The following is a 56,041-nucleotide window of genomic DNA, read 5'->3' as shown; positions in this document are numbered from 1 at the left end:
CCGGCGCCGAAGCGCGCCGCAACAACCGCCGTGCCGCCGCCGCCGAGGCGCCCAACTTCAAGATCATGGACTGGGTCTGGGCCGGTTCGCTGGGCCTGGTGGGCTTTCTCAGCCAGGCGACCATGGTCATCTTCCTCGTGTTTTTCCTGCTGCTGTCGGGCGACACCTTCAAGCGCAAGCTCGTCAAGCTGACGGGACCGTCGCTCAGCCGCAAGAAGGTTACCGTGCACATCCTGGAAGACATCAATACCTCGATCCAGAACTATATGTTCATGCTGCTCGTCACGAATGTCTTGCTGGCCGTCCTGATGTGGATCGCCCTGCGCGTGATCGGCCTGGAGAACGCGGGCGCCTGGGCCATCGTGGCCGGCTTGCTGCACATCATGCCGTACTTCGGCCCCTTGCTCATCACCATCGCCACGGGGCTGGTCGCCTTCCTGCAGTTCGAATCGCTGGAAATGGTCTTGCTGGTGACGGGCACGTCGATGGCCATCGCCACCCTGGTGGGCACCTTCGTCACCACCTGGATGACGGGGCGCATCGCGCGCATGAATCCCACGGCCGTGTTCGTCAGCCTGCTGTTCTGGGGCTGGCTGTGGGGCGTCTGGGGCTTGCTGCTGGGCGTGCCCATCATCGTCATCGTGAAGGTCGTGGCCGAGCGCGTGCAAGGCATGGAAGTGGTGGCGGAACTGCTGGGCGAATAGCTTGCGGTAGCGCAAACGGCGCCCGCGGGCGCCGTTTTGACATGCGTCAGCCTGCTCAGGACTGGTGGCGTTTCAATATCTTGACTTGCACATCGCCGTCGTCCGTCTTCGGCATATCCTTCATGCTGCCCAGTTGCAGGGCGAACTGGCGCGTAAACTCGGCGCCCAGGAAGAAGATTTGCGCTGAGTAATACACCCACAGCAGCAGGGCGACCAGCGAACCGGCCGCGCCATAGCTGCTGGCCACGCCGCTATTGCCGATATACACGCCAATCGCATATTTCCCTAGTGAAAACATGAAAGCCGTGCCCACGGCGCCGATCACCACGTCGCGCCAGGACAGGCGCACGCGCGGCAGCATCTTATAGATGACGGCAAACAGGCTGGCGATGACGGCAAAGCCGATCAGGTTCGACAGGATGGTAAACAGCACGGCCGTATCCTTCCACACGCCTTCCCAGAAGTTGGCGAGGATGGCCATGGCGGCGTTGACCACCAGCGACACCATCAGCAGGAAGGCCAGCACCAGTACCAGGCCGAACGACAGCAGGCGCGTGCGCACCATATCCCAGGCGCCCGCTTCCTTCAGCGGCGGCACTTGCCAGATTTCATCGAGGCTGGCCTTCAGCTCCGCAAATACGCTGGTGGCGCCAAACAGCAGCAGGGCGCTGGCGATGAGGGTGGCGATGCGGCCCTGTTCGTGGTTTTTCGCGCCGGCCAGCACCAGCTGGATGGCTTCGGCGCCCTGCGTGCCCAGCAATCCCTGCAGTTGCCCCATCAGCTCGCCGCGCGCGGCGGCCGGGCCATAGAAAAAGCCCGCGATGGCGATCACCAGCACGAGGATGGGGGCGATGGAAAACAGGGTGTAATAGGCGAGGGCGGCGCCCTTGCTCGAGGCGCGGTGTTCCAGCCATTCGGTGACGGAACAGACGATGACGCTGCGCATCTGCTTGCTGAATGGCGCCAGGCCGGCCAGTCTGGGATAGCGGGTAGAAAAATTCATGATGGCTTTCAATGCAAAAAAGGGGCGCGAGCCCCTTTTTTTATTCACAAGTGGCGTACCACTGTCGAGCTTACTGCACGCGGCGTTCGATGGTGATCTGTTCCACTTCAACGCGGCGGTTTGGTTCCAGGCACTTGATCAGGTCGGCACGTTTCTTGTTATCGCAAGTGACGACAGGATTGGTGGAGCCCTTGCCTTCGGCCGTCAGGCGGTTGGCGGCAACACCGTGGGCGACCAGGTATTCCTTGACTGCATCAGCGCGCTGCTGCGACAGTTTCAGGTTGTACTTGGGCGAACCGATGCGGTCGGCATAACCACTGATGACGACGTTGTTGACGTCCGGCGATGCGTTCAGCACGCGGGCGATTTCGTCGAGCTTGGTCTGTGTCGGACCCAGCTTGGCGCTGTCGAACGCGAACAGTTCCGTTGCCGACATCGTCACTTTTTCAAAGCGTGCTGGCGGTGGTGGCGGTGGTGGCGGCGGCACGACCACGACGACTTCCTCGCGCACTGGCGGCGGTGGCGGCGGCGGTGGCGGCGCAGCCGGTTTGTCGAACGCGTAGTTCAGGCCCACGGTGAAGTAGTAGTTGTTGTTCTTGCTGCTAGGATCGAAGGTATTGCCGCGCAGGAAGCCGTGCACATTGCGCACGTCAGCCTGAATGGACAGCTGATCCGTGATGCTGGACTGGAAACCCAGGCCCAGGCTGGCGTACGGCGAGCTCTTGCTGCGTTCGCCGAAGGCGAAGCTGGTGTCCTTGTCGCGCTGCATACCGGCACCGACCAGCAGGAAGGGGCGGAAGGCTTTACGCGAGAACATGTACAAGCCGTCTACGCCCAGCGTGTTTTGCTGGTAGCGCTGACCGTTATCCTTGGAGCGCGCATACGTGGTGCCCAGCTGGATATCCCAGTCCTGGGAAACAGGCTTACCGAAGCGCAAGCCTGCGCCATAGCCGGTTTTATCCGCGGAAAAGTCGGAATCTGGCTTGAGTGCGTTGATGCTAGGTTGAATATACCAGGAGGGATTGATTTCCTGGGCCTGTGCGCCGAGGGCGGAGCACAGGACTGCGGCGGCAACGGCGATTTTTTTTAGATTATTCACAAGTAACTCCCAACGTTGATAAGAGATTTTCTCTACGGCATCAAAACGACATCTTGCTACACGTGCTATTGCTAGAGATAGACCACACTTCCAGGTGCGCTTTCTTGCGATAAATGCACTGCTGTTGGACTAGAGAATACGGTTGCAGGTTCAGGTGGTCGGTGCGCTGGCGCACAAAGCATTGTGGTATATCAATAGTGTTGCAGATTCACGACAAGGACTTCGGTGTTGAAAAAAACTAATTTGCTTGATGAAACTTTTACGGCCATTTCTGGCACCGCGGCACGAGGCAATCGTACGACTTGTTACCTGCATGCCACTGTATATTAGCAACAATGATGAGCTTGATAACTAATATTACATTGATGTTGTATTCCTGCCGCGTTCTGTTGCTTTTCAGTGCTTCCGCTAGGCAACTTTTGCGCGCCGCAGCCAGCTCCGCCACTTTTCATCAAGGAGTTACCCGTGCCTGACCTGACCCGTGTTCTTACTTCCCCGCTGCCTGGCAAGCTGGGCCCGCTGTGCCTGCTGCTGTCGCTGGGCCTGGCGGCGCCGGCCTGGGCCGATAGCGGCGTGTCCCTGTTTTCGCCCAGCGGCACGGTCAAGGCCGTGCGCCAGGTGCGGGCCCAGTTCGCCACGCCGATGGTGCCGTTCGGCGACATGGGCTTGCCCGCGCCGTTCGCCATCGATTGCGGCAAGGCCGAGCCGGCCGTGGTGGCGGGCGCGGGGCGCTGGGCCGACGAGCGCAACTGGAACTTCGATTTCGAGCGCGACTTGCCGGCCGGCGTGGCCTGCAGCTTTACCTTGAAGCCGGGGCTGAAGGACCTGGCGGGCCAGGCCTTGCAGGGCACGGCGGCGTACCGCTTTTCCACGGGCGGCCCGGCCATCGTCGAGGCCGTACCCTATGACGGCCAGCCGTACATCGATGAAAACCAGATCTTCGTGCTGGGCCTGGACGCCGCGCCGAACGAGGCCAGCGTGGCCGCCAACGCGTATTGCCGCGCCGATGGCATCAATGAAAAGATTCCCGTGCGCCTGCTCAAAGGCAAGGAACTGGAGCAGGTATTGACCCTGCGCAAGAGTTTCCTCGACCGCTACCTGACCGTGTACTTCAAGAAGCGGGGCACGCTCTGGAAAGTGGGCATGCCCGTCGCCAGCAAGGGCGCGCCGCCGCTGCCCGTCACCGTGCTGCAATGCAAGCGCAGCTTCCCCGCCAATGCCAAGGTGTCGCTGGTGTGGGGCGAGGGCATCGCCAGCGCCGGCGGCATCGCCACGGACAAGGCGCAAACCCTGCAGTTCAAGACGCGTCCCGATTTCACGGCCAAGTTCAGCTGCGAGCGCAGCAATCCGAAGGAGCAGTGCATCCCCTTCCTGCCCATGCGCGTGCAGTTTTCCGCGCCCGTCAGCGCGTCGCAGGTGCGCGCCATGAGCCTGAAGGGCGGCGGCAAGACGTATGCGCCGACGATTTCCAAAGAGGAAGAAAAGGCGGAATTCCTGTATGGCGCCGTCTTCAATGGCCCGTTCCCCGTGCAGGGCAGCTTTGTGCTGACCTTGCCGCCGGGCTTGAAGGACGATGCGGGCCGCGCCTTGCTCAACCGCGCGCGCTTCCCCATGACGGTGCGCACGGGCGAGCAGCCACCGCTGCTGAAGTTCCCGGCCCCGTTCGGCATCATCGAAGCGAAGGGCGACGGCTTGCTGCCCGTCACCGTGCGCAATATCGAGCCCGTGCTGTCGGGCAAGGAAATCGCGCAAGCCTCCGCTGCCGCCACGGGCGCCACCTTGCGCGTGCCCGACAATGACGACAAGTTCATCATCGAGTGGATGCAGCGCCTGGCCGGCAATGGCGACGGAGGCGAGTACTGGCAGCCGTATGCCCAGTATGCGGGCAACATGAGCAAATCCGTGCTGGCGGGCGCTGCCGGCACGCGCCCGATCAGCCTGCCGCGTCCCGATGGCAGGAAAACCTTTGAAGTGATCGGCATCCCCCTGCAAAAGCCGGGCTTTTATGTCGTCGAGCTGGCCAGCCCCATCCTCGGCAAGGCGTTGCTGGGCAAACCGACGACGGCCTACATCCGCACGGCCGCGCTGGTAACGAACCTGGCGGCCCACTTCAAGCACGGCGCGCAATCGTCGCTCGTATGGGTGACGTCGCTGGACAAGGGGGCACCTGTTGCGAAAGCGCAAGTGGCCGTGCGCGACTGCGCCGGCAAGCTGCTGTGGCAGGGCGCCACGGGCGCGGACGGCGTGGCGCACATTCCCGCCGAGCTGGCCAATTCCAGCTGCAAGAACAATGGCCGCTACTTTATCAGTGCGCGCAGCAGCGGCGACATGACGTTCACCCTATCCGACTGGGTGGGCGGCATCGAAGCCTGGCGTTTCAACTTGCCCACGGACGACACGCGCGCCGACAACACCCTGCTGGCCACGGTATTTGACCGCACCCTGCTGCGTGCCGGCGAAACCGTGCACATGAAGCACTTTATTCGCAAGCACACGGGCGAGGGCATGAGCCTGGTCGACAGGAACAACGGCCCCGGCAGCGCCACCTCCGTCGTCATCACGCACCAGGGCAGCGACCAGAACTATCAATTGCCGCTGCGCTGGTCCGCCAGCGGCACGGCGGAAAGCGACTGGGTCATCCCCGCCGACGCCAAGCAGGGCGAATACAGCGTCACCATGGCGGGCCGCCCGTCCGGCAGTTTCCGCGTGGAAGCGTTTCGCGTGCCCACCATGAAAGCCGTGCTGCAGGGGCCAAAGGCGCCCGCCGTGCAGGCAAAGCAGCTGGCTCTGGATGCGCAAATCACGTATCTGGCCGGCGGCGCCGCCACCAACGCGCCCGTCAAGCTGCGCACGGTGCTGCAGGACAAGAGCGTGAGCTTTGCCGATTATCCCGACTATAGTTTCAGCAATGGCGACGTGAAGGAAGGCCTGGTGAAACAGGGCACGGGCTATGATGACGATGAGGGCGAGTGGCAGGACGAGGGCCGTGGCGGCCCCGCCGGCGCCGGCGCGGCTGCCGCGCGCACGCAAAGCTTGACCCTGGACAAGGCGGGTGGCGCGCGCATCGTCATCGACCAGCTGCCGCAGCTGTCCGTGCCACGCGACCTGGTGGCGGAAATGGCTTTCCAAGATGCAAATGGCGAGACGGCTTCCGTCGCCACAAGAGTAGCGCTGTGGCCATCGAATGTGGTGATCGGCATCAAGCCCGACGCCTGGGCCTTGAGCAAGGATGCCTTCAAGTTCACGGTGGCCGTGCTCGGTACCAATGGCAAGCCCGTGGCGAATGCCCCGGTGGCCGTCGATTTCTTCCAGCGCAACAGTTATTCGCACCGCCGCCGCCTGATCGGCGGCTTCTATGCGTATGAAAACAGCAGCGAAGTGGTCAAGCTGGGCCAAGCGTGCTCGGGCAAGACGGATAGTAAAGGCTTGCTGGTCTGCGATGTGAAGGCGCCCGCCAGCGGCAATCTGGTGTTGCGCGCCCGCACGCAGGACAGTGCCGGCAACGCGGCCGTCGCCAACCGCGAAACCTGGGTGGCCGGCAGCGGCGACTGGTGGTTCAATGCCAGCGACAACGACCGCATCGACGTCTTGCCGGAAAAGAAACGCTATGAACCGGGCCAGGAAGCAAGCTTGCAGGTGCGCATGCCGTTCCGTTCGGGCACGGCGCTGATCACGGTCGAGCGCGAAGGCATCCTCGACACCTATGTGCGCCAGTTGAACGGCCGGGAACCGGTGGTGAATATTCCGGTCAAACCGAATTACGCACCGAATGTGTATGTGTCCGTGTTTGTCGTGCGGGGGCGGGTCGATGGCGTGCAGCCGACGGCGCTGGTCGACCTGGGCAAGCCGGCCTACAAGATGGGCATCGCGCCGCTGAACGTGGGATGGCAGGCGCATGAACTGAACGTCATGGTCGTGTCCGACAAGGAGGTATATAAAACGCGCGACAAGGCGGAAGTGTCCGTGCGCGTGCGCCGCGCCGACGGCAAGCCGCTGCCGGCGGGCGCGGAAGTGGCGCTGGCGGCCGTCGACACGGGGCTGCTGGAACTGATGCCCAACGATAGCTGGAAGTTGCTCGATACCATGATGGCGCAGCGCAGCCTGCAGGTGGAAACGGCGACGGCGCAGATGCAGGTGATCGGCAAGCGCCATTTCGGCCGCAAGGCGTTTCCGGCAGGCGGTGGCGGCGGCAAGGGCGCCAGCCGCGAGCTGTTCGACACTTTGCTGTTCTGGAAAGGCACCGTCAAGCTCGACGCCAGGGGCGAAGCGACGGTGCAGGTGCCGCTCAACGATTCCTTGACGGCGTTCCGCATCGTTGCGATTGCCAGCGCGGGCAAGGAATTGTTCGGCACGGGCAGCACGGATATCCGCAGCTCGCAAGACTTGATCCTGATGTCGGGCTTGCCGGCCCTCGTGCGCGAAGGCGACCAGCTGCGCGCAGGCTTTACGGTGCGCAACACGTCGGCGGCATCCTTGAGCGTGGAACTCAATGCCACGGCGGCCGGCAAGGCGCTGCCGCGCCAGAGCTTGACCCTGGCGGCGGGCGAAGCGCGCGAAACAGGCTGGGATTACCAGGTGCCGCTCGGCGCGCAGAATGTCGTGTGGGAGATAGCCGCGAAGGCGGGCAGCCACACCGACAAGCTGAAAATCACGCAAAAGGTGGGCCAGGCCACGCCCGTGCGCACGTATCAGGCCACCTTGATGCAGATCGACAAACCCGTCAATATGTCCGTGCAGATGCCGGCTGGCGCCTTGCCGGGCCGGGGCGGCCTGCAGACCAGCTTTGTCGCCAGGCTGGGCGGCGAGCTGCCCGGCGTGCGCGAGTACATGGCCGCCTATCCGTACACCTGCTTCGAGCAAAACACGTCAAAGGCCATCGCCCTGCAAGACCAGGAGGCGTGGAACAAGCTGGCTGCCAGCCTGCCCGCCTACCTGGACAGCGATGGCATGCTGAAATACTTCCCCATCATGGAGCAGGGCAGCGACAGCCTGACGGCCTATGTGCTGTCGGCCACCAGGGAAGCGGGCTATGCGATTCCTGAACAGACGAAGAACCGCATGGAAGCAGCCTTGACGGCCTTCGTGCAGGGCAAGATCGTGCGCCGTTCCGCGCTGGCCACGACCGACTTGGCCGTGCGCAAGCTGGCGGCGCTGGAAGCGCTGTCGCGTTCGAATAAAGTGCCGCCCGATGCGCTGGAGAGCATCAGCATCAGCCCGAACCTGTGGCCGACCTCCGCCGTCATCGACTGGAGCTTGTTGCTGCAACGCACGCCTAGCCTGGCGCGCCGCGATGCGCTGCTGGCCGAGGCGCAGCAGATCTTGCGCAGCCGGTTGAATTTCCAGGGCACGACCATGGGCTTTTCCACCGAGCGCAAGGATAACTGGTGGTGGCTGATGGTGTCCGGCGACGTCAACGCCAACCGTTTATTACTGGCCGTGATGGACGACCCGGCGTGGAAGGACGACATCGGCCGCCTGGTGCGCGGCAGCATGGGGCGCCAGAAGAAGGGCCGCTGGGATACCACGGTGGCCAACGCCTGGGGCACCCTGGCCATCGCCAAATTCTCGGCCAAATTCGAGTCCACTCCAGTGACGGGCGCCAGCGCCGTCAAGCTGGGCGGCGATACGCAAGCGCTCGTGTGGAATGGCGCGGCGAAGGTGGGCCCCGTGCTGCAGGCGTGGCCGAAGGGCATGGACACCCTGGGCCTGGCGCACAGCGGCACGGGCAAGCCGTGGGCCACCGTGCAAAGCCTGGCGGCCATCCCGCTCAAGGCGCCCGTCTCCAGCGGCTACACGATCAAGAAAACCGTGACGCCGGTGGAACAGAAAACCACTGGCCAGTGGTCGCGCGGCGACGTCTACCGCGTGCGCCTGGATCTGTCGGCGCAGGCGGACATGAGCTGGGTGGTGGTCGACGACCCGATTCCCGCCAGCGCCAGCGTGCTGGGCAATGGCCTGGGCCGCGATTCGCAGCTGCTGACGGCCGGCGAAAAATCCACGGGCTGGGTCTGGCCCACGTTCGAGGAGCGGGCGTTTGATGCCTTCCGCGCCTACTATGCCTTCGTGCCGAAAGGCAGCTGGAGCGTGGAATACACGGTGCGCTTGAACAATGCCGGGGATTTCAGCCTGCCGGCCACGCGCATCGAGGCCATGTATTCGCCCGAGATGTTTGGCGAGTCGCCGAATGTGAATGTCAAGGTGAACCAGTGAAACGGTTGATCCTTGTCATGGGCGGCCTGCTGGCCGGCCCGGTCTTCGCTGAAGCGATATTGACGCCGGCCCAGGTGCAGGCCGCCTACCGCAGTTCGGAAGCGCAGTTGCTGGACCGCAGCGGGGCACCGTTGCAATCGTTACGCGTGGACATGAAGGTGCGGCGCCTGCCGTGGGTGCCGCTGGCCGATATTTCCCCCGCCGTGCAGCAGGCTGTGCTGCTGGCGGAAGACCAGCGCTTCATGCGCCATGGCGGCGTGGATGTGTCCGCGCTGGCCACGGCCGCCTGGGACAATCTGTTTTCCAAGAAAGCCCGGGGCGCCTCGACCATCACCATGCAGCTGGCGGGCCAGCTGGACGCAGACTTGCAGGCGTCCTCGGGCGGACGCAGCCTGCGCCAGAAATGGGACCAGATGCGCGCCGCCCAGGCCATCGAGGACAGCTGGAGCAAGGCGCAGATTTTCGAGGCGTATTTGAATCTCGTGTCGTTCCGCGGCGAACTGCAAGGCATCGCCTCCGCCTCGTACAGCCTGTTCGGCAAGGCGCCGTCGGGTCTGAACCAGACGGACGGCATTATCCTGGCCAGCCTGGTGCGCTCGCCGAACGCGCCGCCGGCCACCGTCACGCGGCGCGCCTGCGCGCTGGCAAAGGAATGGCGCATGGACAGCAGCTGCCAGCTGATCGGCCAGCGCGTGCAGACGGCCCTGCAGCGCAATGCGCTGTACGCCGAGCTGGCGCCGGCGCCGCAAGTGGCGCAGCAGTTGCTGAAACAGCCGGGCGCGCAGGTCGCCAGCACCCTGGACGGCCCTTTGCAGCGTTTCGCGCAGGAAAACCTGCGCCAGCAACTGGCGTCCTTGCGCGAGCGCAATGTCAACGATGGCGCCATCATCGTGCTGGACAATCGCAGCGGAGAAGTCCTCGCCTATGTGGGCAATGCGGGCGGCAGCCACGTCGATGGCGTGACGGCCCTGCGCCAGGCCGGTTCCACCCTGAAACCGTTTTTATATGAACTGGCCATCGAGCGCCGGCTGATGACGGCCGCCTCCGTCATGGACGACTCTCCGCTGGACGTCGCCACGGCGTCGGGCATGTATGCGCCGCAAAACTATGACCGCAATTTCAAGGGCTACGTCAGCGCCCGCACCAGCCTGGCCAGCTCCCTCAACATTCCCGCCGTGCGCACGGTGCTGCTGACGGGGCAGGACGGTTTTTATAACCGCCTCAAGGACGTGGGCCTGTCCAGCCTGACGGAACCGGCCGAATACTACGGCCCCTCGCTGGCGCTGGGTTCCTCCGAAGTGACCTTGCTGGAACTGGCCAACGCCTACCGCGCGCTGGCGAATGGCGGGCTGTACAGCACGGCCAGCCTGCAGCCGGGCCAGGCGGGCAGGGACAAACGCCGCGTGATGGAGCCGGGCGCCGCGTTTATCGTGGGCGATATCCTGGCCGACCGCGCCGCGCGCAGCATGACGTTTGGCTTGCGCAACGAGCTGGGGACGAATTTCTGGAGCGCCGTCAAGACGGGCACGAGCAAGGACATGCGCGACAACTGGTGCATGGGCTACTCGGAGCGCTACACGGTAGGCGTGTGGGTGGGCAACTTCGATGGCAAGCCCATGTGGGACGTGTCGGGCGTGACGGGCGCCGCGCCCGTGTGGCGCGACGTGATGGATTACCTGCACAAGAACGTGCCCAGCCATGCCCCGAAAGCCCCGCCAGGCGTGCTGCAGCAGATGGTGGCGTACCAGCCCGCGCTGGAAGCGCCGCGCCGCGAATGGTTTATTGCCGGCACGGAAAGCCCCGTCATCGCCGTGCTGGGCGACACGGTGAAGCCGCCCGCCATCGTGTATCCGGCCGAGGACAGCATCCTCGCCATCGACCCCGACATCCCGCCCGCCCTGCAGCGCGTGTTCTTCCAGGCGCAAGGCAGCCATGGCTTGCGCTGGGTGCTCGACGGCAAGGACCTGGGCGGCGCGGCGGAAAGCATCAGCTGGCGCCCCGTGCCGGGCAAGCACGCGCTGGCCCTCGTCGATGGCGCGGGCAAGACGGTGGCGCAGGTGGCGTTTCAGGTGCGGGGGAATGCCTTGGCGCAGCTGAACTAGGCGGTGTGGTTTGTTCCCTCGGGCAACCCCGACCTGTCAAAAAGAGCTTACGGCGCGCTGAGGATCTTCGTCAGCGCAATGCGATACGCGGGCTGCACGTCGCCATCCTGGTCAATCTTGTCCGTCATGATCACGCCGAAACCCTGCGCATACCACACGTATTCGCCGCTTTTACCCTTGCTCTTGCCGCCCACGTCGTGCAATTCGAACTTGCAGGCGTCGGGGAAGCGGCGCCCGCCCAGTTCCAGGCGTTCCCAGCCCAGGAAAGTGATCGAGAAATCGCGTTGATCCGTGCGCGTGGAGGTGGTGATCTTGTCGGACAGGCCCGCCAGCGGGTAGTGGGTGCTCGTTTGCGTGTCCGTGAATTGCACGCGTACTTCCTGGCCCGGGCGCATCCTGGCGGGGATGGCGGACTGCGGCGCGTAGACGTTCTTGCTGCGCACGCTGCCGTCTTCGTTGTAATGGACCGTGCCGGTCAGGAAGACCTGGCCGTCGCGGATGTCCTGGTAGGACGTGGCCAGCAAGACGCCGCCGTCGAGGATCAGCTGGATACCCTTGAGTTTCTTGCCTTCGAAGACTTCCTCGACGTTGATTTGCGCGTCGCCATTGTTCTTGCTGAACTTGACGCCCGTCGTCAGTTCCATGCACTCGCCGACCGTGGGCGCCGCCTGTACGCTCGCGGCCGCCAATAGGCTTGCCGCCATCATCCCAAACCATGCTGTTTTCATTGCCATCCTTGTTATTTTTAATGACGCGATGATAGCGTGCGGCTACTGTTCAAGCGTGCACGATTGCCTTATGCTTGAACTGCGGGCGGCATCAAGCCCACCTGCGAATGGCATCGGCGGGCCGCGCGTTTCGCGGCATGGATTAGTGGGGAGTTAGCTCATGATATGTCGCGTATGGATATTGCTGCCCATGCTGTGTGGCTTGCTCGCCTTGCCATCCGTGCAGGCGGAAGATGCGCCGTATGACATGCGGGCGGCGCCTGGACCCTTGCCAGGCGCGCTGGATCTGGCTTTTATGAAGGAGCCGCCGAACCGGAAATTCAAGCGGCGCGTGGACTTGTCTGCCATCACCCGTGCCGACGACCTAGTGATCGTCAAGGCGGCGATCAATCCGATCGTGCAATTTTTCCAGGTGACAGGGCAGGTGCGCCAGCCTGCGTATGCGATACGCATGGTGACGACGCGCAACGGCGAACTGGCGTTGATCACGCCGCCGCGGATCGACGACTATAATTATTTGCTTGCGCGCCGCTTATGGAACTGGACCGTGCATGACAGCCAGACCATCAGCTTGACGGTCGAATTCGTGGGATTCGGCAAGGCTCAGCCCCACTATTTCAATAGCTATGTGTTTGTCGAGCACTACGGCACCTGGCTGTTCGACCGCCACGTGCTGTAGTGCGGCGCACTGCATAAGCGCCGTGCATGGGCGCGCTGCGCACACGGCGTGTCAGCGCTCCGTCGCGGTTGGCGGTGGCGCAACGGGGCTGCTGGACACAGCGGGTGTGGACGCTGGCGGCGCCGTGGGCTTGCCGCGCCGCGTGCGCTTGTCGGTGCGCGTTTTGGCAGGCTTGCCTTCATGGATCAGCTTGCCCTTGTTGTCGAGCTTGTCGGACTGGTCCGATTTCTGGCCGGGATCGTTGGCATTGTTGGTGTGGTTGCCCGTCTGGTTCACATTCGTCGTCGACTGGGCTTGCACCCAGGCGCCGCCCACGGTCATCAGGGTGGCGGCCAGCAAGAGAGCGGCGGTTTTCATGGCGGTGTCCTGTGCAGAAATGAATAAGAGCTTGCATTCTCACACAGGAGACCGCCCGCACGGGTAGGACGCCGCCGCATGGCTGTGTCGGCCATTTGCTTCAGATCAACGGAATTGCTCCGTCGAGATATCGAAGCGCTTGAGTTTGTCGTACAGGGTTTTCTTGGGAATATTCAGGCTGGCGGCCGCATCGATGACGTTGCCATTGTGGCGGCGCAAGGCTTCCTCGATGATGGAAATCTCGAAGGTGTCGACTTGTTCGGCCAGCGATGCTTCGCGGCAGCCGGCGGGGCTCAGGGTCTCGTCAAGCAAGCCCAGCACGAAGCGGTCGGCCACGTTGTGCAGCTCGCGCACATTGCCGGCCCAGCGCTGCGCCATCAGGGAGGCGATCAGTTCGCCGCTGACGAGGGCCGCGGGCTGGCCGTAGCGCAGCGCCGCCTGCAGCACGAAAAACTCGAACAGCAGGGGGATATCCTCGCGCCGGTTGCGCAGCGCGGGGAGCGTGAGGCTGGCCACGTTCAGGCGGTAATACAGGTCGGGGCGGAATTTCCCTTGTTCGGCCAGCACATTGAGGTCTTCCTTGGCGGCGGCAATCACGCGGAAATTGACGGATATCAATTTGTTGGAACCGAGCCGCTCGACTTGCCGCTCCTGCAGCACGCGCAGCAGTTTCACTTGCAGGGCCAGCGGCATGCTTTCGATTTCATCGAGGAACAGGGTGCCGCCGTTCGCGTACTCGATCTTGCCGATGCGCTGGCGCTGCGCGCCCGTAAACGCGCCTTCCTCGTGGCCGAACAGTTCCGATTCGAAGATCGACTCGGGCAGGGCGCCGCAGTTGATCGCCACGAAAGGGTGGTCGCGCCGCTCGCTGAAGTCGTGCAGGCAGCGCGCGATCAGTTCTTTTCCTGTCCCCGTTTCGCCGAGGATGATGATGTCGGCGGACTTGGGCGCCAGGTTCAGCACCAGCTGGCGCACCTTGGCCATGGCGGCGCTGCGGCCCACGATGCGCGCCTCGATGCCGACGCGCTGCTCGAGCTGGCGGCGCAAGTTCATGTTTTCCAGCACCAGGTGGCGTTTATCCAGGGCACGGCGGCACACTTCCACCAGCAGGTCGGCGGAAAACGGCTTTTCGATGAAATCGTAGGCGCCGCGGCGCATGGCGCCCACGGCCATCGACACGTCGCCGTGGCCCGTGACGAGGATCACGGGCAGGCTGGCATCCTGCGCCACGGCGATATCGAGCAGTTTCAAGCCATCCATGCCGGGCAGCTTGATATCGCTCAATAAAATGCCGGCAAATTCGGGTACCAGGTAAGGCAGCGCCTCCTCGGCCGTGGCCACGGCCGTCACTTGCAGGCCCGCCAGTTCCAGCGATTGCCGGGCGCCCTTGCGCACGACGGCATCGTCTTCCACCAGCAGCACTTGCATGCCTTCAAAATTATTCTCGTGCATTCCCTATTCCTTCGTCTCTATCTTATTCTCCCCCGGGGCGCAGCTCAGGGTGATGGTAAATTGTGCGCCGCCCCCTTCCTGCGCGCTGCGGTTGCGCACGGCCAGGGCGCTGCCGGCCGCGCGCAGTATGCCTGCGCTGATCGACAATCCCAAGCCCAGCCCGTGTTCCTTGGTGGTATAGAAGGGATCGAAGATCTTGTCGAGCGAGGCCAGCGGGATGCCGGAGCCATTATCGGTGATATGCAGCACGGCAAGGCTGCCTTCGCGGCGCACCTGGAACCAGATTTGCACGGGCTCGCCTTCCGGCACGGCATCCATGGCGTTCGTGATCAGGTTGGTAAATACCTGTTCCAGGCCGATGGCGTTGCACAGCACGATGATGTCGTCCTCAAGCCAGCTTTCATGCAGGGTCAGGCGCTGCGAGCCCTTGCGTGTGCGGATTTGCAGCATGGTTTGCGCAAACGCCTGGCGCACGCTGACGGGTTTGCGGGCATCGTCGCTGCGCCGCGCAAAGCCTTTCAGCTGCGACGTCACGTAGCCGAGGCGCTTGACGAGGTCGGAAATGGTCGACAGGTTGTCGAGCGCGTCATCGATCTGGCCGCGTGCCAGAAAGACCTTGGCATTGTCGGAAAACGTCTGCAGGGCCGCCAGCGGCTGGTTCAGCTCGTGCGTGACGCCGGCCGCCATCTGGCCGATGGCCGCCAGCTTGCCGCTTTGCACCAGTTCCGCCTGGGCATAGCGCAAGGTCTGCTCGGCCCGCTCGCGCTCGGCCACTTCGGCCTGCAGGCGGCCGTTCGCGTGCACGAGGTCGGCCGTGCGCTGCTCGACCTTGATTTCCAGCTGTTCATAGGCACGCGCCAGCGTCTGCTGCGCATTGAGCTTGTCGGCGATGCGGCGCCGGCGCTGGCGCGCATACATCAGGGCCAGCAGCAGCAAGGCCCAGCCCAGCGCGGCGGCGATGGCCGCGTTGCGCGCCGCCTCATCTACCTGGTCGAGCTCGGCCAGCACGGTGATCTGCCATTGCAGCGGACCCAGCACGCGGTTCACGGCCAGGTAGCTTACCTTGTCGGCGCTGCCGGACAGGGCCGGCGTATCGCCAGCCTGCGGGCGTTCCAGGGTCATCACGCTGGCGCCATCGGCGAACTGGCGCTGCACCTTGTGCGGCAAGATGGGCAGATTTTCTTGCAGGAACTGGCGCTGTTCGCTGATGTCTTTCTTGGCGGCCGGCGACAAAGGCGCCAGGGTCTTGAACTTGAAGGCGGGGGTGGTGGCCAGGATGATCACGCCATTCGCATCCTTGACCCAGATCTGCTCGCCCGCGCCCGGCGTGCGCCACGATTGCTCGATCCAGTCCAGGTTGACCTTGGCGGCGACGATGCCGAGGATGCGCCCGTCGCGCTGCACGGGCTGCGAAATGAAGTAGCCGGCTTCGAAGGTGGAAAAGCCGATGCCGTAGAAGCGGCCGATGCCGCCCGCAATGGCGTTCTTGAAATACGGACGGAAGCCGTAGTTGACGCCCACGTAGGAGCTGCGGTCTTGCCAGTTGCTCGACGCCAGGGTCGTGCCCTTGTCGTCGAGCACGTAGACGGCAAAGGCGCCCGCGCGGCGGTTCATGTCGACCAGGTAGGCGTTGATCTGCGTCACTTTATCGGCGCTGGGCTGTTCCAGCAATTGCGCCACGGCATTGCTCTGGGCCACGGCCAGGGGCAGGAATTCGTATTTGTTCAGGGCGCCGCCGATGGACGCCGCATACAGTTCCGCGCGCGAATCGAGGGTGCGGTGCAATTCATCGAGCTGACGCTGCCTGACCCAGGCATACGAGGCCCACGTCAGCACGGCCAGCGAGCCCACGGCCAGCAGGGGGCCGAGCGCGGGTCTCAGGGTCCATTTGCCGAATGCCATGGTGCTCCGTCTATTTGGTTAAGCTTGCGTGTACCGCAAAGAAGGAATTGTAGTGTACGGTGGGATTCACCCGAATGGGCGAATCCAAAGTAATGTCTGACATGCAAATTGGCGGCGTCTGACAAAACCGTAGCGAGCGGCGATGATTTGTGGCCGAGAAGCGCAGCTGTACTTTAGTACAGCGAGCATCGCCGGCCGCAAAGCGCGACGCGCAGTAGGTTTGGTCAGACGCAACCAGCCACTAATCTGCAGTGCTGGCCATCGTCTCCGCATTGTGATGCCGCTGCTGCTCTTCCATCACCATCTCGCCCAGCATGCGCTTCAGGCGGTTGAACTCGGGGTCGCTCGGGTCGCGCGGGCGGGGCAGTTCGATGGCCACGTCGCGCTTGATGGTGCCGGGACGGTAGGTCATGACGATGGTGCGGTCGGCCAGGTAGATCGATTCCTCGATCGAGTGCGTGACGAAGACGATGGTGGTGCCGAAGACTTTCCAGATTTTCAGCAATTCATCTTGCAGGTTGCGCCGCGTCAAGGCGTCCAGCGCGCCGAACGGTTCATCCATCAGCATGATCGGCGAATCGAGGGCCAGCACGCGGGCAATCGCCACGCGCTGGCGCATGCCACCGGACAAGTCTTTCGGGTAGCGGGCACGGAATTCCGTCAAGCCCAGCATGCTCAGCAGCATGTCGACCCGTTCCTTGATCTCGGCTGGCGTCTTGCCGGCGATTTCCAGGCCGAAAGCGATATTGCTTTCAATCGTCATCCAGGGGAACAGCGCGTATTCCTGGAACACCATGCCGCGGTCGGGACCGGGTTCGGTGATCAGCTTGCCGCCGGCCAGGATCTGGCCCGACGTCGGCTGCGAAAAGCCGGCGATGGCGTTCAGGAGGGTCGACTTGCCGCAGCCGGACGGTCCCAGCAGGCAGATGAACTCGCCGCTGGCGATTTCCAGGTTGATATCCTTCAGGGCGATGACGTCCGCGCCGCCCGTGGTGAAGATTTTATTGACTGCATTGATATTGATCGTGGTCATGGCCGTTCCTCTCAGTGTTCCAGGCCGCGGTGCCACTGCAGCAAATGATTATTCAGGGCATTCATGGCCATGTCGATGGCCAGGCCGAACAGGCCGATGGTAAACATGCCGGCGATAATCTTGTCAGACCAGAAATACTCGCGCGCTTCCAGGATGCGGAAACCCAGGCCGCTATTGACGGCGATCATTTCCGCCACGATCACGACGATGAAGGCCGTGCCCATGCCGATGCGCGCGCCGGCCAGGATATACGGCGTGGCCGCCGGCAGGATGACGCGGCGGAACATGGTCATCTGGCTGGCGCCCAGGTTGCGCGCGGCGCGGATGTAGATGCCGTCGACCTGGCGCACGCCGGCGATGGTATTCATCAGCACGGGGAAGAAGGAACCGATGCTGATCAGGAAGAAGGCGGGCGGGTTGCCCAGGCCGAACCACAGGATCGCCAGCGGAATATAGGCGATCGGCGGAATCGGGCGCAGCACCTGCACCAGCGGGTCGAACAGTTTATAGATGGTCTTGTTGGTGCCCATCAGCAAGCCCAGCGGCAAGGCCAGGCCGGCACCGATGGCGAAGCCGCCCAGCACGCGCGACAGGCTGGCCCAGGCGTCGTGCGGCAATTCGCCGGAGAACATCCACACCAGGTAGTTGCCCGTCTCGGGCGTGTAGGCTTGCATCGGCACCAGGTATTCATACCACTTCACCAGCACGGCCACGGGCGAGGGCAGGATTTGCGGGTTGATCCAGCCAAAGGTCGACATGGCTTGCCACAGCAGCAGCACGGCGACGGGCACGGCGGCGCCGTGCGCGAAGCGTTTCATCATTTGAATATTCATCGTGATACTTTCAGATTAGCGTGGCCGTGGTTAGCGTGGGACATAGGATTTCTTGGCTTTTTCCAGCAGGTCCAGCTTGACCCAATCCTGTGCCGCGGGCGCCTTGGCCATGCGGCCCACGCCGAATTTCACCATGTAGTCGGTGGTCAGCTGCACGTGGCTTTGCGTGATGTCTTCCGTGAAGATGGCGTTGTCGATGGCATCGCGGTAATCCTCGGTCGTGATCTGGTTCTTGAACATCGATTCGCGCACGTATTTTTCCGCCAGTTTCGGGTCGGCCAAAAACGCCCGCGTGGCGGCGACGAAGCAATCCATGAAGCGCTGGGCCACGGCCGGCTTTTCCTTGTACATCTTTTCCGTCATCACGAGGGCGCGCACGGGCTCGCCCAGCGGCGTGTCGTAGGGCTTGATGATGGCCGCGCCGTATTTCTTGTGGATGGCCTGCGTCGAGTACGGTTCGGACTGGCTCATGACGTCGATATCCTTGGTCAGCAGCGCCTGGTTCAGGTCAGGGTAGCCCATGTACAGGATCTGCACGTCCTTGCCCGGCTTGTCGGACCAGGTCAGCTTGGCCTTGGTCAATTCGGCAAACAGCAGGATTTCCTGCGGGCCGCCGCGCGTGACGCCGACTTTCTTGCCTTTCAGGCCAGCAATATCCTTGATGTTCAGGTCGGGACGCCCGACGATCTGCACGCCGCCCTTGGCGAAGCCGCCCACCAGGTACACGGGCAAGCCCGTGGCGCGGCCCGTGATGGCCGCTTCCAGCGCGCTGGCGGAGACGTCGATTTCGCCGGCGATCATGGCCGGCACGATGTCGAGGCCCTTGGCGAAGATGCGTTCCTCGATCTTCAAGTCATATTTCGGCGCGATTTCCTTCATGTAGGCGACGGCGCCGTAATGGGCGAATTTCAGGTTGCCCAGGCGGACCAGGTCGGCCGCATGGACGGCCAGCGGGAATTGCGCGGCCAGTGCGACGGCCACGGCCAGTGCCTTGGTGTTCAGGAAGGACGAGATGCGGAAGGTGCTTGCCATGCTGTTGTCTCCAAAAAAAGGTAGATGGTTTTTATATTGGGTGAGGCTGCCGCTCTGGTGGCGGTTATGAAAATATAAAAGCATCTTCCGTGCCAGTGGAGCGCATTTTGGCGTTTATTGCAAGTGATTGTTTATAAAGGTTTAATTTGAATCTATTGAAAATGGGAAATGGCGAGATTCCGCCTTTCCGCACGGCGAGGGGGAAAGCCGTGCGGATTGCCGCATTTTTGCGGGGGCGATTCGATGCCGGCCGGCGCCGCGTATGCGGGGCGGCATGCGGGTGAACCTAAATGGCGCGGCCGACTCCAATCGTAAAAAAACGCGTTGCAAACAGGCTGGCAACGCGTAACTCCCCCGTGGAGTAGGGGCGGCGCCGCGCGGGCGCCTGATCGGTCGGCTTCGACGGGCCTTATTTCGGCGCGGTGGCGGGCGGCAGGGCCGGCGCGGTGGCCGGATCGGTCAGCGGCGCAGGCGGCGTCGTGCTGCCCGGACCCGTTTCCGGCATGGCCGGCGTGACGGGGGCGGGCAGTACCTGCGGGGCGGAAGCGGGGTTGGGCGCCATTTCGGGCAGCGGCGCCTCGGCCGGTTTTTTGCAGGCGGACAGGGTAAGCAGGGCAGCGGCGGCCAGCAGAGTAGGCAGGTTCATGATGGTTCCTTTGCAAAGTATCAATAATTGGCGCGATGCGGGCGGCGGGCGCCGCGCGCGAAGCTTGAATTTATTGCAAGAATGCCGACGTTTCTGTTCGCTATTTCACTTTGTGCGCGTATGAGATACGGCGTTTTTCAGATGTCTTTTATAGATGTCGCGAGAGAAATAATTCAGCAAGGCAATATTTTTCACTTTCTTGCTTCTAATGTTCGTTAACGCACAGACCAGTGAGGAGCAGGATGGCATTCTGTGTCCAGACGCTCAGGATTCGTGGTGTTCTGGTATAAAAATTGCCAAGAACTTAACAATCCGGGCTACCGGCAATCGTTTAAAAGGAGTATTCAAATGCATGCAATGACTCAGTCTCACGTGAAGAGCGAATTAAAGGCAGCGCACCAGGAACTTCGTAGCCCCGAAAAAGGCTCGCAAATGGTCGAACGCGCAGCGCCCATCCCCCCGGAACGCATGAATCCCATTTCCATGGCACCGATCGAGCGCGTGCGTTCGACCTCGGCCACCCTGCGCCGCATCGAAAACATGCAAAAACTGATCGGCGAATTGTCGCTGCACGAGATGCTGGCCGACGAAATCGCCTGGTTCCTCAAGTTTTCGCCATCGGGCGCCCGCAAATACATCCGCGACCTGCGCGAAGCGGGCGTGATCGAACTGGCCCGCTACATCGAAGGCACCGCCACCTACCTGGGCAAGGCAGTGTACCAGCTGACGCCGGATCCCGAGCGCGTGCGCGCCTTCCTGGCTGCCATCGTCCAGCCGAAACGCGAAGGCGCGCCACCGCGCAAGGACCGTCCCGGCCTGCGCGAGCAAAGCATGGCAGGCAGCGGCCGCCACTTCCACATCCTGGCCGATGACACGCATTACGCCATCCGCGTCAACCGCGGTCCCGTGACGCGCGATCCGCTGGTGGCTGCTTTGTTCGGTGCTCCGCAGCAAAAATCGGCTGAATAAACCTTGCGCCTGGCAGGCCGCTTGACGGCCGGCAGGCGTGGTTTGTGGTTCGTATGATCAGACACATGTCGAAAGCCGGGTGACAGCCCGGCTTTTGGCGTTGGGGCAAGCCCTTTGAGCTTGGCGGATTGAAAAGATATTAATCAACCCCATGTGGGCTGGACTGCTGCCCGCAACGCGCGGGTTCACTTGAAGGAGCTTGTCCTTGTCTGCCTACGCCGCCCTGTTATCGTTCCCGCCATTGCGCTGCCTGAAACGGGCCGCCGCATGAACCCGCTGCTGTGGATCGCCCTCGTCACGGCCGCCATCGTCTTTTCATTATGGTTCCCCCGCTGGCGCTTGAAGCGGGCCCTGTCCAAGCCCTTGCCGCCCGAAGGCCTGGCCGTGCTGGAAAGCAATATTCCCGTGTATCCGCGCATGCCGGCGCCGCTGCAGCAGCAATTGCGCCGCCTGGTCGTGCAATTTTTGTATCAGAAGAAATTCGTCGGTTGCGGCGGCCTGGAGATCACGGACGAGATGCGCTACACCATCGCCGGCCAGGCGTGCTTGCTGCTGCTGAACCGCCAGACGCAGGTGTATCCGGAACTCGACACCATCCTCGTGTACCCCACGGAATTCATCGTCACGCGCAATGAAGTGGGGCCGGGCGGCGTGGTCACGCCATCGGCCAATGGTCTATTGGGCGAATCCTGGGGCGATGGCCGCGTGGTGCTGGCCTGGGATCACGTGCAGCGCGGTGCGGCCGACTGGACCGATGGCCACAACGTCGTGCTGCATGAATTCGCCCACCAGCTCGACAGCGAATCGGGCGCCGCGAATGGCGCGCCCTACCTGCCCAGCGTGTCGAGCTACCGCAGCTGGGCCACGGTGCTGTCGCGCGACTTCGACAACCTGCGCCACGACGCCATCTATCAGCAGCACAGCGTGATGGACCACTACGGTGCCACGAATCCCGCCGAATTCTTTGCCGTGGCGACGGAAACCTTCTTTGAAAAGCCATACCAGATGGCCGAGCACCACGAAGAACTGTATGCGCAATTCTTGCAGTACTACAAGGTCGACCCGCGCGACTGGATGGCGCCGCCCGTGGAACCCGAACACATGGCCTCGCCGTTTCCCAATTACGCGCCCCACTGGTAAGCGGGGACTTCAGCCCAGCAGCCGCTGTTTCAGCGCGGGATAGCTGCTGCGCGAGACGGGGATGCCCGTGCTGGTTTGCGTGTCGAGCGCGTATTTGCCGCCCGCGGCGATCTGCAGCCGCTTGAAACCCAGGCTGTTGACGAGGTAGGAGCGGTGCACGCGCAGGAAATGGGGCGGCAGCAGGGCCATGAGCTTGTCGATCGGCAAGTCGTGAAAGCACTGTTCGCCGCTGCGCAGCACGATGTTGCTGTAGTGGCCATCGGCTTGCACGTGGTCGATCTCGGCCATGGCGATCCATTCCAGCGCGCCCCGTTTCTTGACGGCCAGGGAGGCCGCTTGCGTATGCCGCCCCGTATAGCGTTGCAGCGCCTTGTGCAGCCGTTCGCGGCTGAAGGGCTTGGCAACGAAGTCGAGCACGCCGAACTCGAAGGCCGTGATCGAGCGTTCCGCGTGGGCCGAGACGACGATGGTCTGGAACGGGGCTTGTTGGGCCAGGCGCAGCAGGTCGTAACCGTCCGCGCCATGCAGGTTCAAATCCAGCAGCAGCAAGTCGATCTTGTTCTGCGCCAGGGCGGCCAGCGCTTGCGGCACATTGTCGTGCAGCGCCAGCGCCGCCAGGCGCGTCCCGAAATGCGCGCGCACCTCGCGTTCCAGGCCTTGCGCGATCAGCGGTTCATCTTCCAGTATCAATACGTTCATGGGGCCGCCGGCAAGGTAAAAGTGAGGCGCCAGCCTGCCTGCTGCTGTTCGCTGGCATATTCACAGGCATAGCTGGCGGCATCGCCGAATACGGCATGCAGGCTGGCGCGGATGTACTGTTCGCCCACGCCGCTGCCCGCATGGGCGCGGGCCTCGCCCTCGGGCAGGATCAGGGTCAGTATTTGCGTTTGCGCAAGCCTGGCGCTGCGCAGCACGAAGTGGGCGCCGTGGCGGTAGCGGTTATGGCTGAACGCATTTTCCAGCGCCGTCAGCAAGATGGCGGGCGGCACGGTGATGCCCGCCGCCTCGCCATCGAACTGCAGGCTGCACGGCTGCTGCAGCCGCGTGCCCATGATGCTCAGGTAATTCTGGCACAGGGCCAGTTCCTGCGTCAGGGCAATGCTCGGCTGCTGGGCAAATTCATTGAGCATGCGCAACTCGGCGCCCAGCGCCTCGATGAAGGTTTCGGCCGCCTGCGGCGATTGCGCATTGAGTTCGCCGATCAGGCTGAGGGAATTCATCAGGAAATGGGGTTGCATGCTTTTGCGCAAGAGCTGGTTTTCCAGCTGCCGGGCGCGCGCCGCCTTGCTGCGTTCGCTCAACAGCTGCGCCAGCAGCTGCGCGCACAGGGGCAGCAGCAGGAAGCACACGACGAGGGCGAAGCCGCCTTCGGCAAACTGGCTGCCCGTCAGCAGGAACAGGGCGCACGAGGCCAGCGCGATCAAGGTGCCGCCGCGGCTGCCCGGCAGGCGGCGCCACAGGGCGCCCAGGTTGAGCAGCAGGCTCGCTGCCAGGCCCGTCAGAAACATCAGCCAGCAGCGGGCGTCGAAATGCGCGGGCAGCGCGCCGGCCAGCGCAATGCACGCCAGCAACATCGCCGCCGCCAGCGGCCAACGGGGCAGGCGCCAGGCCGTATAAAAATACAGGGGCAGCAGGGCGGAAAACAGCCAGGTCAGGGCAGTGACGGCATACAGGCGCGGCAAGTGCCAGGGGTAGGCGTAGCCGGTAACGCTGCGCCAGAGTTCCACCACCAGCAGCAGCGCCGCCACCAGGCACAGCGCGGTAAACATGGCCCAGTGCCGCTGCCGCTGGTACAGCGCCGTCAAGGCGAGGAAGAGCAGGGCGACGGCGCCCAGCGCGCCGGCCAGCAGCAGCGGCGGCAGCCGGTACCAGGCCAGCGCCGCGCGGTACTCTTGCCGGTCGACCAGGTACAGCGCATAGAATGGCGACGCCAGGCGGGCCGGCGCCTGCTGCGTCGACAGCAGCAGGCGCAGATGGTGCTTGCCCACGGTCAACTGCCGTGGCGTCAGGTGGATGGCGAAATCGATGTCGCCCGGCCTTTCATCGACAGCCTGGCGGGCCGGCTGGCCATTGCTGCCGATCAAGTTGCCATCCAGCCACAGCTCGCTGGAAGCCAGCGCCGACAGTACCAGCAGCTGCGTTGACGGCGGCGCGGCGGCCAGGACCAGTTCGCGCTCGATGCACAGCAGCTGGCCCGGCTGGAGCAACTGGTGCAGCGCGGCGGCGGGCGCGGAGGGATTCGCGCCGCAGGCGCGCCAGCCTTCGTCCAGCCGCAGGCGATCCATGGCGCCGGCGAAACCGGGCCAGGCCAGGCAGCAAGCGAGGCAGCACTGCGGCAGGTAGCGAAGGAAGGAGGACATGGCGGGCATTGTAGCTGCTCATTTGCCAACCCTTTGCAACATTTTCATCAACTCCGGTGCCGTTCATGCAGGCCCCGTGCATTTCGTGCATCGCCCGCCTATGACGCTGTCATGATGCTTATCATGCATCAGTGCCGCGTGGTGGACGCGGCCTCACCATGGAAGCATGACTATGCAAAGCAGCAACTACTACGGTTTCGCCAGCGCGCTGGCGCTGTTGTGCGGCGTGGCGCAAGCCGCATCCGCTCCCGCATCTGTTCCCGCTCCCGCGCTGGCCGCGCGCCTGGCGGATTTCGACGGCTGGGTGGCCCGGCGCATGAGTGCGCAGCGCATCCCGGGCGTGACCGTCGGTTTCAGCCAGGGCGAGGTGGAATGGGTAAAAGGCTATGGCTATGCCGACCTGGAAAACCGCGTGCCGGCCACGGCCCGCTCCAGCTACCGGCTGGCGTCCGTCACCAAGCCCATGACGGCGGTGGCCGTGCTGCAGCTGGCCGAGCAGGGCAAGGTTGACCTCGATGCGCCCGTGCAAACCTATGTGCCGTATTTCCCTGTCAAACCCTTCCCCGTGACGGTGCGCCAGCTGCTGGGCCACCTGGGCGGCATCGACGCCTACCGCAACAGCCAGGCGGAACAGCATTTCAAGGAGCACAAGGATACGCGCCAGTCCATCGCCGTCTTCGAGCAGTTCGACCTGATCGCCGAACCGGGCACGCGCTTTCGCTACACGAGCTATGGCTACAACCTGCTGGGCGCCGTCATCGAGGGCGCCTCGGGCGAAAGCTATGGCGGCTACATGCGGCGCCATGTGTGGGGGCCGCTGGGCATGGACACCATCGTGATGGACGACCCGCACGCCCTGATCGCCCACCGCGTGCGCGGCTACCGGCTGGCCGGCACGGCGTTGAAGAATTCGGAATTCGTCGACATCAGCAGCCGTTTTTCCGCCGGCGGCACGCGCGCCAGCGTGCCCGACATGCTGGCCTTCGGCCGGGGCGTCCACGACGGCAAGATCCTGTCGGCGGCCAGCGTGGCCGCCATGGTGCAGCCGATGGCCACGCGCGCGGGCCACTTGACGCGCTACGGCATGGGCTGGGAAATCCTCCCCACAGGCGGGCGCTACGCCATCGCCCACAGCGGCCAGCAGCCGGAAACCGTCACCTATCTGTACAGCTTTCCCTCGCGCAAGCTCACCCTTGCCGTCGCCGCCAATCTCGAGCGCGTCAATCCCGAGGCCTTCGTGCAGCGCCTGTTCGAGGTGGTCACGGGCGAGCCGTGGCAGCTGAAAACGTATATCGCCGATGCGGACGCGCAGCGCGCTTACCAGGTGGCGCTAGGCCTGTTCGAGGAGGGCAGGGCCTACGCCGAGCGCACGGATCAAGCGTATGCGGATGCGGCCGCCACGCGGGCAGCCTTTGCGCAAATCAACCAACAAGCGCTGGTGCCGGACGCCACGGCCGCGCGCGCCTTCATCGAGGCGGCCCGCCATCCGGCCAGCGGCCGCGTGTTTCTCATGGCCGGCGCCAGCATGGCTGCCCGGCTGCGCGAGGCTGGTATTGACCTGAATCAATACTCGCGCGGCGGCGCGCTGGCATTTGTGCGCGACTATATTTTGTTGTCGCAAGGCAAAGCGTCCGGCACCTTGCCCCGTTTCGATCCCGCCTTCGAGCAAGCCATCGTGGCCCTGGCCGCCAGCTGGGACCGCACGGCCGCCATCGCCTGGCCGGCCGCACCCGCCTCCGCGTCCATTCCTGCACTCGATAGCCAGCTGCGCGCGGCCTTCCACGGCCAGCGTGCGTATCCCGATTTCGTGCCCGAGCTGCTTGAGCTGGCGCAAGCGTCGGCCGCGCGCGGAGAGACAGATGCAGCGCTGGCGGCCGGCCGCCTGGCCGTGGCCTTGTACCCGCTCAGCGACGGCGCGCATGCGCTGCAGGGCTTGACCTTGCTGCGCGCCGGCAAGACGGAAGATGCCACGGCTGCCCTGCGCGTGTCCCTGGCCCGCGACCCGCTGGGCGCGGCCAGCCCGGCGGCGCTGAACCTGGAAGCGTATCGATTGAGAGGCAGCGGCGCCGTGACGCAAGGCATGGCCGTGCTGCAGGCGGCCGTCAGCCTGCATCCGCGCGACGCGAATTTGCACGACAGTCTGGCTGAATTTTACGTCGAGCAAGGCTTGCGCCCGCAGGCCGTCGAGGCTTACCGCCAGGCATTGCAGCTCGATCCCCGCTATCCGGGCGCCGTGGGGGCCAGGGCGGCGATCATTCGCCTCGGTGGCGAGACGAAGGCGCTGGTGCCGTAGATGACGCCTTAGATGAATTCTGCATAAACATGGGTGAAAAGATTCCTTTTTGGAAATAAGTGCGCTGCGGTCTAATGGCGGCATTCGTTATCCACCAGAGGAATCCCATGCAGACCCGCCTTCATTTCGCCGCCCTGTTATTCACCAGCATCGCCTTCACGCAGGTGGCGCAAGCGGACCAGCTGGCCGCCATCAAGGCGAAGGGCGAGCTGGTCTGCGGTACCCTGGGCACGGACGAGCCGAACAGTTTCATCGACGCCAAGTCGCGCCAGCTGGTCGGCTATGAAGTGGACCTGTGCCGCGCCATCGCCCAGGGCCTGGGTGTCAAGCCGGTGATCAAGCAGCTGGCCGTCGCCGCCCGCATTCCCGAATTGCAGCAGGGCCGCATCGATATCCTGACGGCGTCCTTGACGCACAACAAGGAACGCGAGGCGCTCGTCGATTTTTCCCTGTCCACGTTTTACACGGGCCAGCGCGTGCTGGTCAAAAAAAGCAGCAATATCACGACGGTCGCTGGCCTGGCCGGCAAGAAAGTGCTGACCGTCAAGGGCGGAACGCAGGAACCGAATATCCGCAAGGCCGTGCCTGGCGTGGAGGTGGTGACGTTCGAGACGGCGGGCCAGGCTTATCTGGGCTTGCAGCAAGGCAAGGGCGCCGGCTATGTCGACGATGAAGTCTCCTTGTTGAACAATTACGCCAAGCTGGGCGCCGCGCAAAAAGACTATATTGTGCTGCCGCAAAACATCAGCCAGGAAGTGTTTGCCTTCGGCATCCGCAAGGGCGAGACGGGCGTGAAAACGGCCGTCGACCAGGTGCTGCGCGGGCTGGAAAAATCGGGCGAGGCGGAAAAACTGTTCTTCAAATGGTATGGCCCGACGAGCAATGTGAAATTTCAGAAGCGCACATTCAAGATTGAGTCGGACAAGATTGACGCCTAAGCAAACCTACTGCGCGGCGCGCTTTGCGGCCTGCGATGCTCACCGTGCTCCAGCACGGTTGCGCTTCTCAGCCACAAATCACTGCCGCTCGCTACGGTTTTCTTAGGCATCAATGATATTTCACCATCATGTTCCAATTTGATCTGCACTTTTTGCTGGCCGGCGACTACCGCGACTGGCTGGTTTCCGGCTTGCTGCTGTCCTTGCAACTGATGGGCATTACCTTGCTCTTGTCTTTGCCGCTGGCCTGTGGCGTGGCCATGCTGCGGCTGGCCCCGTCGCGCCTGCTCAATGGCCTGGGCGCCGCGTATGTCGAGCTGATCCGCAACGTGCCCTTGCTGGCCCACTTCCTGTTCTGGTATTTCGGCGCGCCCGAACTGTTGCCCGATGCGTGGAAGGAGCGCTTGTATGCCGGCAATATCGAAGCCGTCAGCGCCGTCACGGCCCTGACCCTGTACACGGCCGCCTACATGGCGGAAGACATCCGCAGCGGCATCCGCGCCATTCCCGCCCAGCAATTCGAGGCGGGCCGGGCGCTGGGTTTCAGTTTTCTTGCCACCATGCGCCTGTGCATCGTGCCGCAGGCGCTGCGGCTGGCCGCGCCGCCGCTGCTGTCGCAAACCCTGACCCTGTGGCAAAACACCAGCATCGCCACCGTCATCGGCGTGGCCGAGCTGATGTATCAGACGCAGCGCGTGGAAGCGGCCTCGTTCCGCAGCGTCGATGCCTTCGTCTTTGCCAGCGCGGCCTATCTGGCCGTCTCGCTGCTGATCGCCGGCCTGGCGGCCTTGCTGCAAAGGAAGGTGTCCTGATGCTGGAACTCATCCATGATTACTGGCTGTATTTTCTCGTGGGCCGCTATCCCGAGGGGCCGCTGGGCGGGCTGGCGCTGACGGTCGTGCTGGCCAGCCTGGCGCTGTTGCTGAGCCTGCCGTTCGGCTTGCTGCTGGGCCTGGCGCGCCTGAGTCCCTGGCGGCTGCTGCGCTGGCCCGTCGCCGTGCTGATCCACGTGGTGCGGGGCATCCCCTTGCTGTTGGTCATCTTCTGGGCGTATTTCTTCCTGCCCAGTATCACGGGACATGAAAGCGGGCAATTCGGCACCATGCTGGCCGCCCTCGTCATCTTCGACGGCATTTATCTGGCGGAAATTGTACGCGCCGGCGTGCAAGCCGTGCCGCGCGGGCAGGTGGAGGCGGCCCGTTCGCTGGGCCTGAATTATCTGGACAGCATGCGCTCGGTGGTGCTGCCGCAGGCGCTGCGCCACATGCTGCCCTCGCTGGTCAACCAGTTCGTCTCGACCATCAAGGAAACTTCGCTCGGGTACATCATCGGCCTGGCCGAGGTGTCGTTCATCGCTTCGCAAGTGAACGGCCTCGTGCTGACCAAGCCCGTGCAAGTGTATTTCCTGCTGGGCATGACGTATTTTGTCTTGTGTTTCAGCCTGTCGCGCGCCGCCTTCTGGCTTGAGCGGCGCCAGGCGCGTTTCCTGAAAGCGGCAGCATGATTACCTTTGACAATGTCAACAAATACTATGGCGATTATCACGCCTTGCGCGAGATCAATGAACACGTCGCCAAGGGCGAGGTGCTGGTCGTGTGCGGACCGTCCGGCTCCGGCAAGTCGACCCTGATCCGTACCATCAACCGCCTGGAACCGATCGCTTCGGGCCGTATCGCGGTGGCGGGCCAGGATATCCACGCGCCGGGGCTGGACGTGAATGCCTTCCGCTCGCACATCGGCTTTGTGTTCCAGCAATTCAACCTGTTTCCCCACTTGTCGGTGCTGGACAATTGCGCGCTGGCGCCGCAGCGCTTGCGCGGCCTGAGCCGTAAGGAAGCGGAGGAGCGGGCGCTGGCCCTGCTGGAACGGGTGGGGCTGGCGCACAAGGCGCGCGCCATGCCGGCGGCTTTGTCGGGCGGGCAGCAGCAGCGGGTGGCGATTGCCCGCGCGCTGGCCATGCAGCCGCCGCTGATGCTGTTCGACGAGCCGACCAGCGCGCTGGACCCGGAAATGGTGGGCGAGGTGCTGCAAGTGATGCGCGACCTGGCGCACGGCGGCATGACGATGGTGTGCGTGACGCACGAAATGGGTTTCGCGCGCGAAGTGGCGGACCGCGTCTGGTTCATGGACCACGGGCAAGTGCTGGAACGGGCCGCGCCCGAGGATTTCTTTGCGCGGCCGCAACATGTGCGCGCACAGCAATTCCTGGCCGATATCCGCAGCCCGTTCAGCGCGAGCGCATGAATGAGTGCATGATAGTGTGGCTGTGTGCGCAAGCGAACGGTCTGTTGGCGCCGTCCGGCGCACGCTATCGAGGCGGCGCACGGGGCGCCCGCAGCCGACCAGGAGGGCCTTATCATGTCACGCATCATCGCAGGTCATTTTCAGTTGCAGGAGCAGATAGACGCCGCGCGCGCCGCCCTGAACCAGGCGGGCTTTCCTGACAGCCGCATCAGCGCCTTCTTTGTCAACCAGCCGGGCCAGCATGATTTGCATGCGCTCGGCGGCGACCGCGACATCTCGCCCGGCGCCAAGGAGACGCCGGAAGGCGTGGTCGAGGGCGTGGCCGTCGGGGCCGCCGTCGGTGCCGGCATCGGCGCGGCCGCCACCCTGGCGACGGGGCCGCTGGGCCCGGTGGTGGGCGCGCTGGTGGGCGCCCACGTGGGCTCGCTCTACAGTTTCAACAAGATGAAGGAGGCGGGCGAAGCTGAAAAGAATGGCGAAAACCACCGCCAGCCACGCCATCCGGGCATGCTGATCGCCGTGGCGCTGGGCGGCCTCGAGGAGCGCGAACGGGCGCTCGAGACACTGCACCGGCTGGGCGCCGAGCATATCGAGGAAGCGGAAGGCACGATCGCCAATGGCGACTGGTACGACTTCGATCCGCTCAGCATTCCCGTGCTGGTGGCGTGAATCGGCGCCTCTGTGGTGCCATATGCATAAATTCCGCGCCGCACGAAATTTAGGTATGATCCTTGTTAGTATGAGTAATTATTGGTAAACAATGCCGACAGGGATAGTTTCCGCGTGCCCGAAGTGACACTGGACCAAGGTGACTGCCCGTAGTACTTGCCTCGCATGCTAACGAGTATGGATAGGAGGGCGCGTCATGACACAGGCATGGTTCATTCTGACACGGGCCGATGGGCGCGACATCTGCGCGCCCTCGCCGGCACAGCTGGCCGATGCGTTGGCCGAGGTGTACCGCGGCGGCGCCGTCACGCCGGATGGCAGCCCGGCCGCCGTCTTGTTGCGCTTTGGCTACGACGACGGCTTGATGTATCAGGTCGAAGTCGCTAGCGGAGGCGAAGTCACTTTCGAGGAATGGTCGGACCGCGATTGCGAAATCGCCCTGGCCAGTCCGCGCCACATGTCGGCCCTGCCGCAGGACGACGCGCTGCAGCTGTGGCAGTGGCTGGCGCAGCGCCAGGTGGCGAAGATCCGCAGCCAGCCCTGGCAGGGTAGCTAGCCCTGCCGTCTTGCCAAGAACCTAGTGCGCCATCAGCACGGGGATCGTCATGCTCTGCAGAATCGTGCGCGTGACGCCGCCCAGGATGGTTTCGCGCAGGCGCGAATGGCCATACGCTCCCATCACCAGCAAGTCGGCCGACAGGTCGGCGGCATGCGACAGCAGCGCCTCGCCGATATCGCCGCGCCGCACGCCCCCGCCATCGAGCAAATGCAGCCGCGCTTCCACGCCGTGGCGCGCCAGGTAGTGCACCAGTTCGGCGCCCGGCTGTTCGCCGTGCTCGGCCGCATGCACCTGGGCGTCGAAGATGGCCACGTGCACATGTTCAGCCCGCTGCAGCAGGGGCAGGGCGGCGGTCACGGCGCGGCTCGCTTCCTTGCTGGCGTTCCAGGAAATGAGCACATTGCGCGCCGCGGCCGGCGGCGCCAGCAGGGGCAGCGGCGGCGCATATGGCACGATCAGCACGGGGCGGCCCGAATGCAGCAGCACATAGGCGGGAAAGTCGCGCATCACGGACGGCGATTTATCCTTGGCATTGTATTGGCTGATGACGACCAGGTCCGCATAGCGGGCCAGCAGGCTGATGCCGCCCGCCGCCTCGTCGTCGAGCACGCGCTGTTCGAACGAGGCGACGCCGGCCGCGCGCACCTGTTGCTCGAAACCGTCGAGGGCGCGCGTGGCACGCTCGCGCAGGAAGTTCAGATGCAGGCTCAGGTTCGGGTCGGCATCGAGGTCGGGCTGGTGCTGGTACAGCAGGCGCGACACGCCCGTCAGCGCCACGCCCGTCAGGTGGCCGCCGCACGCCTGGGCGATGCTGGCCGCCGCTTCGATGCGGGCGGCGCGCCCGGCGCTGTCGTCGATGTGGAGCAATACGGTCTTGTACGTCATGGCCTGTCCTCTCGCTGTGCAGTAGCGGCCATTCTGGCACAGTCCGGGGCGCCGCACGCGCACGACTGTATCAGGCTGAGCACTTGATCTAGCGCAAAGCTGGCGATAAAAACTACTCCTACACTTGATCCCACGCAGAACAACCATAACAAGCGGGGAGAGATAGCAATGAAGGAACAAAAGGTAGCGCTGGTGACGGGCGGTATGGGCGGCCTGGGCACGGCCTTGTGCCGGCGCCTGCATGCGGCGGGCTTTGCCGTCGTGGCGGCGCATACGCCGGGCAATGCACGGGTGGAAAGCTGGCTCGACGAGCAGCAGGCGCAGCAGTATTATTTTCATCCGCTGGCCCTCGACGTGACGGACTTTGCTGCCTGCAGCGAGGCCGTGGGCAAGGTGCTGGTGCAGTTCGGCCGCATCGACGTGCTGGTCAACAACGCCGGCATCACGCGCGACCAGAGCATGCGCAAGATGGAATTGCCGCACTGGTCCGAGGTCATGCGGACCAATCTCGACAGCCTGTTCAACATGAGCAAGCAGGTGCTGGAACCCATGCTGGAAAAGAAATGGGGCCGCATCATCAACATTTCTTCCGTGAATGGCCAGAAGGGTGCGTTTGGCCAGTGCAACTACGCGGCCGCCAAGGCGGGCGTGCATGGCTTCAGCAAGGCGCTGGCGCTGGAAGTGGCGCGCCACGGCATCACCGTCAACACGGTCTCGCCCGGCTACCTGCGCACGCAGATGGTGACGGCCGTGCCGGCCGAGATACTGGAAACGAAGATCCTGCCGCAGATTCCCCTGGGCCGCCTGGGCGAGCCGGACGAGGTGGCGGCCCTGGTGGCTTACCTGGCGTCCGACGAGGCGGCGTTCGTCACGGGCGCGAATATCGCCATCAATGGCGGACAGCACATGAGTTAAGCAAGCGTACAGCTTGCATAGAGGCAATGGCAGTAGAGGAGACCCGTCCATCCAGCCGGCGCATAGACGCTGGCGGGGGACGGCAGGCAGCATGGCAGTCAGGCTGGAAAACAGGGGGCAGGGCAGCGATGCCTTGCCCTTTGTTGTCGTGCCGCCGTCATGCTGCCGTCATGGCAGCGGGCGCCGGGCCTTTTCCAGCCGCGTCTGGCAATCGATGCACAGCCGCGCTTCGGGGCGGGCGTTCAGGCGCGACAAGCCGATGGCTTCGCCGCAGTTGTCGCACAGGCCGTAGCTGCCATCGGCAAACTTGGCCAGCGCGTGCTTGATGATGGCCAGCTGCGCCATATTGTGCTCGGCCGCTTCGCTGACGAGGGCGTTCAAGGTGCGCACGCTGGCGTTGTCGGCCGGCGAGGCTTCGATTTCATTGAGCAGCGAGGCGCGCGCGTCCGCTTCGGCCGCTTCGTTCTCTATCTGTTCCAGCAACGCCAGCTTGCGTTGCTCCAGCACGCCTTGCAGGCGCTGTAGCTGGTCTTGCGGCAATCCATTCATGGCGGTCCCCGATAGGCGTATCTCCTATATGGTAGTCCAGGATGGGCAGCTCTGCTTGCGCTACTACCTGCGCCGCGTTTGACGCGGCGCAGGCAGGCGCGGGCCGTTCTATGCTGGCTCTTTCAGGCAGTTGACCATCCAGGCCACGCCGAACTGGTCTTTCAGCATGCCGAAGCGTTTGGCCCAGAACGTTTCTTCCAGCGGCATCTGGATGTTGCCGTCACGCGCCAGCGCGGCGAAGACCCGTTCCGCTTCTTCCGGCGTATCGACGGTCAGGCAGATCGAGCTGCCGCTCATGCCCTTGGCGCCATCTTCCTGGCAGCCGCCGTCCGAGCCCATCAGCATGGTGGGCCCCAGCTGCACGGAGCCGTGCATGATCTTGTCGTACCAGTCTTCCTTGACTTGCTCCTGGCCCGGCGAGCCGCGGAACGGCATCAGGCACAGGTCCGTGCCATGCAGGTGCTGGCGGTAGTATTCCAATGCTTGCGCGCAATTTCCACTGAATTGCAAATACGGTTCGATACGCATATTGGCCTCCTCTGGTGGTCCCGCAGGCACGATTGCCAGGCGGGGACGTCCCAGTATAGGCGCTTGCCGGCCAATTTCAATCAGTCCGGCGCCATCTCTTGCAGCCGCTCACGCACCTTGCCCAGCGTGCTGAGGATGCGCTCGGGATTGCCGGCCAGGACGGCGCTGCCCAGGTGCAACAAACTCGTCGCCAGGCTGATCCAGTGCCGCACGTCGTCGTTGCGGGCGATGCGCAGGCGCACCGTGTCGAGCAGGCCGCTGAGCTGGCGCTGCGCCGTTTCCAGTCCCGCCACCGTGTGTCCGGCGGCATCGGCATACAGCTGGTTGGCTTGCTGGCGCAAGGCCACTTCCAGGGCGAAGACGGCTTGTGCCTGGCTATGGCTGATGCCGTTTTCTCCCTGGCTGGCGCGCTTGCGGATGGCGCGCATGACGGCGCCGTGCAGGGTGACGGCCGCCTGCGACAGGCTGTCGGCCAGTTGCTCGACGCGCATGGCGCTGCTCAGGGCCGCTTCGCGGCGTTCGCTGCTGCTCCTGCCTACCGATCCGTCCATCTTGCCTCCGTGGTGGTGAGGGCGGCGGCCAGCTGCGCGTGGTCGCGCGCCAGTGCCGCCAGTTGCCGGCGCGCCAGGGTGTGGCGCAGGCCAGCCAGGCGGTATTCTTCGGTTTTGCTTTGCTGCATGGTTTTCGCCAGCACGGCCAGCAGGCGCTGCTGCGGCGTGTCGGCATACGCGATTTCCACGTCGAGCAGGCCGAGCACCATGTCGCGCTCGTTATCGCTGCTTTTGTCGTACAGCGCCAGCAAGCTGTCGAGCGCGGCCAGCAGCGCTTGCAGCGGCGCGTCGCCGTCGTGCAGCACCTGCGCCAGGTGCGCCTGCTGGCTGGCCGCGCCGCCCAGGCGCGACAGTTGCTGCAGCAACAGGGTGTAGGCGCTGACATGGCGGTCGTCGATGCCGCTGCCCGGCCAGGCGCGGATGGCGGCGCCGGCGCCGGCCAGTTCCGGCTGCACGTCGTACGCATCGGCATTCGCCAGCCGGCCCAGCGCCTGCAGGTACAGGCGCACGGCCTGCGCCAGGCGCGCGACGTCCGCTTGCGCGGCGCAGCGCTGCGCATCGAGCAGGCGTTCGCGCGCGTCTTCGGCGGGCGACAGGTAGGGGCGGGCGCGCTGGTAGCTGTCCACGTGGCGTTGCGACAGTTCGCCAAAGGCGGTCAAGGCATCGGTGCCGGCGGCCAGGGCGCGCACTTGCGCCAGGTTGGTGCGCGGGCTGGCGCAGCCGCACAGCAGTACGGTTAGGCAAAGGGTACGGCGAAGGCGGGCGGGCAGGGTGGACACGTCACCTCTCGACAGGAAGTACTGTATGGAAAGGTATTGTCGTGCCGGCCTGCGCTGCCCGCCTTGTGCGGGCGCAAGCGCGCTGCGATCAGGCGCCCGTCGTGCCCGTCAATTGCTCGCGCCAGCCCAGTCCGGCGACGGTGTCGCTGGCGGGACGGTATTCGCAGCCGACCCAGCCCGCGTAGCCGACCTGGTCCAGCAGCTTGAACAGATGGCGGTAATTGATCTCGCCCGTGCCCGGTTCATGGCGGCCCGGCGTGTCGGCGATCTGGATGTGGCGGATCAGGGGCAGCAGGGCGCGGATGGTGTTGCTCAGTTCGCCCTCCATGCGCTGCATGTGATAAATGTCGTATTGCATGAAAATATTGCTGCGCTGACAGTCGGCGATGATGTCGGCCGCCTGCTGACTATGGTTCAGAAAGTAACCGGGCATGTCGTAGCGGTTGATCGGCTCGATCAGCACGTTGATGCCGTGCGGACGGCAGGCGTCGGCCGCAAATTGCAGGTTGCCGATCAGGCTTTGCCGCGCCCGCTCCAGGCTCATGCCGGGCGGCACGATGCCGGACATGCAGTGCAGCTGTTTCGCCCCCAGCGCCAGCGCATAGTTGAGCGCCAGCTGCACGTTGGTGTGGAATTCCTCGCCCCGGCGCGGGTCGCAGGCGATGCCCCGCTCGCCGTGTTCCCAGTCGCCGGGCGGGAAGTTGAAGACGGCCAGCTGCAGATGGTGGCGTTCCAGCCGCATGGCGATCTGGCGCGCCTCGACGGCATAGGGAAACAGGAATTCGACGGCATCGAAGCCCGCTTCCCTGGCGGCGGCAAAGCGGTCCAGGAAGGGCAGTTCGGTAAACATCATGCTGAGATTGGCAGCGAAGTTCGGCATGGCGGCACGCAGGTGAGGAAGAGGGATACTATCCTAGCCCAAATTGCCAATCAGTGGCGTGCATGAAAAAACCGTTCCAGAAACAAGTCCTGAAACGGTTTTTGTCGTCTTTTTGATAAAGACAAACGGGGCCTGAAAGCGTAGCGAGCGGGAGTGATATTGCGTCGAGTCGCGCAGCCGTACCGAAGTACGGCGAGCAACGCAAACGCAATAGCGCCCCGCGCAGCAGCTTTAAGGCCGCGTTTTAGCGGCCGCGGCCGCCGGAGCGATGATTTGCCGCCGAACGCGGCGCATTGCCGGAACGGTTGCCGCCGCCACCGCCGCCCGATGGGCCGGCGCTGCGTGGCTTGGCGCCGCTGCCGCCCGTTTTCACGCGCACCACGGCGCCGGCTGGCGCGCGGCTGTTGTTGCGGTGGCCGCCGGTGCCGCTGCGCAATTGCACAGGCTGGGCGCGGGCGTTCAGGTCCGGCTCGAAGCCGGGGATGACTTCGCGCGGCAGGGTTTGCTTGATCAGCTTTTCGATGTCTTTCAACATTTCGTGCTCATCCACGCAGACCAGCGACACGGCTTCGCCCTTGGCGCCGGCACGGCCCGTGCGGCCGATACGGTGCACATAATCTTCCGGAATGTTCGGCAAGTCGTAGTTGACGACGTGCGGCAACTGGTCGATATCGATGCCGCGTGCGGCGATGTCGGTGGCGACCAGCACTTGCAAGGTGTTGTCCTTGAACTCGGACAGCGCGCGCGTGCGCGCCGACTGGCTCTTGTTGCCGTGGATGGCCAGGGCGCCGATGCCGTCCGCGCCCAGCTGCTCGACCAGTTTATTGGCGCCATGCTTGGTGCGCGTAAAGACCAGCACTTGCGTCCAGTTGTTCGACTTGATCAGGTAGGACAGCATCGGGTGCTTCTTGTCGCGGTCGACGGGATGGATCTTTTGCTTGATCACTTCCACGGTCGAATTGCGGCGCGCCACTTCGATCATGGCCGGCTTGTTCAGCAAGCCGTCGGCCAGGGCCTTGATCTCTTCCGAGAACGTGGCCGAGAACAGCAGGTTCTGGCGTTTCGGCGGCAGCACGGCCAGTACTTTCTTGATGTCGCGGATGAAACCCATGTCCAGCATGCGGTCGGCTTCATCGAGAATCAGGATTTCCACTTTCGACAGGTCGACGGTGCCCTGGCCCATGTGGTCCAGCAAACGGCCAGGCGTGGCGACGAGAATGTCGACGCCATGCTTGAGCTGCTTGATTTGCGGGTTGATGCCGACGCCGCCGAAGATCACGGTGGAGTTCAATTTGGTGTACTTGCTGTAGGCGCGCACGCTTTCCTCGACCTGCGCGGCGAGTTCGCGCGTCGGTGCCAGGATCAGGGCGCGGATCGGGCGCGTCGAGGTGTTGCTGGTGATGGACGCGCCATTCGCGTCGGTCGACAGGCGGTGCAGCACGGGCAGGGTAAAGCCGGCCGTCTTGCCGGTACCGGTTTGTGCACCGGCCAGCAAGTCGCCGCCAGCCAGCACGGCGGGAATCGCCTGCGACTGGATGGGGGTCGGCACGGTGTAGCCGTGTTCGGTAACGGCACGTACGATAGCGTCGGACAATCCGAGGGAGGAAAAGGACATGGTAACTTTATTGTGAGATCGGCCTGTCGCCATCGTGGGGCGCCAGTCGCAGGCAATCAGATTAGGGGTCGAAAGACAGCGGCAAGGGGACTGGTCATATGTGCCGCACACGCGAAGTATAACAGCCTGGCAAAAATGCGCCTGTTTTGTTTCAGGTTTGCAATGCCGCAAGTAAAGAAAAGGGAGGGCTGGCGCGTCTCCCCCTGCCGCTTGTCATGCCATGGCGCCTAGTCGTCGATCTCGTCGACGGCGTAGCGCACGCCTTGGGCATCGAGGTAGCCGCGCACGGCGTCCAGGCCGTGCCACGGGTCCGGGCGCAGGTACTGGCATATATACAGGCCCGCGTCCGTCAGCCTGGCGTCGGTGTCGGGCATGGCGGCGCCGGGCGCGTGCGGCGCCAGTGCTTCGAGCAGCTGCGCGATGTGCTGGCGCTGGTCCTGCGCCAGGCTGGCCGTGATCCTGAATTCAAATCCCATGTTCTTCCCCTTGTGCGTATGCCGGTGCGCTTATTCTATATTATCGAAAAAATCGAATATAGCTTGGCATTCTTTCCGTTTTTGTTTTCAAAGTATCTCGTCCATACTGCACAGCACTGGCCCGGCACACACAGCGTGAAGCGAGGACAGGAGCAGAAGCACCATACAGCGACATCCCTTTTTCATATTCAATTATTTTCACTAAGGAAAACATCATGCCTATCGCCACCGCCCAAGCCGCCAAAAAACTGCTGACCCCGAACGACCATACCCTGATCATGATCGACCACCAGTCGCAGATGGCGTTCGCCACCCGCTCGATCGACCTGGCCCTGCTGCGCAACAATGCGGCCCTGGTGGCCAAGGCGGCGTCTGAATTCAAGGTGCCGACCATCCTGACGACGGTGGCGGCGACATCGTTCTCCGGCCCCATCTTCGACGAAATCCAGTCCGTCTTCCCGGAGCAGGCGCCGATCGACCGCACCAGCATGAACACCTGGGAAGACGCGCGCATCGCCGACAAGGTGAATGGCTACGGCAAGGGCAAGATCGTGCTGGCCGGCCTGTGGACCTCCGTCTGCATCGTGGGCCCCGCCCTGTCGGCGCTGGAGCAGGGCTTCGAGGTCTACGTGATCGCCGACGCCAGCGGCGACGTGTCCGACGAAGCGCATGCGATGGCCATGCAGCGCCTGATACAGGCGGGCGCGCAGCCGATGACGTCCGTGCAATACTTGCTGGAACTGCAGCGCGACTGGGCCCGCGGCGAGACCTACAACGAGACGGTGGCGACGGCCGTGGCGCACGGCGGCGGCTATGGCCTGGGCTTGATCTACGCCAAATCCATGTTCAACGCCAGCGAAGGTCATTGAGCTTTTATTGATATTGCGCCAGCGCCGCCCGCCGGCGGGGCGCTATCCTTCACCTGAACCGGGAGTTTCCATGCACGCAAGCACGATCTTACTCAATGGCCGTTTCCACACGGTCGACAGGACGCAGCCGCTGGCGGCCGCCGTCGCCATCGCCGATGGCAAGTTCCTCGCCGTGGGCGATGTCGAAGACGTGATGCGCCACCGCGGTCCCGCCACGCAGCTGATCGACCTGGCCGGCCGCACGGTGATTCCCGGCCTGAACGACTCGCACCTGCACCTGATCCGCGGCGGCTTGAACTACAACCTGGAATTGCGCTGGGAAGGCGTGCCCTCGCTGGCCGACGCCTTGCGCATGCTCAAGGAGCAGGCCTTGCGCACGCCGAATCCCCAATGGGTGCGCGTGGTGGGCGGCTGGACGGAATTCCAGTTCGCGGAAAAGCGCATGCCGACGCTCGATGAAATCAACGCGGCCGCGCCCGACACGCCCGTCTTCATCCTGCACCTGTACGACCGCGCCCTCTTGAACCGCGCCGCCCTGCGCGCCGTCGGCTACGACAAGAACACGCCGAACCCGCCCGGCGGCGAAATCGTGCGCGACGCGGCCGGCAACCCCACGGGCCTGCTGATCGCCCGCCCGAACGCCATGATCCTGTATGCGACTCTGGCGAAAGGCCCCAAGCTGCCGCTGGAATTGCAGGTCAACTCCACGCGCCAGTTCATGCGCGAACTGAACCGGCTGGGCATCACCAGCGCCATCGACGCGGGCGGCGGCTTCCAGAATTATCCCGAGGATTACGCCGTCGTCGACGAACTGGCGCAACAGGAACAGCTGACCATCCGTATCGCCTACAACCTGTTCACGCAAAACAAGGGCGCGGAATTGCAGGATTTCCAGAAGTGGACGGGCATGGTGAAGCCCGGCGACGGCACGGACTTTTATCGCCACAACGGCGCCGGCGAGATGCTGGTGTTTTCCGCCGCCGACTTCGAGGATTTCCTCGAGCCGCGCCCCGAGCTGGCGGCCGGCATGGACGACGAGCTGGAAAAGGTCGTGCGCCACCTGGTCGAGCAGCGCTGGCCGTTCCGCCTGCACGCCACCTATGACGAATCGATCGGCCGCATGCTCGACGTGTTCGAAAAGGTCAACCGCGACACGCCGTTCGGCGGCTTGCACTGGCTGTTCGACCACGCGGAAACCATCAGCCCAAAAAATATCGACCGCGTGAAAGCGCTGGGCGGCGGCCTGGCCATCCAGCACCGCATGGCTTTCCAGGGCGAATATTTCGTCGAGCGTTATGGCGCCGAGGCGGCCAAGGCCACGCCGCCCGTGCAGCGCATGCTCGACGCGGGCGTGCCCGTGGGCGGCGGCACGGATGCCACGCGGGTCGCCAGCTACAACCCGTGGACGGCGCTGTACTGGCTGGTATCGGGGCGCACCGTGGGCGGTCTGGCCCTGACGGATGCGGCGGGGAGGCTCTCGCGCGACACGGCGCTGGAGCTGTGGACGGCGGGCAGCGCCTGGTTTTCCAGCGAGCAAGGCAAGAAGGGGCGCATCCGCGAGGGCATGCTGGCCGATTTGAGCGTGCTGTCGGCCGATTACTTTACGGTGCCGGAAGAATCGATCAAGTCCATCGAATCCGTGCTGACCATGGTGGGCGGCAAGATCGTCTATGGCCAGGGAGAATTCACGGCGCTGGCGCCGCCCCCGATTCCCGTGCTGCCCGAGTGGTCGCCCGTGCGCACGGTGCCGGGACACTACCGGCCCGCAGCCAGGCCGGCGCAAGCGCAAGCCATGCTGCCGCACCAGTGCGCGGGCGCCTGCGGCGTGCATGCGCATGCGCACGACCGGGCGCGCAAGTCGGCCGTGCCGGTCAGTGACTTTTCCGGCTTCTGGGGCACCCTGGGCTGCAGCTGCTTTGCCTTCTAGAGGGCGGCCGGGCCTTATCTGGAAATGCGCAGGATGGCCGAGGCGAGCCGCGTGAAACACGGGCTCAGCTCGCTTTCTGTGGCCGCATAGCAGTACAGGCCCACGGGTTCGGCCGGCTTGCGGCAACGGTTTGGTGCATCCGCCGTATTGGCCATGCAGCGCAGCAAGTCCTCGCCGATTTCATTGTCCGGCCCGGCCTTGGCCTTCAGCGCGGCGCCCATGCCCAGAGTAAAGATGTAGGTATTTTCCAGGCGTGCCTTGCTGGCCATCGCCTCTGCCAGGTTGCGCGATGCACGGTGCATATTGGTCCACTGAAGTTTTCTGGTGGACATATCTTTGCTCACCGCACGCGGCGTAGTGGTCACGATGGGGAATTCGCGTGCCGTCGGATCGTCAGCCTGGGCGGGAAGATTGTGCGCGTTATACCAGGTCGGCAATTCACTGATCAGGTTTCTGGTGCAATAGGTCTCGGGCGCGAGCTTGGTGCTGGTTGCATCGATACGGTACAGTCCATCTGTCGCAAAACTGCTCGATGGTAAATCGTCGTACACGGCCAGTGCTCCCGCTTTCGTGCAATTGCCCGTGGTAGCGGGGAAAAAGTAAGAGGAAAAGGCGGACGGAGATCCATCGGAAAAGAACACGATGACGCGCAGGCTGGAGCGATTGTTCTGGCTGATGCTATTGAGCTGATCCTGAGCATTCCACATGCCTTCCGAGTAATTCGTGCCGCCTTCAAACTTGTAGCCATTGATGGCATTGCCAGCCTGCGTGCGATCGAAGCCGCGATCGCTTGTCTTGATCGGCAGATCGAGCTGCGCGCCGCTGGCAAAATGCAGCAGACCGACCCGGTCGACCGTGGAATTGAATTTGTTCAGGAAGGACTTGCCCGCCGCCCGCACGGCGTCGGCATTGTTTTTCAGCGAACCTGACGTATCCATCACCAGTACCATGTCCAGGTCCTTGCGGATGGTTTGCGCGCTGGCGGCCACGTTCAGGGTCTTGAAGCCGAGTATGCCCATCAGCGAGACGGGCAGAGAGGCGCTGGCCGAGACGTCGATGGTGACGGTGCCTCTGTCGAACGTGACGTCGACGGGATTGAGGACCGGCGTCGAGAGCAGGAAGTTGTCCGGATAATTGATGTCGAAAAACTCCCTGGCCGACTGGCGCGCACTGGCCCGCTGTTCCGCTTCCGAATTGCCCGCCGTGATGCCGCGCGCCGCAGCCAGGCTGGCCGAGTCGACGGCCGCATTGAGCTTGGCCTTGACGAAGTAGCCGAGGGCGGAATCGACGGCCAGGCCCACCGAGGCGATGAGGACGACGGCCGACAGCGCCACCATGAGCAGCACGTGCCCGCTTTGCCGTGTGTGTGGAATGCGCATCAGAATACCGTCATCGAAGTGAGGTCGGGGCCCAGCACGGGCGTCGTGCTGTTGCCAAAGTTCAAGGTGCCGAACAGCATGTCGAAATCGTAGAACGTTTCCACGGCGTAGATCAGTTCGCCATCTGCCAGCTGGTTCTGCATCAAGGCCACCGTGGGCGCATGCTCGTCCCTGGCGATGCCGGTGCAGGTGCCGTGGCTCCAGCTGCCGCACTGCCACACTTGGCTGGCGGGCAGGTAGCCGCTGGCCCTGGCGCCGGCCTCCCAGCGGTATTGTTCCAGCACGATATTGCGCAAGCCGCTCTTCGCCGTGTAGCCCATGATCTTGGTGATGTAGATCATGCCGCGCCTGTTCATGTCCAGCGGCGGCGTGCTGGCGGCCAGCGCATTCATGATGCTCTGGCCCGATCCGCTCAGGTCGGACGTGGAGCGCGAGGCCAGGTTGGCGCCTTCGCGGCTGATGTTGAGCAGGATGGTCTTGGCCTGGATGGCGCGCGACAGGTCGGCCAGCATGAACAGCAGCAGCGCCAGCAGCGGCAGCACGATGGCCAGTTCCACGGCGGCGATGCCGCGCGCGGCGCGCGGCGCAGGAGGGCGGGCGCGCATCACAGGCCGCCAAAGCTTTCATTGCGCATCGTGGCGGCCACCACGAAATGCGCCTGGCCGTCGCGGAACAGGGCCCGGATCATGGGCGTGGCAAACGCCCAGCGGCAATCGACGGAGATGACGACGATATCGCCGGCCTGGCCGAACATGGCGGCGCCGACCGCATCGCTGCCGTTGACGGAGATCACGGGGCTGACCTTGTCATACATGCCCATGGAACTGTCGCGTATTTTTTGCATCACGGCCTGGTAGCGCTGCTGGTTGGCGCTGTCGGGGTCGAGATCCCTGGCCCCCGTGACCGCGTAGCGCGCGCCTTCGCGCACCGCGTGCTGCATGGTCATATTGGCAAAATACGCCATGCTCAATTCGATGATGCCGATTATCAGCGTGAGAAAGGCCGGTGTTATCAGGGCCAATTCCAGCAAGGTGGCGCCGCCCTGTCTTCTTTGCTTGCGGAATATGGGGGAGGCGGCCTGTTTTAAATGCATGGGAGTAATCCGGTTAAGTGCCGCGATGACGAATGTCGGGCGGATGGTATTGCGTCATTTGACTGGCGATTATTCTATATCGATTTTCAAGGGCATGTCTGCCAATTAAATTATTACAGGTCAAGATAATCGTAATTAGGCGCCTTATTTCAAGTGTGCGGCCCCCGTCCCTAGAGGGCCGGGAGTAATATGCGCGGGTATGAAAACAGGCCTGGTGTCAGGATTGTCCTGCGTGCAGGCAAGGACTTGTTTTGCAAGGTGATGTAATAAAAATGCTGCAATGTAAGCAACAGCAGCGGTGGCAGCGGCGATGGCGCGCCGGCGGCGCGCCCGCCCTGGCCGCGCTGCCCATCCATCGGCATGCGCCCGGCGTGCGGCGACCGCTGGCGTGGGTCACGCACCGCGTTTGCGCGTGCCGGCCCAAGGCCTCTTCCTTCGTGCCCCCATGACTTCCTCCCCCAGCGCGCGGCTGCAGAGGCGCGCGCGGACGAGGCAGGCAACCCGATTCGGATCAACCACGTTCCCCGAGGGAGTGGGCTACAAGTAAAGAGGTAAAGCATGTCAACAAAAAATGTCATACGCGTCATGCTGGTGTCGGACCACAAGACCTGGCTGTGGGGACTGGAGCAGCTGCTTGCCGGCGCCCAGCCCGCGATGCAGGTGGTGGCCAGCGCCACCGAGATCGACGGCGCGCTATTGCTGGCGCGGACCCTGAGTCCTGACGTCATCGTGCTCGATGCCGATCTGGGCTGCGGCGGCGCCTGCGCCATCGATTATCTGCCGCAGCTGCTCGGCAATGGCGTCTCGCGGGCATTGCTGTTCCGCGGCACGCAGGACCAGGCCGCATGCGGGCGCGCCGTGCGCAGCGGCGCGCGCGCGGTGGTGGGCAAGGAAACGCCCGCCAAGCAAATGGTCGACGCCATCGCCCGCCTGCATCAGGGCGAGTTGTGCCTGGATCCGGCATTGCTCGACAGCATGCTGGGCGTGCTGAACAAGCGGGAAGCGGCGCCCGATCCGGAAGAACAGCGGATCGCCAGGCTGACGCTGAAGGAGCGCAAGATCGTCGCCATGATGGTGGAGGGAAATGGCGCGCTGAACCGCGCGATAGCCCAGCGCGCTTTTATCTCGGAGCAAACCTTGCGTAATCATCTGACATCGATCTACAGCAAGCTCGATGTCACCAACCGCCTGGAATTATATGTGTACGCCACCCGCAACCGGCTGGCCGAGCCCATTGCCGCGGAGTGACAGTACATATGTCCTGATTATGGACAAAAAATTAAGATGGTTTGTACTGCGCATAAAATTACTTTTCTCTGATTCGATTTAATGTCTGTTTATATAAAATACACGCATCAGAAATTGGCAAATAAAAACAAGGATAATGTTTTTATTTTCAGACTGTATTTTCAATTTTTATCATGTTTAAAACTTGACCTGAAAGGGAATAATATGAATTTCATTAAAAACTTTATCGCCGAAGAAGATGGCGTGACCGCCATCGAATATGCGCTGATCGCTGCGCTGGTGGCTGCCGCGCTGGTCACGGCCGTCGGCTATTTCACCACTGGCCTCGATGGCGCCTTCAAGGCCATCGGCACCAAGCTGACGGGCGCGGCGATCTAGGACGCCTGCCCACCGCGCCGCACTCCGGCAGGCCGGCTGCCCATGCGCACCGGCCTGCCGGCTTCCCGCCCAACGATGCGCATGCCGTCATGCGCTCGGCTTGCATCAGGTACACGATGGACCCTCATTCTTTCTGGACGTTCAGCCCCGCCATAGTCTTGTGGGGGCTGCTGGCCGCCGCTGTCTGGCATGACGTGCGCCGCCGGCGCATTCCCAACCGCCTGGTGCTGGCCGGCGCCTTGCTCGGCGTGCTGTTCAACAGCCTGGCGTTGCCCGGGCTGACGCCGGCCGGGCCGTGGCAGGCGCTGGGCGGCCTGGCCGTCGGCCTGGGCTTGCTGCTGCCCATGTATGCGCTGAAGGCGCTGGGCGCGGGCGACGTCAAGCTGATGGCGATGGTGGGGGCGTTTCTGGGCCCGCGTCCCGCCGTGTTTGCCGTGCTGTGCAGCCTGCTCGCTGGCGGCGTGCTGGCGCTGGCCGTCGCCCTGTGTCAGGGCACGCTGCGCCAAGCGCTGGCCAATGCCCGGCAATTGCTGCTGCAAGGCTGGCTGCGCGCCGCCGCAGGCGAAGTGCCGCAGGTCGGCGCGCCCGCCGCGTCAGGCGGCAGCTTGCCGTACGCGCTCGCCATTGCCGCCGGCACCGCCATCTGGCTGGCCCTGGCGGCCGGCGGCCAGGCATGACGCGCCCGGCAGCGATCTGGCCGCGTGCGCCCGGAAACCCCTGCTTTACCAAGAGGACAAAGAATGAGAAATAGCCGCGTTGCGATCGTGCTGCTGCTGGCGCTGCTGATGGCGGGCGGCGCCGTGCTGGCGGCGGCGCGCTGGATGTCAGGGCAGGGCGCGCCGGCCAGCCAGACGGTGATGGTCGCGCTGGTCGACATCGGCGTGGGCGCGAAGGTGACGCCGGCCATGCTGCGCGGCATGGACTGGCCGGCGGGCGCCCTGCCGCCGGGGGCGTTTGGCGAGGCCGGCGCGCTGGACGGGCGCATCACGCGCAGCGCCGTCAGCAGGGGCGAGCCTGTGCTGGAAAGCAAGCTCGCGCCGCCCGGCGCCACCGGCGGCCTGTCGGCCATCGTCGCTGCCGGCAAGCGCGCCATGACCGTGCGCGTCAATGACGTGGTGGGCGTGGCCGGCTTCGCGCTGCCGGGCAATTTCGTCGATATTCTCGTGCATACGCAGGATGACCGCGCCAGGCCGGCGGGCGGCGCGCCGCTGGCCATTTCGAAGATCGTGCTGGAACGCATCCTGGTGCTGGCCGTGGCGCAGGAATCCGGCCGCGACGACAACAAGCCCAAGGTGGTCAATGCCGTGACCCTGGAGCTGACGCCGGAGCAGGTGGAGAAGCTGGACCTGGCGCGCAGCGTGGGCAGCCTGTCGCTGGTGCTGCGCAACCAGGTCGATCCGGCGCCCGCCGACACGGGCGGCGCCACCAAGGAGTCGCTGCTGGAACTGAAGGCGCTGGCGCCGGTGGCAGCGCCCGTGCGCGCGGCACGGCGCCAGACGGCCCCGGCACGCGCTGCCGCGCGCGACAGCGTCACCGTCATCAAGGGCATGGATACGAGCGTCCAGCAATTTTAAATCAGCAGGCAAGCAAGGATGATCGATGAACACATTTCGTAAGCACGCCGCGAGTGCGGGCATGCGCCTGGCCCTGGTCTTGGGCGGCGCGGCCGTGGGCCTGGCCTGGTCCGGCAGCGCCGGCGCGGCGGCGCCTTCCCGGCCGGCCGTCATGACGCCCGTCGCGCCGCCGGCCATGTCGCTGGGCGCCGATATCGCCCGCCTGGGCGCGCCCGTGCGCATCGCCGTGGGCAAGTCCACCTTGCGCAGCCTGAGCCTGCCGGTGTCGCAGATCGCCGTCAACGATCCGCGCGTGGCCGGCGCCAGGATGCTGGGCTCGTCCAGCCAGCTGTTCGTCTGGGGCCTGGCCCCGGGCAGCACCAACCTGATCCTGTGGGACCGGCAGCAGCGCCCCGTGATCGTCGATATTGAAGTCGAGATCGACGTCGAGGGCCTGCAGGCGCAGCTGGCCTATGTCTTCCCCGGCGAACACGCCGTCAAGGCGGGCGCGGCCGGCGGCAGCATCGTCCTGTCGGGGCAGGTCAGCGACAGCGTCAAGGCCAGCCAGATCCTTGAGATGGCGCAAGCCTATGCGCAGCGCGGCGCGGGCGAGGCGGCGGCGCCGGCCGATGGCGCCGCCAGCGCTGCCAATGCCGGCGGCAGTGTCAAGGTCATCAATATGCTGACGATCGCGGCGCCGCAGCAGGTCATGCTGGAAGTGAAGATCGCCGAAGTGTCGAAGACCCTGGTCGACCAGCTGGGCGCCAGCGTGGGCATCAGCGGCACGCGCGGCAACTGGAGCTACGGCCTGTTGTCGAACCTGCTCAGCGGCAATCCCAGCCAGCTGGGCGCCGTCAACGGCAAGAATGGCAACGGTCTGACGCTCGATGCGCAAAAGCGCGACGGTTTGGTCAAGGTGCTGGCCGAACCGAACATCATGGCCATCAGTGGCCAGGAAGCCAGTTTCTTGGCGGGTGGCAAGATTTTCATACCGGTCGCGCAAGACAGCACCACCAACAAGATCACGCTGGAAGAAAAGGAATTCGGCATTGCCGTCAAGTTCACTCCCACCGTGCTGGAAGGCGGACGCATCAACCTGAAGGTGGCGCCGGAAGTGTCGGAGCTGAACCGCGAAGGCATCGGCATCACCACCGGCGGGGGCGCCGCCGCCAATGCGGTGCTGCCGGCCTTTACCACGCGGCGCACCACCACCACGGTGCAGCTGTTCGATGGCCAGAGTTTTGCCGTGGGCGGTTTGATCAAGAACAATGTGACGACCAATATCAAGGCCTTGCCCTTCCTGGGCGAGATACCCGTGCTGGGCGCGCTGTTCCGCAGCAGCGATTTCCAGACGGACCGCACGGAGCTCGTCTTCATCATCACGCCGCACCTGGTCAAGCCGCTCGACAGCGAGATTGTGCTGCCGACCGATGCCTATGTGGCGCCCAGCCGCGGCGAGTTTTTCCTGCAAGGAAAAATGGAAGGCGCCGCCGCGCCACGGCCACGGCAGGAAGCGGCCACGCAGACAGCGCCGGCCGGCCCGGACATTCAATAGGAGCACACCATGCAGCATTCCCTCTTTTTCCCCGTGCTGCTGGCCGCGCTGGCCGCCAGCGGCTGCGCCGCCACCCCGAACCTGGACCGCCAGTTTGGCCACAGCGTCGCGCAACTGCGCCAGCGCCAAGTGCTGTCGCCGCAGGCGGGCGCGAACCGCGACCCCGTGGCCGGCATGGACGGCAAGGCCGCCCAGGCCGCCTACGCGGCGTACCAGAAAAGCTTTGCCGCGCCCGCGCCGCAAGCGGCCGCCTTCACCATCGGCGTCGGGGGGCGCCAGTGAGCCTGGCACCGTCACCACAGAACCAGCAAGGCCTATCGTGAAAATCGCCATCAATTCCAGGGATGAAAAAACGCTGTCCGCACTGGGCCAGCTGCTGCGCGGCCGCAACCGGCTCGACGAGATCAGCGCGGGCGGCGAAACGCTCGACCCGCTGCAGGCGGCGCAGTCCCCGCCCGACGTGCTGATCTTCGACCGCCCGTCGAACGACGGCGCCGACCTGGCCGCCATCGAGCGCCTCGGCAACCTGCATCCGCGCATGGCCTTCATCGTGCTGTGCCACCAGCAGCCGCCCGAATTCCTGCTGCAGGCCATGCGCGCAGGCGTGCGCGACGTGCTGCCGTTTCCCGCCGCGCCGGCCAGCCTGTATGCGGCGCTCGAACGCATCGAGGAAAAATGGGAGCGGCGCGAGCATGGCAACGGCAAGGTGCTGGCCTTCATCTCGTGCAAGGGCGGCAGCGGCGCCACCTTCATCGCCAGCAACCTCGGTTATGCGCTGGCCGCCGGCGGCCAGCAGCGCGTGGCCCTGATCGACATGAACCTGCATTTTGGCGACGCCTCGCTGTTCGTCTCCGAGAACAAGCCGCTGGCCACGCTGTCGGACGTCACGCGCGACATCCACCGGCTCGATTCCTCGTTCCTGGGATCGAGCATGCTGCACATCCTGCCCAACTACAGCGTGCTGGCCGCGCCCGAGGACCCGGCCCACGCCAGCGAAGTGGCGCCCGACCACATCGACGCCATCATCCGGCAGGCCAGGCGCCAGTACGATTTCATCGTGCTCGACGTGGGCCGCAACCTCGACGCCGTCAGCGTGCGCGCGCTGGACCACGCCGACATGATCTTTCCCGTGCTGCAGGCGACCTTGCCCTATATCCGCGACGGCAAGCGCCTGCTGGGCATGTTCCGCTCGCTCGAATACGCCAGTGACAAGGTGCATATCATCGTCAACCGCCACGACAAGGGCGGCGAAATCCGCCTGCGCGACCTGGAAGCGGCGTATGGCACGGCCGTCTACCGCACCGTGCCGAATCACTACGCCTCGGCGGCCGCCTCGGTCAACCAGGGCGTGCCGATCCTGCAGCTCGACAAAGCCAGCCCGATCACCCGCTCGCTGCAGGAGTTTGCCGCCAGCCTGGCCGGCGGCGCGGCCAGCACGCCGCGCCAGGGCTGGCTGGGCCGCGTCCTGCGGCGCGCCTGATCCACGCGCTTGATCCACATCATAGAACAGGAGTATTTCATGGCTGGTTCCCCCATCGCCGCCTTGTCCATCCGCGAACGGCTCGGCAGCGCCAAGATCGCCGCGCTCGCGCCGCAACGCATGGCGGCCATCGACAACCATGGCTACCGCGACCTCAAGCTGCGCATCCATGGGCTGCTGCTCGAACGGGTCGACCTGGAAAGCATGCAGCGCCTGTCGCAAGAGCGCATCCGCGAAGAATTGCGCGGCCTGGTCGAGCGCTTGCTGGACGAAGAGGCGGTCGTCATCAACGAGGCCGAGCGCAGGAGCCTGACGCGCGACATCCAGCACGAGATGCTGGGCTTCGGGCCGCTGGAATCCCTGCTGTCGGACGCCGGCGTGTCGGACATCCTCGTCAACGGCCACAAGCAGGTGTATGTGGAGCGCGGCGGCCGCCTGGAACTGACCGACATCTGCTTCGACGATGACGCCCACCTGATGAAGATCATCGACAAGATCGTCTCGCGCGTGGGCCGGCGCATCGACGAATCGAGTCCCATGGTCGATGCGCGCCTGCCCGACGGTTCGCGCGTCAACGCCATCATCCCGCCGGTGGCCATCGACGGCCCCGTGATGTCGATCCGGCGCTTTTCCGTCGATCCGCTGCGCCTGGCCGACCTGGTCGCCTACCGCAGCATGACGGCCGAGATGGCCGAGGTGCTGCAGGGCCTGGGCAAGGCGAAGATGAACATCCTCATTTCCGGCGGCACGGGCAGCGGCAAGACCACCATGCTCAACGTGATTTCCGGCTTTATCGGCCAGACCGAGCGCATCGTTACGGTGGAAGACGCGGCCGAACTGCAGTTGCAGCAGCCGCACGTGGTACGGCTGGAAACGCGTCCACCGAATATCGAAGGCAAGGGCGAAGTGAGCCAGCGCGCGCTGGTGCGCAATGCGCTGCGCATGCGCCCCGACCGCATCATCCTGGGCGAGGTGCGCGGCGCCGAGGCGCTCGACATGCTTGGCGCCATGAACACGGGCCATGAAGGCTCGATGGCCACCATCCACGCCAACACGCCGCGCGACGCCATCACGCGGCTGGAAAACATGATCAGCATGGCGGCGGCCAACCTGCCCAGCAAGGCCATCCGGCAGCAGATCAGCTCGGCCGTGTCGGTGGTGGTGCAAGTGTCGCGCCTGATCGACGGCAAGCGCAAGGTCACGTCGATCCAGGAAATCACGGGCATGGAAGGGGAGGTCATCACGATGCAGGAAATCTTCAGTTTCCGGCAGACGGGCGTGGCCGAGGGCGGCGCGGTGGTCGGGCATTTCTCGGCCAGCGGCATCCGCCCGCGCTTTCTCGAGCGCCTGAACAGCTTCGGCATCGGCGTGCCGGCCTCGCTGTTCGAACCCACCGCGGCGGGACGCTGACCCGCCATGCTTTCCTACCTTGTGTATCTGTTGATTTTCCTGGCCGTCCTGCTGCTGGTGGCTGGCGCCTGGCTGGCGTGGCAAGTGGCGCGGGGGCCGGGCGCGGCGCGGGTGGCGCGGCGCCTGCAAGCCATGTATACGGCCAGCGATGGCGAACAGGCGCTGTCGATCACCAAGCAGCGCCCGCTGAGCGTCCATCCGTTCCTGCAAGGCGTGCTGGAAGGCTTGCCTGGCGCGCGGCGCATCGAGCAACTGCTGCTGCAGGCGGGCATGCGCTGGCTGGTGGCCGGTTTCCTCGGCTATTGCGCAATCGGCGCGCTGGCCGGCCTGCTGCTGGCCGGCGCGCTGCCCTTGCCCTGGTATGTGCGCCTGGGCCTGGGCGCGGGCGGCGCCGCGCTGCCGTATCTGCTGGTGCGCCGCGCCAGGAGCCGGCGGCTGGTGCGCATCGAGCAGCAGCTGCCGGACGCGCTCGACCTGATGGGCCTCGCCATGCGCGCCGGGCATGCCTTTCCCACCGCGCTGAAAATGGTGGGCGAGGAGATGACGGGGCCGCTCGCCGACGAATTTCGCGCCGTGTTCGACGAAGTCAGTTTTGGCGTCGCGATGGCCGATGCGCTGGGCAACCTGGCCGCGCGCGTGCCCAGCACGGACTTGCGCTATGTCGTCATCGCCGTGCTGATCCAGCGCGAGACGGGCGGCAACCTGACTGAATTGCTGGGCAGCATCAGCGCCATCATCCGCGACCGCCTGAAATTGCTGGGGCAGGTGCGCGTGCTGTCGGCCGAAGGGCGCATGTCGGCCTGGGTCCTGGGCTTGCTGCCGTTCGGCGCGGCGCTGATGATGCACGTGATGAATCCGCAGTTTATCGCCGTGCTGTACACGGATGGGGGCGGGCGCAAGATGGTCGGCGTGGCGCTGGGCTTGCTGATGCTGGGCGTGATCTGCATCAGAAAAATTATCCATATCCGGGTGTAAGATGAAAGAAAAGACACGATGAGCGGCATGAGTGCGGCGCAGCTGGCTTTGCTGGGCCTGCTGTTCCTGATCGTTTTCGCGCTGGCCTTGCTGGTGCTGCGCATGTTCGCCGGCAGTGCCGTGCAGGAGCGGCTGCAGGCGCTGGGCGATGCCGGCGCCGCAAGTGACAGGGAGCCCCATGCCAGGCGGCGCTGGCTGGCGCACGCCGTCAGCCTGACGCGCCCGCTGGCCAGGCTGTCGCTGCCCGACGAGGGTTGGGAAAGTTCGCCCATCCGCAGCCGCTTCGTCCATGCCGGCTGGCGCAGCCAGGCCGCGCCGGCCCTGTTTTATGCGTCCAAGACCGGCCTGTTCGTGGGCTTGCCGCTGCTGGCGTATTTCCTGCTGCGCCACGGCGGGCAGAATATGCTGTTGTGGCTGGTCGCGGCGGCCGCCTTCGGCTATTACCTGCCCAATCTCTGGCTGTCGCATTGCCTGAAACAGCGCCAGCGCGAAGTGTTCGAAACCTTTCCCGATGCGCTGGACCTGATGACGGTGTGCGTCGAAGCGGGGCTGGCCATGGATGCGGCGCTGGCGCGCGTGGCGCAGGAAATCGGTCTGAAAAGCGCGGTTCTGGCGGAAGAGCTGCAACTGGTGACGCTGGAGCTGCGCGCCGGCAGCGCCAAGGACAAGGCCTTGCGCAACCTGGCCCTGCGCACCGGGGTGGAAGATGTGGATGCCTTGGTGACTTTGCTGATCCAGGCCGAGCGCTTCGGCACGAGCATCGCCGCGTCGCTGCGCGTGCAGTCCGACCAGCTGCGCACCAAGCGGCGCCAGCGCGCCGAGGAAACGGCGGCCAGGATCGCCCTCAAGCTGCTGTTTCCGCTGATCTTTTTTATCTTCCCGTCGCTGATGGTGGTGCTGATGGGGCCGGCGTTCCTGCAGATTTACCGCGTGCTGCTGCCCGCCATGCGGGGCGGCTGAGGGCTGGCCGGAGCCAAAAAAAATCTGCCGGAGTTTCCTCCGGCAGATTTTTTGACATCAGCCCATGCCTGGCAATCAGGCGAATGGCGTCAAGAGGGTGATCATCTGGCCAAAGATCTTCGGGCTGGCGGCGATGACGTCGCCCTTGTACAGGTAGTCCGATTCGCCGGAAAATTCACCGACGATGCCGCCCGATTCCGTGATCATCAGGGCGCCGGCGGCGATATCCCAAGGCTTCAAGCCTTTTTCGTAGAAGCCGTCCAGGCGGCCGCAAGCGACGTTGGCCAGGTCCAGCGCGGCCGAGCCGGCACTGCGCACGCCCTGGCTGCGTTCCGCCATGATCTGGTACATCTTCAGGTATTCGTCGAGCGCGCGCGGGCCGGCGCCGTGGCCGGTGCCCAGCATGGCGTTCGAAATGCGGTCCAGCTTGGTGACGCGGATGCGTTTTTCGTTCAGGTAGGCGCCGGCGCCCTTGGTGGCCGTGAACAGGTCGTTGCGGACCGGATCGTAGATGACGGCTTGCGTGACGACGCCGCGATGCGCGAGGGCGATCGAGATGCAGTATTGTGGGAAGCCGTGGATAAAGTTGGTGGTGCCATCGATCGGGTCGATGATCCACTGATATTCATTCTCGTCGTGCGAGTTGGCGGAAGCTCCCGATTCCTCGGCCAGGAACGCGTGGTCCGGGTAGGCTTTGGACAGCACCTCGATGATGGCTTGTTCGGCCGCCTGGTCGACGTCGGTGACGAAATCGTTATGTTGTTTTTCCGTGACGACGACGCGGTCGAGGTCAAAAGAGGCGCGATTGATGACGGCGGCGCCGCGGCGGGCGGCTTTGATCGCCGTGTTGAGCATTGGGTGCATGTAAGCTTCCGTTAAAAGCACGCGACCGCCCATGGCCGCCTTGCGGCGCCGGTACGATAGAGTGCAAGAATGAATTAAAGAGCGGAGCGGTGCCGAAGTGGTTAAAATCCCGGCCTGGCGTCAGCGTTTTGTGACTCCGTTTCCCGAAATTTCCTGTATCGATACCGCGCAATAGCGCTATTTTAAATGAATCTGCCCGAAATCAACACGTCTCTTTTCAAACGCCTGCGATTTATTCTTGTCGAAACTAGTCGCTCTGGCAACATTGGCGCCGTCGCGCGCGCCATGAAAACGATGGGTTTTTCCGATCTGGTGCTGGTCAATCCCCGCTTTCCCGATGCCTTGACGGATGCGGAAGCGGTGGCCTTCGCCAGCGGCGCGCAGGATATCCTGTCCGGCGCGCGCATCGTCGGCTCGATCGCCGAGGCGCTTGAAGGGTGCAATTACGCGGCCGCCGTGTCGGCCCGTCTGCGCGAATTTTCGCCGCCCGTCACGGCCCCGCGCGCCATCGCGGCGCAATTGGCGGCCAGCGTAGACCTGCACGCGGCCGTCATCTTCGGCAACGAGCGTTTCGGCTTGCCCAACGAGATCGTCGAGCAGTGCAATGTGCTGATCAACATTCCCGCCAATCCCGCGTATTCCTCGCTGAACCTGTCGCAGGCGGCGCAAGTGGTGGCCTATGAGTGCCGCGTGGCGGCCCTCGATGCATCGGACGAGGCGCAGGCGGCCAGCCCCGTCGGCTTCCATGGTGACGCGGCCAGCCTGGCCCAGGTCGACGGCATGTATGCGCACCTGGAACAGGCCCTGGTCGCCATCGATTTCCTCGATGCCGACAACCCGAAAAAACTCATGCCGCGCTTGAAACGCCTGTTTTCGCGCACGGGCCTGGAGACGGAAGAAGTCAATATCCTGCGCGGCATCGCGCGGCATATCCTGGCGGTCGCCAAAAAAGGCCCATGATCGAGACGCGGCTGCTGCGCCAGTTCATCGCCGTCGCCGAGGAACTCAATTTCCGTCGCGCGGCCGAACGGCTGCACATGGCGCAGCCGCCGTTGTCGCAGGCGATTTTGCGGCTGGAAGAGGCGCTCGGCTACCCCGTATTCGAGCGCACCAACCGCAAGGTCAGCCTGACGCCGGCGGGGGATGCTTTCCTGGCCACGGCGCGCCAGGTGCTGGCCAGCCTGGAAGAGGGCGTGGCCGCCACGCGCCGGGTGGCGCAGGGCATCGAGGGCCACTTGCGCCTCAGTTTCATCCACATCACGCCGTATGCCCACGTGCTGGACGCCTTGCGCGCCTTCCGCGCCGCCTCGCCCGCCGTGCAATTCACCTTGCGCGAAGCGTCGACGCAGCAGCAGGTCGAGTGGCTGGAGCGGGGCGAGGTCGATATCGCCCTGCTGCGCGCGCCCGGCCGCAGCACGCCCGGCTTGCGCTTCGAGCGCCTGTCCGGCGAAGACATCGTGATCGCGCTGCCGTCGGACCACCGCTGCGCGGGGCAGGCGCGCGTGGACCTGCTTGACCTGGCCGGTGACGATTTCGTCGCCTCGCCGCGCGAGCTGGGCCAGGGGTTCCACGACCAGCTGGCCAGCCTGTGCCTGCATGCGGGTTTCGTGCCGCGCGTGGTGCAGCAGGCGCGCCGCCTGCAAACGGTGCTGGGCCTGGTGGCGGCCGGCTTTGGCGTGGCCCTGCTGCCGGCCAGCCTGGCGGCGTCCAGGCCTGCCGGCGTCGTCATGCTGCCGCTGGCAAGCAGCGCGCCCGAGGCCTTGCGCCAGCTCGACCTGTACATGGCGTGGGACCCGCAGCGCACGTCTGCCGTGCGCGAGCGGCTGCTGGCGCAATTGCGGCGCTCCGCTACGTAATGAGACTTTGAACGTCTTGTTTCAAGATAAATAAGATATTTTACAGATGACGGCCCAGGGGCCAGCATGGCGTTTTGATTGTCGGGAATGCCATGTCCAACGTTACGCCGCGCAGCCGCGCGCTGCCTCCTTCCATTTATTGGCTGTCCTTGTGCAGCTTTGCCTTCGGCTTGTGCGAATTCATCGCCGCCGGCCTGCTGTCGCCCATGGCGCGCGATCTGCACGCGAGCGTGGCGGCGGCCGGCGGCGCCATTGCCGCGTATGCGCTGGGGGCGGCCATCGGCGCGCCCGTGCTGACGGCCCTGCTGGCGCGCCGGCCCGTGCGCCAGGTGCTGGTGGCCACCATGCTCGTGCTGGCGGCCGG

General features: G+C 64.3%; 53 protein-coding genes (2 of these 53 cut by a window edge). 29 read left to right on the top strand and 24 right to left on the bottom strand.

Annotation, left to right across the window (positions count from 1 at the left end):
- On the top strand, positions 1-704 hold the 3' portion of the coding sequence (locus AC1RJW_RS20810) for an AI-2E family transporter (RefSeq protein ID WP_493046662.1). Its footprint begins 493 nt before the window's first position; 704 of the gene's 1,197 nt are visible here — the last part of the coding sequence; its start codon lies beyond the left edge, outside the window; it ends in the stop codon at positions 702-704.
- A 55-nt stretch (positions 705-759) separates the two neighbouring features.
- On the opposite strand, the gene AC1RJW_RS20805 is transcribed toward AC1RJW_RS20810, so the two are convergent.
- Complete coding sequence (locus AC1RJW_RS20805; RefSeq protein ID WP_326455906.1) at positions 760-1,707, bottom strand: YihY/virulence factor BrkB family protein; 948 nt, start codon at positions 1,705-1,707, stop codon at positions 760-762.
- A 70-nt stretch (positions 1,708-1,777) separates the two neighbouring features.
- A complete protein-coding gene (locus tag AC1RJW_RS20800; RefSeq protein ID WP_493046661.1) occupies positions 1,778-2,806 on the bottom strand; it encodes an OmpA family protein in 1,029 nt (342 codons plus the stop codon).
- A gap of 465 nt (positions 2,807-3,271) precedes the next feature.
- Here AC1RJW_RS20800 and AC1RJW_RS20795 point away from each other — a divergent pair, with 465 nt between their 5' ends.
- Complete coding sequence (locus AC1RJW_RS20795) at positions 3,272-9,016, top strand: alpha-2-macroglobulin family protein (RefSeq protein ID WP_493046660.1); 5,745 nt, start codon at positions 3,272-3,274, stop codon at positions 9,014-9,016.
- Positions 9,017-9,033: 17 nt separating this feature from the next.
- On the top strand, positions 9,034-11,118 hold the full coding sequence (pbpC, locus tag AC1RJW_RS20790; protein ID WP_493046814.1) for a penicillin-binding protein 1C: 2,085 nt from the start codon (positions 9,034-9,036) through the stop codon (positions 11,116-11,118).
- Positions 11,119-11,165: 47 nt separating this feature from the next.
- Here the strand turns inward: pbpC and AC1RJW_RS20785 are convergent, their stop codons facing one another.
- A complete protein-coding gene (locus AC1RJW_RS20785) occupies positions 11,166-11,846 on the bottom strand; it encodes a hypothetical protein (RefSeq protein ID WP_493046659.1) in 681 nt (226 codons plus the stop codon).
- A gap of 160 nt (positions 11,847-12,006) precedes the next feature.
- Here AC1RJW_RS20785 and AC1RJW_RS20780 point away from each other — a divergent pair, with 160 nt between their 5' ends.
- Positions 12,007-12,525, top strand: coding sequence for a hypothetical protein (locus AC1RJW_RS20780; RefSeq protein WP_493046658.1), 519 nt, complete (start codon positions 12,007-12,009; stop codon positions 12,523-12,525).
- A 51-nt stretch (positions 12,526-12,576) separates the two neighbouring features.
- On the opposite strand, the gene AC1RJW_RS20775 is transcribed toward AC1RJW_RS20780, so the two are convergent.
- From AC1RJW_RS20775 to AC1RJW_RS20745, 7 genes are all read right to left on the bottom strand, one after another.
- The gene (locus tag AC1RJW_RS20775) at positions 12,577-12,882 is read right to left on the bottom strand and encodes a hypothetical protein (protein ID WP_493046657.1); all 306 of its coding nucleotides are present in this window, start codon (positions 12,880-12,882) and stop codon (positions 12,577-12,579) included.
- 105 nt (positions 12,883-12,987) lie between these two features.
- A complete protein-coding gene (locus AC1RJW_RS20770) occupies positions 12,988-14,334 on the bottom strand; it encodes a sigma-54-dependent transcriptional regulator (RefSeq protein WP_436500614.1) in 1,347 nt (448 codons plus the stop codon).
- A 3-nt stretch (positions 14,335-14,337) separates the two neighbouring features.
- Positions 14,338-16,236 carry a sensor histidine kinase gene (locus AC1RJW_RS20765; RefSeq protein ID WP_493046656.1) on the bottom strand — a complete coding sequence of 633 codons (1,899 nt, stop codon included), beginning with the start codon at positions 16,234-16,236 and terminating at the stop codon, positions 14,338-14,340.
- Positions 16,237-16,477: 241 nt separating this feature from the next.
- Positions 16,478-17,269 carry an ABC transporter ATP-binding protein gene (locus tag AC1RJW_RS20760; protein ID WP_077401587.1) on the bottom strand — a complete coding sequence of 264 codons (792 nt, stop codon included), beginning with the start codon at positions 17,267-17,269 and terminating at the stop codon, positions 16,478-16,480.
- Between the two features lie 11 nt (positions 17,270-17,280).
- Positions 17,281-18,090 carry an ABC transporter permease gene (locus AC1RJW_RS20755; protein ID WP_493046655.1) on the bottom strand — a complete coding sequence of 270 codons (810 nt, stop codon included), beginning with the start codon at positions 18,088-18,090 and terminating at the stop codon, positions 17,281-17,283.
- 42 nt (positions 18,091-18,132) lie between these two features.
- On the bottom strand, positions 18,133-19,134 hold the full coding sequence (locus AC1RJW_RS20750) for an ABC transporter substrate-binding protein (protein ID WP_493046654.1): 1,002 nt from the start codon (positions 19,132-19,134) through the stop codon (positions 18,133-18,135).
- Positions 19,135-19,543: 409 nt separating this feature from the next.
- Positions 19,544-19,780, bottom strand: a complete 237-nt coding sequence (locus AC1RJW_RS20745) for a hypothetical protein (RefSeq protein ID WP_493046653.1) — start codon at positions 19,778-19,780, stop codon at positions 19,544-19,546.
- Positions 19,781-20,248: 468 nt separating this feature from the next.
- Here AC1RJW_RS20745 and AC1RJW_RS20740 point away from each other — a divergent pair, with 468 nt between their 5' ends.
- Together AC1RJW_RS20740 and AC1RJW_RS20735 are read left to right on the top strand one after the other, a co-directional pair.
- A complete protein-coding gene (locus AC1RJW_RS20740; protein ID WP_223278908.1) occupies positions 20,249-20,749 on the top strand; it encodes a winged helix-turn-helix domain-containing protein in 501 nt (166 codons plus the stop codon).
- A gap of 267 nt (positions 20,750-21,016) precedes the next feature.
- A complete protein-coding gene (locus AC1RJW_RS20735; protein ID WP_493046652.1) occupies positions 21,017-21,889 on the top strand; it encodes a M90 family metallopeptidase in 873 nt (290 codons plus the stop codon).
- Positions 21,890-21,898: 9 nt separating this feature from the next.
- On the opposite strand, the gene AC1RJW_RS20730 is transcribed toward AC1RJW_RS20735, so the two are convergent.
- Positions 21,899-22,588 (bottom strand): LytR/AlgR family response regulator transcription factor, encoded by a 690-nt coding sequence (locus tag AC1RJW_RS20730; protein ID WP_493046651.1) that lies wholly within the window; start codon positions 22,586-22,588, stop codon positions 21,899-21,901.
- Positions 22,585-24,249 carry a histidine kinase gene (locus AC1RJW_RS20725; RefSeq protein WP_493046650.1) on the bottom strand — a complete coding sequence of 555 codons (1,665 nt, stop codon included), beginning with the start codon at positions 24,247-24,249 and terminating at the stop codon, positions 22,585-22,587. The genes AC1RJW_RS20730 and AC1RJW_RS20725 overlap by 4 nt, the downstream gene beginning before the upstream one ends.
- A gap of 166 nt (positions 24,250-24,415) precedes the next feature.
- Here AC1RJW_RS20725 and AC1RJW_RS20720 point away from each other — a divergent pair, with 166 nt between their 5' ends.
- The 7 genes from AC1RJW_RS20720 (at position 24,416) to AC1RJW_RS20690 (ending at position 30,949) form a co-directional block, all read left to right on the top strand.
- Entirely contained in the window at positions 24,416-26,542 is a 2,127-nt protein-coding gene (locus AC1RJW_RS20720) for a serine hydrolase domain-containing protein (protein WP_493046649.1), read from the top strand.
- 107 nt (positions 26,543-26,649) lie between these two features.
- Positions 26,650-27,480 carry a transporter substrate-binding domain-containing protein gene (locus tag AC1RJW_RS20715; RefSeq protein ID WP_493046648.1) on the top strand — a complete coding sequence of 277 codons (831 nt, stop codon included), beginning with the start codon at positions 26,650-26,652 and terminating at the stop codon, positions 27,478-27,480.
- Positions 27,481-27,608: 128 nt separating this feature from the next.
- Positions 27,609-28,292, top strand: coding sequence for an amino acid ABC transporter permease (locus AC1RJW_RS20710; RefSeq protein ID WP_493046647.1), 684 nt, complete (start codon positions 27,609-27,611; stop codon positions 28,290-28,292).
- Entirely contained in the window at positions 28,292-28,984 is a 693-nt protein-coding gene (locus tag AC1RJW_RS20705) for an amino acid ABC transporter permease (RefSeq protein WP_493046646.1), read from the top strand. The genes AC1RJW_RS20710 and AC1RJW_RS20705 overlap by 1 nt, the downstream gene beginning before the upstream one ends.
- Positions 28,981-29,724: an amino acid ABC transporter ATP-binding protein gene (locus tag AC1RJW_RS20700; RefSeq protein WP_493046645.1), complete on the top strand. Its 744-nt coding sequence runs from the start codon at positions 28,981-28,983 to the stop codon at positions 29,722-29,724. Before AC1RJW_RS20705 ends, AC1RJW_RS20700 begins: the two co-directional genes overlap by 4 nt.
- A 114-nt stretch (positions 29,725-29,838) precedes the next feature.
- Positions 29,839-30,393 carry a hypothetical protein gene (locus AC1RJW_RS20695; RefSeq protein WP_493046644.1) on the top strand — a complete coding sequence of 185 codons (555 nt, stop codon included), beginning with the start codon at positions 29,839-29,841 and terminating at the stop codon, positions 30,391-30,393.
- Positions 30,394-30,589: 196 nt separating this feature from the next.
- The gene (locus AC1RJW_RS20690) at positions 30,590-30,949 is read left to right on the top strand and encodes a hypothetical protein (RefSeq protein ID WP_493046643.1); all 360 of its coding nucleotides are present in this window, start codon (positions 30,590-30,592) and stop codon (positions 30,947-30,949) included.
- A 21-nt stretch (positions 30,950-30,970) separates the two neighbouring features.
- Here AC1RJW_RS20690 and AC1RJW_RS20685 read toward each other — a convergent pair whose 3' ends face one another.
- Positions 30,971-31,837, bottom strand: a complete 867-nt coding sequence (locus tag AC1RJW_RS20685) for a universal stress protein (RefSeq protein ID WP_493046642.1) — start codon at positions 31,835-31,837, stop codon at positions 30,971-30,973.
- 168 nt (positions 31,838-32,005) lie between these two features.
- Here AC1RJW_RS20685 and phbB point away from each other — a divergent pair, with 168 nt between their 5' ends.
- Entirely contained in the window at positions 32,006-32,752 is a 747-nt protein-coding gene (gene phbB, locus AC1RJW_RS20680) for an acetoacetyl-CoA reductase (protein ID WP_493046641.1), read from the top strand.
- Positions 32,753-32,920: 168 nt separating this feature from the next.
- Here the strand turns inward: phbB and AC1RJW_RS20675 are convergent, their stop codons facing one another.
- From AC1RJW_RS20675 to AC1RJW_RS20645, 7 genes are all read right to left on the bottom strand, one after another.
- Positions 32,921-33,301 (bottom strand): TraR/DksA family transcriptional regulator, encoded by a 381-nt coding sequence (locus tag AC1RJW_RS20675; RefSeq protein WP_493046640.1) that lies wholly within the window; start codon positions 33,299-33,301, stop codon positions 32,921-32,923.
- A 108-nt stretch (positions 33,302-33,409) separates the two neighbouring features.
- Entirely contained in the window at positions 33,410-33,829 is a 420-nt protein-coding gene (locus AC1RJW_RS20670; protein WP_493046639.1) for a VOC family protein, read from the bottom strand.
- An 80-nt stretch (positions 33,830-33,909) separates the two neighbouring features.
- Complete coding sequence (locus tag AC1RJW_RS20665) at positions 33,910-34,380, bottom strand: hypothetical protein (RefSeq protein ID WP_493046638.1); 471 nt, start codon at positions 34,378-34,380, stop codon at positions 33,910-33,912.
- Positions 34,365-35,159, bottom strand: coding sequence for a hypothetical protein (locus AC1RJW_RS20660; RefSeq protein ID WP_493046637.1), 795 nt, complete (start codon positions 35,157-35,159; stop codon positions 34,365-34,367). The genes AC1RJW_RS20665 and AC1RJW_RS20660 overlap by 16 nt, the downstream gene beginning before the upstream one ends.
- Before the next feature lie 88 nt (positions 35,160-35,247).
- Positions 35,248-36,039, bottom strand: coding sequence for a 2-oxo-tetronate isomerase (gene otnI / locus AC1RJW_RS20655; protein WP_493046636.1), 792 nt, complete (start codon positions 36,037-36,039; stop codon positions 35,248-35,250).
- 244 nt (positions 36,040-36,283) lie between these two features.
- Positions 36,284-37,654 carry a DEAD/DEAH box helicase gene (locus AC1RJW_RS20650; RefSeq protein ID WP_493046635.1) on the bottom strand — a complete coding sequence of 457 codons (1,371 nt, stop codon included), beginning with the start codon at positions 37,652-37,654 and terminating at the stop codon, positions 36,284-36,286.
- A gap of 227 nt (positions 37,655-37,881) precedes the next feature.
- Positions 37,882-38,130 carry a hypothetical protein gene (locus tag AC1RJW_RS20645; protein WP_493046634.1) on the bottom strand — a complete coding sequence of 83 codons (249 nt, stop codon included), beginning with the start codon at positions 38,128-38,130 and terminating at the stop codon, positions 37,882-37,884.
- A 215-nt stretch (positions 38,131-38,345) separates the two neighbouring features.
- On the opposite strand from AC1RJW_RS20645, the gene AC1RJW_RS20640 reads away from it, so the two are divergent.
- Positions 38,346-38,999: a hydrolase gene (locus AC1RJW_RS20640; protein WP_493046633.1), complete on the top strand. Its 654-nt coding sequence runs from the start codon at positions 38,346-38,348 to the stop codon at positions 38,997-38,999.
- A 70-nt stretch (positions 39,000-39,069) separates the two neighbouring features.
- Positions 39,070-40,926, top strand: a complete 1,857-nt coding sequence (locus tag AC1RJW_RS20635; RefSeq protein WP_493046632.1) for an amidohydrolase — start codon at positions 39,070-39,072, stop codon at positions 40,924-40,926.
- Positions 40,927-40,940: 14 nt separating this feature from the next.
- Here AC1RJW_RS20635 and AC1RJW_RS20630 read toward each other — a convergent pair whose 3' ends face one another.
- Genes AC1RJW_RS20630 through AC1RJW_RS20620 form a run of 3 tightly spaced genes read right to left on the bottom strand, consistent with a single transcriptional unit; the run spans position 40,941 to position 43,398 of the window.
- Positions 40,941-42,305, bottom strand: a complete 1,365-nt coding sequence (locus AC1RJW_RS20630) for a vWA domain-containing protein (RefSeq protein ID WP_493046631.1) — start codon at positions 42,303-42,305, stop codon at positions 40,941-40,943.
- Positions 42,305-42,910: a TadE/TadG family type IV pilus assembly protein gene (locus AC1RJW_RS20625; RefSeq protein WP_493046630.1), complete on the bottom strand. Its 606-nt coding sequence runs from the start codon at positions 42,908-42,910 to the stop codon at positions 42,305-42,307. Before AC1RJW_RS20625 ends, AC1RJW_RS20630 begins: the two co-directional genes overlap by 1 nt.
- A complete protein-coding gene (locus tag AC1RJW_RS20620) occupies positions 42,910-43,398 on the bottom strand; it encodes a TadE/TadG family type IV pilus assembly protein (RefSeq protein WP_493046629.1) in 489 nt (162 codons plus the stop codon). Before AC1RJW_RS20620 ends, AC1RJW_RS20625 begins: the two co-directional genes overlap by 1 nt.
- 558 nt (positions 43,399-43,956) lie before the next feature.
- On the opposite strand from AC1RJW_RS20620, the gene AC1RJW_RS20615 reads away from it, so the two are divergent.
- The 10 genes from AC1RJW_RS20615 (at position 43,957) to AC1RJW_RS20570 (ending at position 52,957) form a co-directional block, all read left to right on the top strand.
- On the top strand, positions 43,957-44,646 hold the full coding sequence (locus tag AC1RJW_RS20615; protein ID WP_493046628.1) for a LuxR C-terminal-related transcriptional regulator: 690 nt from the start codon (positions 43,957-43,959) through the stop codon (positions 44,644-44,646).
- A 204-nt stretch (positions 44,647-44,850) separates the two neighbouring features.
- The gene (locus tag AC1RJW_RS20610) at positions 44,851-45,024 is read left to right on the top strand and encodes a Flp family type IVb pilin (protein WP_071650303.1); all 174 of its coding nucleotides are present in this window, start codon (positions 44,851-44,853) and stop codon (positions 45,022-45,024) included.
- 116 nt (positions 45,025-45,140) lie between these two features.
- On the top strand, positions 45,141-45,701 hold the full coding sequence (locus tag AC1RJW_RS20605) for an A24 family peptidase (protein ID WP_493046627.1): 561 nt from the start codon (positions 45,141-45,143) through the stop codon (positions 45,699-45,701).
- A 63-nt stretch (positions 45,702-45,764) separates the two neighbouring features.
- A complete protein-coding gene (cpaB, locus tag AC1RJW_RS20600; RefSeq protein ID WP_493046626.1) occupies positions 45,765-46,598 on the top strand; it encodes a Flp pilus assembly protein CpaB in 834 nt (277 codons plus the stop codon).
- Between the two features lie 25 nt (positions 46,599-46,623).
- A complete protein-coding gene (locus AC1RJW_RS20595; RefSeq protein WP_493046625.1) occupies positions 46,624-48,132 on the top strand; it encodes a type II and III secretion system protein family protein in 1,509 nt (502 codons plus the stop codon).
- A 9-nt stretch (positions 48,133-48,141) separates the two neighbouring features.
- Positions 48,142-48,414, top strand: a complete 273-nt coding sequence (locus AC1RJW_RS20590; RefSeq protein WP_493046624.1) for a hypothetical protein — start codon at positions 48,142-48,144, stop codon at positions 48,412-48,414.
- A gap of 37 nt (positions 48,415-48,451) precedes the next feature.
- Entirely contained in the window at positions 48,452-49,612 is a 1,161-nt protein-coding gene (locus tag AC1RJW_RS20585) for a CpaE/TadZ family protein (RefSeq protein WP_493046623.1), read from the top strand.
- Between the two features lie 63 nt (positions 49,613-49,675).
- Positions 49,676-51,022 carry a TadA family conjugal transfer-associated ATPase gene (locus tag AC1RJW_RS20580; protein ID WP_493046813.1) on the top strand — a complete coding sequence of 449 codons (1,347 nt, stop codon included), beginning with the start codon at positions 49,676-49,678 and terminating at the stop codon, positions 51,020-51,022.
- Between the two features lie 6 nt (positions 51,023-51,028).
- Complete coding sequence (locus AC1RJW_RS20575) at positions 51,029-51,997, top strand: type II secretion system F family protein (protein WP_493046622.1); 969 nt, start codon at positions 51,029-51,031, stop codon at positions 51,995-51,997.
- Between the two features lie 27 nt (positions 51,998-52,024).
- On the top strand, positions 52,025-52,957 hold the full coding sequence (locus AC1RJW_RS20570) for a type II secretion system F family protein (protein ID WP_493046812.1): 933 nt from the start codon (positions 52,025-52,027) through the stop codon (positions 52,955-52,957).
- A gap of 75 nt (positions 52,958-53,032) precedes the next feature.
- Here the strand turns inward: AC1RJW_RS20570 and AC1RJW_RS20565 are convergent, their stop codons facing one another.
- The gene (locus tag AC1RJW_RS20565; protein ID WP_493046811.1) at positions 53,033-53,812 is read right to left on the bottom strand and encodes an inositol monophosphatase family protein; all 780 of its coding nucleotides are present in this window, start codon (positions 53,810-53,812) and stop codon (positions 53,033-53,035) included.
- Between the two features lie 195 nt (positions 53,813-54,007).
- Here AC1RJW_RS20565 and AC1RJW_RS20560 point away from each other — a divergent pair, with 195 nt between their 5' ends.
- The 3 genes from AC1RJW_RS20560 to AC1RJW_RS20550 form a co-directional block, all read left to right on the top strand.
- Positions 54,008-54,781: an RNA methyltransferase gene (locus AC1RJW_RS20560; protein ID WP_493046621.1), complete on the top strand. Its 774-nt coding sequence runs from the start codon at positions 54,008-54,010 to the stop codon at positions 54,779-54,781.
- Positions 54,778-55,677 (top strand): LysR substrate-binding domain-containing protein, encoded by a 900-nt coding sequence (locus AC1RJW_RS20555; RefSeq protein WP_493046620.1) that lies wholly within the window; start codon positions 54,778-54,780, stop codon positions 55,675-55,677. The genes AC1RJW_RS20560 and AC1RJW_RS20555 overlap by 4 nt, the downstream gene beginning before the upstream one ends.
- 92 nt (positions 55,678-55,769) lie before the next feature.
- On the top strand, positions 55,770-56,041 hold the beginning of the coding sequence (locus tag AC1RJW_RS20550) for an MFS transporter (protein WP_493046619.1). It continues 922 nt past the right edge of the window; only the first 272 of its 1,194 coding nucleotides appear in the window; it begins with the start codon at positions 55,770-55,772; its stop codon lies beyond the right edge, outside the window.

Source organism: Janthinobacterium sp. GW822-FHT07A03, from assembly GCF_058798815.1.
Note: the sequence above shows the minus strand (reverse complement) of the source record. Positions and strands in the feature narration are given on the sequence as shown.

Coding starts and splice junctions, on each gene's coding strand:
- AC1RJW_RS20665 (WP_493046638.1), bottom strand. CDS start 34,380: ATGGACGGATCGGTAGGCAGGAGCAGCAGCGAACGCCGCGAAGCGGCC.
- AC1RJW_RS20755 (WP_493046655.1), bottom strand. CDS start 18,090: ATGATGAAACGCTTCGCGCACGGCGCCGCCGTGCCCGTCGCCGTGCTG.
- AC1RJW_RS20705 (WP_493046646.1), top strand. CDS start 28,292: ATGCTGGAACTCATCCATGATTACTGGCTGTATTTTCTCGTGGGCCGC.
- AC1RJW_RS20690 (WP_493046643.1), top strand. CDS start 30,590: ATGACACAGGCATGGTTCATTCTGACACGGGCCGATGGGCGCGACATC.
- AC1RJW_RS20570 (WP_493046812.1), top strand. CDS start 52,025: ATGAGTGCGGCGCAGCTGGCTTTGCTGGGCCTGCTGTTCCTGATCGTT.
- AC1RJW_RS20560 (WP_493046621.1), top strand. CDS start 54,008: ATGAATCTGCCCGAAATCAACACGTCTCTTTTCAAACGCCTGCGATTT.
- AC1RJW_RS20645 (WP_493046634.1), bottom strand. CDS start 38,130: ATGGGATTTGAATTCAGGATCACGGCCAGCCTGGCGCAGGACCAGCGC.
- AC1RJW_RS20720 (WP_493046649.1), top strand. CDS start 24,416: ATGACTATGCAAAGCAGCAACTACTACGGTTTCGCCAGCGCGCTGGCG.
- AC1RJW_RS20750 (WP_493046654.1), bottom strand. CDS start 19,134: ATGGCAAGCACCTTCCGCATCTCGTCCTTCCTGAACACCAAGGCACTG.
- AC1RJW_RS20695 (WP_493046644.1), top strand. CDS start 29,839: ATGTCACGCATCATCGCAGGTCATTTTCAGTTGCAGGAGCAGATAGAC.
- AC1RJW_RS20765 (WP_493046656.1), bottom strand. CDS start 16,236: ATGGCATTCGGCAAATGGACCCTGAGACCCGCGCTCGGCCCCCTGCTG.
- AC1RJW_RS20805 (WP_326455906.1), bottom strand. CDS start 1,707: ATGAATTTTTCTACCCGCTATCCCAGACTGGCCGGCCTGGCGCCATTC.
- otnI (WP_493046636.1), bottom strand. CDS start 36,039: ATGCCGAACTTCGCTGCCAATCTCAGCATGATGTTTACCGAACTGCCC.
- AC1RJW_RS20685 (WP_493046642.1), bottom strand. CDS start 31,837: ATGACGTACAAGACCGTATTGCTCCACATCGACGACAGCGCCGGGCGC.
- AC1RJW_RS20615 (WP_493046628.1), top strand. CDS start 43,957: ATGTCAACAAAAAATGTCATACGCGTCATGCTGGTGTCGGACCACAAG.
- AC1RJW_RS20710 (WP_493046647.1), top strand. CDS start 27,609: ATGTTCCAATTTGATCTGCACTTTTTGCTGGCCGGCGACTACCGCGAC.
- AC1RJW_RS20735 (WP_493046652.1), top strand. CDS start 21,017: ATGAACCCGCTGCTGTGGATCGCCCTCGTCACGGCCGCCATCGTCTTT.
- AC1RJW_RS20760 (WP_077401587.1), bottom strand. CDS start 17,269: ATGACCACGATCAATATCAATGCAGTCAATAAAATCTTCACCACGGGC.
- AC1RJW_RS20770 (WP_436500614.1), bottom strand. CDS start 14,334: ATGCACGAGAATAATTTTGAAGGCATGCAAGTGCTGCTGGTGGAAGAC.
- AC1RJW_RS20605 (WP_493046627.1), top strand. CDS start 45,141: ATGGACCCTCATTCTTTCTGGACGTTCAGCCCCGCCATAGTCTTGTGG.
- AC1RJW_RS20700 (WP_493046645.1), top strand. CDS start 28,981: ATGATTACCTTTGACAATGTCAACAAATACTATGGCGATTATCACGCC.
- AC1RJW_RS20675 (WP_493046640.1), bottom strand. CDS start 33,301: ATGAATGGATTGCCGCAAGACCAGCTACAGCGCCTGCAAGGCGTGCTG.
- AC1RJW_RS20555 (WP_493046620.1), top strand. CDS start 54,778: ATGATCGAGACGCGGCTGCTGCGCCAGTTCATCGCCGTCGCCGAGGAA.
- AC1RJW_RS20785 (WP_493046659.1), bottom strand. CDS start 11,846: ATGAAAACAGCATGGTTTGGGATGATGGCGGCAAGCCTATTGGCGGCC.
- AC1RJW_RS20740 (WP_223278908.1), top strand. CDS start 20,249: ATGAATCCCATTTCCATGGCACCGATCGAGCGCGTGCGTTCGACCTCG.
- AC1RJW_RS20625 (WP_493046630.1), bottom strand. CDS start 42,910: ATGCGCGCCCGCCCTCCTGCGCCGCGCGCCGCGCGCGGCATCGCCGCC.
- AC1RJW_RS20745 (WP_493046653.1), bottom strand. CDS start 19,780: ATGAACCTGCCTACTCTGCTGGCCGCCGCTGCCCTGCTTACCCTGTCC.
- cpaB (WP_493046626.1), top strand. CDS start 45,765: ATGAGAAATAGCCGCGTTGCGATCGTGCTGCTGCTGGCGCTGCTGATG.
- AC1RJW_RS20780 (WP_493046658.1), top strand. CDS start 12,007: ATGATATGTCGCGTATGGATATTGCTGCCCATGCTGTGTGGCTTGCTC.
- AC1RJW_RS20725 (WP_493046650.1), bottom strand. CDS start 24,249: ATGTCCTCCTTCCTTCGCTACCTGCCGCAGTGCTGCCTCGCTTGCTGC.
- AC1RJW_RS20775 (WP_493046657.1), bottom strand. CDS start 12,882: ATGAAAACCGCCGCTCTCTTGCTGGCCGCCACCCTGATGACCGTGGGC.
- AC1RJW_RS20670 (WP_493046639.1), bottom strand. CDS start 33,829: ATGCGTATCGAACCGTATTTGCAATTCAGTGGAAATTGCGCGCAAGCA.
- AC1RJW_RS20715 (WP_493046648.1), top strand. CDS start 26,650: ATGCAGACCCGCCTTCATTTCGCCGCCCTGTTATTCACCAGCATCGCC.
- AC1RJW_RS20620 (WP_493046629.1), bottom strand. CDS start 43,398: ATGCATTTAAAACAGGCCGCCTCCCCCATATTCCGCAAGCAAAGAAGA.
- AC1RJW_RS20730 (WP_493046651.1), bottom strand. CDS start 22,588: ATGAACGTATTGATACTGGAAGATGAACCGCTGATCGCGCAAGGCCTG.
- AC1RJW_RS20575 (WP_493046622.1), top strand. CDS start 51,029: ATGCTTTCCTACCTTGTGTATCTGTTGATTTTCCTGGCCGTCCTGCTG.
- phbB (WP_493046641.1), top strand. CDS start 32,006: ATGAAGGAACAAAAGGTAGCGCTGGTGACGGGCGGTATGGGCGGCCTG.
- AC1RJW_RS20565 (WP_493046811.1), bottom strand. CDS start 53,812: ATGCTCAACACGGCGATCAAAGCCGCCCGCCGCGGCGCCGCCGTCATC.
- AC1RJW_RS20650 (WP_493046635.1), bottom strand. CDS start 37,654: ATGTCCTTTTCCTCCCTCGGATTGTCCGACGCTATCGTACGTGCCGTT.
- AC1RJW_RS20595 (WP_493046625.1), top strand. CDS start 46,624: ATGAACACATTTCGTAAGCACGCCGCGAGTGCGGGCATGCGCCTGGCC.
- AC1RJW_RS20635 (WP_493046632.1), top strand. CDS start 39,070: ATGCACGCAAGCACGATCTTACTCAATGGCCGTTTCCACACGGTCGAC.
- AC1RJW_RS20630 (WP_493046631.1), bottom strand. CDS start 42,305: ATGCGCATTCCACACACACGGCAAAGCGGGCACGTGCTGCTCATGGTG.
- AC1RJW_RS20590 (WP_493046624.1), top strand. CDS start 48,142: ATGCAGCATTCCCTCTTTTTCCCCGTGCTGCTGGCCGCGCTGGCCGCC.
- AC1RJW_RS20640 (WP_493046633.1), top strand. CDS start 38,346: ATGCCTATCGCCACCGCCCAAGCCGCCAAAAAACTGCTGACCCCGAAC.
- pbpC (WP_493046814.1), top strand. CDS start 9,034: ATGGGCGGCCTGCTGGCCGGCCCGGTCTTCGCTGAAGCGATATTGACG.
- AC1RJW_RS20610 (WP_071650303.1), top strand. CDS start 44,851: ATGAATTTCATTAAAAACTTTATCGCCGAAGAAGATGGCGTGACCGCC.